The sequence below is a fragment of the Streptomyces sp. NPDC126497 genome, from assembly GCF_040302425.1.
In the GTDB taxonomy this organism is placed as follows: Bacteria; Actinomycetota; Actinomycetes; order Streptomycetales; family Streptomycetaceae; genus Streptomyces.
This window is the reverse complement of the sequence record NZ_JBEORT010000004.1, coordinates 122,226-179,896: the sequence shown is the minus strand read 5'-3', so window position 1 is coordinate 179,896 and position 57,671 is coordinate 122,226. Positions and strand designations below refer to the sequence as shown.

Here is a 57,671-nt window from a genome sequence, read left to right as displayed (position 1 = left end):
ATCAGCAGCACCGCGCCCAGGGCCCCGGCCGCACATGGAAGCTCCGTCGTCATGGCCCTCGCGCCGTCCGTCCCGTCCATCGCTCGAAAGGCCCGGACCGGGGAGGGAAAACCCTGGATCCTCAGACGTCCCGCCGCGTCGTCGGTGCACGGTGACCTTCTCGGCGGTGAAGGAGAACACCCACGGCCACGGCGACGGTGCCTCCTGTCCGGGCAGGGCCTCGGCCGCCGTGCGGGAGCGGGTGAGCGCCTTGTCCGCCGACCGCCTGCGGCCGCGTGACCGAGCGCCTCGATGCCGGACAGCCAGGCCTCGGCGACGGCCGGACCACGGCCGCGCAGCGCGCGGCGGGCACGGCCGGCCAGGTTCGGGGCTTCGACGCCGTTGCCGGCATGCGCCTCGAACCGCGCGAGGTTGCCGTGGGTAAGGCGGCCAGGGCCGCTGCCGCTGCTGCGGCCACCGCCCCGCCGAGGAAGGCACGTCGGTGCATGTCATCTTCGTTCCCCGTCGAGAACGCCCCGGGCCGCCCCGTCCGCGACCACCACGAGGCCCCGATGACCACCGACGCGCAGGACAGCACGGAAGGTGCGCCCCCGCGGGCGGTGCTGTACGTGTACGCCGAGCGGAGTCCGCTGAACCCGAACCTGGGCGCACAGCGCGCCGAGCAGGAAGGCCGGATCTTCACCGCCGCACGGAACATCAGGACCACCGAGGCGGTCACCGAACCCGTACGGGCAACCCGACCCGCTGCGCCGGGAGGGCCGGAGGCGGGTGCGGGAGCTGGTCATCGTGCGGTGGCCGGCGGTCATCGCACCGGACCGGTCACACTGTCTGCGGCACCGCGAGATCAGCCGGCTCCAGGGGCAGGGCGTGAGCGTGCGCTGCTCCTGGACGCCGCTGTCGCAGACGGGAGCGCTGCGATGACCACGACGGGCATGCTGCACGATGAGCACCGGCTTCTCGGCCGCCTGGTGCGCGGCACGGCATCCGGGCGGACCGGCATCCTGCAGGCCATCGCTCCCGACGTCGGCACGGACGCACCCGTCGCCTGGCTGCGGCCCTCGGGTGGCGGTATCGAGTGGACGACGCAGACCCGGGCGATCGAGCCGGTTACAGTGCCCACGCCGGACCGGCCGTCCCCGCAAAAGCGCTGACGGCCGGGCATCGGGGAAGGGCGAGTGGTGGTTCGATGGGGGGCGTACCCGCACGTGCGGTATGAGGTGTTCGACTGCAGGCTGTGCCCGGGCAAAGGGGCGGCGACGGAGATCGCAGGCGTGGGCGAGCGGATGGCACGGTGGCGGGTGTGCCGCTCGTGCGACTTCTGGCTGACCTGCGTGGGCTACCGGATGCTCGGCGACCAGGACCCCGACGGCCGGCGCGTGTTGCGCATCGACGGACGGCACTACCTGACCTGGACCGACGAGCAAGGATGTCCGCCCGAGACCGGATACACCAGCCGTGCCGACCGCCCGTACGTCCTGCTCGAGGACGAGATCGTACGGAACGCGCGCTGGCTGTGGCTGATGGGCTCGATTCCGGACAGATTCCGCGAACAGCTGCCGGACAACGCCCGCTTCCTTGTGCCACGATCCTGATCGTCGACAGGCCCCGGTACCACCAGCCGGGCCGCTGCTGCCACCCGCCACCGGACACTGCAGGAGGTTCTGCCGACCACGCCTGCCGGCCGAGCGCGGACTGGCCCAGCCGACGGATCCGTTCCCTGCCGGCGGCCGGGACGGCCCGTGCCCACACCGCCTGCGCACCTGTCGGCTCCGCGCCGGCACAGGGCCTGTTGTCGGACCGGGAACCTGGCATCCGCTCGTGAACATCGAATCCCGCCTGCCCCAGAGCCTGACACTGCCGCCCGGCCGCATGATCACGTCGGACGAAGGGCACGGCACCGTGCAGCCGCTGTGGCTGAGCGACAGCCCACCCTGTGCTGACCTGTGGTCCCGTCTGCGCGCGGAGCACGCCGCCTCCGGCCTCTGGCCGCTCCTGCTCACCCCCTTGGAGCCGCACGAGGCCGACTTCCGCCCCTGGGCCTGCGGCGAACCGTCCCCCGAGCGCATGTCCTCCCCGGCAGACCACGACCCCCAGACCGTCCTCACCCGCTGGTGGCAGGACCACACCGCCACCGACGAGGACGACGACCAGCGGAACACAGAAAAACGCCTGGCCGTCACCGCCCCGTTCGGCCAGGCCTGGCCCGGACCCGCACCCGCCGCGACCCCCGTCAAGAATGCCGACGCGACAGCCGATCAGTACGCGCAGGCCTTCCTCGCTCAGCACCCGCACGCCCGCCTCGGACTCGTCGCCGCGCCCCGTGGAGCCGACGCCCTCACCACCGCCGGCTGGAACGGCCCGCTGAACTACGACAACGACACCGCCACGTTCTCCGCCGTCCTACGCGACTGGGAAGACCGCTTCGGCGCCCGCGTCGTCGGTGTCGGTTTCGACACCCTGCACCTCAGCGTCGCAGCCCCACCCCACCGCCCCGAAGACGCCCTGCGCATCGCCGCCGAGCACTTCGCCTTCTGCCCCGACAACATCTGGCAGGGCACCCACCCCGACCTGGCCACCTACGCCGAGGACCCCATCGACCTGAACTGCTGGGACTTCTGGTGGGACTGACCGGACAGACAAACCGGGCCCCGGCCGAGCAGCGCCGGACAGGAGCAGCGGCAGATCCCGCCGGACGCCGCGCCGCGATCTGCCAGGCCCTGAACACCCTCGTCCCCGCAACCGGCACGGCCGCGCCGGCGGCCGTCATCCACCTCGACGACCGCGTCACCGCCAAGGACAACCCTTTCCTGGACCCTCCCGGGCTCTGCCCGGGGCGCGGACGGCCAGACGGCTCCCTTCGCGGTTTCTCAGCCCTCGCGGTACGCGGCCCGGACGTGCCCGGTGCCGCATCCCACCGGCACCACCAAGGCGGTGCTCGAAGAGGCGGACCCGAAGGCAAATGCGCCCGTACCGCGGGAGCCGTCTGCCGGCCCGTCCAGCGGGATGCCTTCGCACGTGCCGGTGCCGGGTGCTGGGAGAAAGCCGCCTGCGGCGGACTCAGGCGCGCAGCCGCAATGACGAGGAGCTGACGGTGCTGATCGTCCTGGTCTTCGGCATCCTCGTCGCGCCGACCGCGTTCGGGCAGGGAGTGCTGGACGTCGTGGGGCAGCTGGCCGCCGGGATGAGCGACTCCAGCCGCTGAACAAGCCGCTGTGTAGGTTGCCTGGTGGCGCGTACCGGGCGGCCGAAGGCCGAGTTGATCCTGTCGGATGCGGAGCGGGCTGCGCTCGAGGGGTGGGTGCGGCGCCGTTCCACGCCGCAGGCGTGGGCTTTGCGGTGCCGGATCATTCTGGCCTGCGCGAGCGGCGCGTCGAACAAGGACGTGGCCGCGCAGGTGGGTTCGACACCGCATGCGGTGGGCCGCTGGCGGAAGCGGTTCGTCGAGCACCGGATCGCCGGCCTGGGCGACATGCCGCGGTCCGGCGGGCCGAGGACGGTGGCCGACGAGCAGGTCGCCGCGGTGGTGAAGCGGACGCTGGGGTCGGCGCCGAAGAACGCCACGCACTGGTCGACGCGGGCCATGGCGAAGGAGACGGGCCTGTCGCAGTCGACCGTCTCGCGGATCTGGCGGGCCTTCGGCCTGCAGCCGCACCGCACCGAGACGTCTCGGCTGTCCACGGACCCGTCCTTCGTCGACGAGGTCCACGACGTCACCGGCCTGTATCTGGACCCGCCCGAACGGGCCCCGGTGTTCTGCGTGGACGAGAAGAGCCAGCTCCGGGCGCTGGACCGCTCCCAGCCGGTGCTGCCGACGATGCCCGGGGTCCCGCAGCGCCTCACCCACGACTACGTGCGCGCCGGCACCACCACCCTGTCCGCCGCCCTGGAGGCGGCCACCGGGAAGGTGATCGGCTCCCTGCATCGCCGGCATAGGGCCGAGGAGTTCAAGAAGTTCCTGATCAAACTCGACCGGGAGGTCCCGCAGGGCCTGGACGTGCACCTGGTGCTGGACGACCACGCCACCCACAGGACTCCGGCGATCAAGACCTGGCTGGTCGCCCGTCCCCGCTTCCACAGAAGACTGGGCCGTGTATCGAAAGTGGATCTTGGCCTGTGAATGATCACGGTTCATGGGTCGGGGAGATCTCACGGACGAGCAGTGGGCGGTACCGGAGCCGTTGTTGCCGAAGGGCATGAGGGCGGGGCGGCCGCCGGTCCGGCCTCGGCGGCGGCTGATCGACGGCATACGGTTTCGGGTTCGGACGGGTGTGCCGTGGCGGGACGTGCCTGTCGAGCATGGGCTGTGGGGTCGGGTCTATGACCTGTTCCGCCGGTGGCAGCGGAACGGCACCTGGCACCGCATCCTGACCCGGCTCCGGTCCCTGGCCGACGTGCAGGGGGCGATCACGTGGGACCTGAGTGTCGATTCCACGGTGTGCCGTGCCCGTCAGCATGCGGCCGGGGCCCGCAGGCGGGGCGACCTGCAGAGAGAGCCGCCGGATGGCATCTTCACCGAGCCGGATGATCATGGGCTGGGACGTTCCCGCGGCGGGTTCACTGCCAAGCTGCACCTGGCCGTCGAGCAGAGGCAGAAGCCCGTGGCGATCGTGGTCACAGCGGGGCAGCGTGGGGACTCGCCGCAGTTCGAGACCGTATTGGAGAGAGTCCGCGTGCCTCGCACCGGGCAGGGCCGGCCAGGCGTCCGCCCCAGTCGGGTCCGGGCTGACAAGGCTTACGCTTCCCGGAAGAACCGCTCCTACCTGCGTCGTCGCGGGATTCGCTGCACCATCCCGGACAAGGCCGACCAAGCGCGCAACCGCCAGAAGCCGGGTTCCCGCGGCGGCCGACCGCCACACCTCGACCCGGTCGATTACCGCGAGCGCCATGCGATCGAGTGCGGGATCAACCGCCTCAAGAGGCACCGAGCCGGCGCCGCTCGGCACGACAAGCTCGCAGTCCGTTACGAGGCGGTCATCCTCGTCGCGGCCATTACCGAATGGCTGTGACCACTCAAAGGGAGCGCTGCATGCACACCAACTGCTCCCGCTCATCCCACGATCGGGTGACGGCGAAGCCGAGCCGTTCGTACAGAGCAATGGCCCCAGTTCGCCATTGCCACACTGAAAGCCGGACAGTGTGCACCCCGCCCTCCGCGGCATGGATGAGCGCGGCGCCGAGCAGGGCCGAGGCAACGCCACGGCCACGGGACTTCGGCGTGGTCCAGAGCCTCTTGATCTCCGACTGCCCGTCGTGCGGGGAGGTCACCACCAGGCACCCCACAACGGCATCGCCCAGGAGAGCCACCAGTACGACATCGTCGGCGAATGCGGTCCGGGGGTCGGTGATCTCTTCCCGGTAGCGGTCCGGCAGCCCCTGCACGTCGGCTACCGATTCGCCTTTCTCGGCCTCCGTCTGAAAATGGTAGGCGGCCAGCAGCGCGGCCAGGCCGTCCTCGATCGGAGGGGGCTGGCCTGGCCAGCGGACGATAGCAACCTCGTGGTGATCAGTCATGACGCCAGCATCACACGAGAAGGACCGAGCTCTCCGCGAGCTCTCTCGGTACACGCCCTGAGGGCGTCGCTCCGGGGCGTGTTCCCGTTTGCGCGGGTGCAGGAGAGATCCCCCTGTGGAGTCGTGTTGGCCCGGAAGGAGTGTGACGCAGGCCACGGGAACCCCGGCGGGGCTGCGGAGAGTAGATGGTGTGAGAGACACAGATCGAGACGATGAGCTACGTGCGCGCATAAGAGCCGGGGACCGCGATGCGTTCGGCACCCTGTACGACGCACACGCGCGTGCGGTGTACAACCACGGGCTGCGGCTGACCGGGGACTGGTCGCTGGCGGAGGACATCATGTCCGAGACGTTCCTCGCCGCGTGGCGGACCCGAGCTTCCCTGAACCTCGAGGGCGGGTCGCTCAGACCGTGGCTCCTGGGGATCACCACTCATAAGGCGCACAATGCCACACGCCGCCTGCGCCGACAGCGCCTGTTCCTCTCACGCCAACCGGCTCCACCTGCGGTGACGGACTTCGCCGAGGAGAGCGCGGGCCGGATCGACGACGCCCGCAGGCTGGCCGTGGTCCGCAGCGCCCTGAGCGGACTGCGCAGCCAGGACCGTGAAGTTCTCGTCCTGTGCGTGTGGTCCGGCCTCACCTACCAGGAATGCGCCGAGGCACTGGATATCCCCCTGGGCACCGTGCGCTCCCGGCTCGCGCGCGCCCGCCGACGGCTCGATCGGCTCAGCGCAAAGAACATGGAACCGCACGGTTCCCGCGGAGAGGTAAAGAAGCAGGCCGCATTCGCGGCCGCGCGCTCACAGGAGGAAAACCGATGACTGCCTCAAACCGCCATGACGGTTCCGGCGACGACGCCGCACATCTGCGCGGGCTGTTGCCGGACGCACCCGAATGGGACCTCACGCCCACCCGCCACCTCCACCACCGGAACGTGCTGCTGCGCGAGATCGACCGGGAGCGGACGGCCGCCCCCACCCCGGCGACGCCTGCGCTTCAACGGCGGTGGCTGCGTCCGGTCCTCCTGCTGCCCGCCACGGCCATGGCCCTCGCCGGCACTCTGATCCTCACGCTTCCCGGCACGGAGCAGGAACCCGGCGCCAAGGCAGAAGCGACCGACGCGAAGCACGCCGCAGCGAACGGCGTAGCGCTCACGCTCGACCGCATCGCCGCCGCGTCCATGGAAGTCGACGTCGAACCGGTCCGCGACGACCAGTTCGTCTACGTCCGAAGCCTGGTCCGCAACAACGAAGGCGCCTTCGACGGCCCGGTGAAGCTCGGCGCTCCACACCGCCGCGAAATCTGGGTGTCGCAGGACTCCGCACCGATCACTCGCACCGGGGTGATCCGTGAGTCCGGAAAGGGTGTTCCTATGTCCGGGCAGCGGATTCCCATCGAGACGGCCGCCCCTGACGGCAGTGCCGAGCAGGGAGTCCCAGCCGGAATCGACCGGCCCACCTACCGGTGGCTGGCCAAGCTGCCCACCGACACCGACGCTCTGCGCAAACTGCTCTACGCCCGGGCCCGACCCCTCGAAAACGAGTCGAAGGACCAGGCCGTCTTCAGGAAGATCGGCGATCTCCTGAACGAAACAGTCATGCCGCCGACCAATGCCGCGGCCCTGTACAGGACCGTCGCCACGATCCCAGGCGTGAGCGTGACCCCCGACGCCACCGACGCTGCCGGGCGCCACGGGATCGGAATCACCCGCGAGGAGACCGGCACCGCAACTCGAGACGAGTGGATCTTCGACCGAAACAGTTTCACACTTCTCGGCTCACGCTCCTACCTCACGCACACAGCCGGGAGCAAGCCCTCCACCCTCTACAACAGCACCGCCATCATGGAAACCGGCGTCGTGGACCGGGACGACCGCGAACCCACGGACAAGCAGAAGACGGCCTGAACAACGGGACAGTGCGCACCCTCGCCCCGACAGTGACCGAGGGCCCCTGCAAGGCGCGATCCCGACAAGTCGCCCTCGTCGGTGATCGTCCCGCCCGATGGCCCCGCCGACCCGCGCACCATGGATTCGGACGAGTGCATCCACCGGCGTGGGGCGGGCAGGCGGGTGACGGCCTCGGACTGTTCAAGTTCCTCCGGGGCCTGTCGAAGTTCGAGGCCGAACTCAACGACAATTCGCCGCAGCGCAGAAGCAGAGATCCTGGTGTGGATCGTGTCGGACGAACTGTGGTCGCCCAGCGAGCCGTTGCTGCCCGAGCCGCCGCCGAAAGCCGGTGGAGGGACGGCCTCGGGTGCCGGACCGGCAGGCTCTGTACGGGATCCTGTTCGTCCCGCACACCGGCATTCAGGGTGATCGCCGAACGCGGCCAGCCGCACGGCACCGGTCTGGGCACCTTCCGCTGGGTCGTCGAGCGGACGATCTCCCGGCTGCACGGCTTCCGCCGCCTACGCATCCGCTGGGAACGACGCGACGGCATCCACGAGGCCTTCCTCGGCCTCGCCGTCCGCCTGATCACCCACCGGCACGTCCAGAGGCCTCGTTGGAGCCAATCACACACGGGCACTGTGCTCTCCTCGGCGGCACCCGGTGGTTCAGCCGTTCACCCAGACCCGAAGCGGACCGACCGGCTCGAAGCCGTGACGGACAGCGGCTGCCAGGTTGTCGCCGCACTCGTAACCGACCACCGGCAGGGTGGGGAACAGTTCATGCACCGCACCGAGTACGACCGGCCAGGCCGCATCCGGTCCGCCCTCTGAAGCGAAAACGTTGGAAATCCCGACCACCTGGTCACTACGGCTCGCCACTGCTCCGGCAACCACCCGGCCGCTGGGAGACTGTCCGGCCAGCACGAAGGTGGCCGGGTCGTCCACCAACCCGGACCGGAAGAGGTCTGCGTTGCCATCCCCACCGTCCCAGGCAAGTGCCCAGGATCGTAGCGCGTCGGGGTCGCCCGCCACACTCCAGGAAAGGTCCGAGGCGACAGCGGATGCACTCGCGGGGCGGTGGATCCACCATGCCTCGAACAGCACCCGGAAGCCGGCCTCTGTCAGGTCGAGATCGGCGAAACTGTCCTTGATGGAGGCTCCGGGCGCCGTGCTGTTGATACGGGCTGCCAGCGCGGCCGGGTCGGCATTCGGCACCAGCGTCACCGCGTCGGGGTAGTACGGCGGCGTGCGGGCCGAGGCGGCCCAGGCTTGAGCCGCGAACTCGCCCGCCACGTCGTGCGACCGACTCATCACCGCGCACCACTCAGCGTTGTTGCGGGCGGCAGCGCGGACCAGAAGTTGCTTCGAGGTCGTCACGAGTGCGCATCATCACCCGGACGGATCTGGTTCGTCCAAGGGTTTCTCCACTCCCGTCGATGGACGCGATTCCTCGCCTGGAGAGGTTCGGGCGCCGCACGGGCATCCATGGGTGCCCCTCAGAGAGCACTACGACGCGGGCCGCCGGCGACTTCTGCAGGAGAGGACGGCCGCCTCTCCTGGACGCGGCCGTGCAACGCACCGCGATGCGGAGCAGTCAGAGCACGGTGGCCTTGACCGGATTGTGGTCGGACAGTCCTCTGACGTCTTCCACCGACACTCTCAGCACGGCCCCGTGTACCACGACGTGGTCGGTGTACTGGGACTTTGAGCCCGTCGTGCGGGGTCGTGCCGGCAGGGCACCCGGACGAGGGCCGCTGACCACATGGCCCTCGCCGAGCGCGCCGGCCAACACGTGGCGGTCAGTGTTGAAGTCGCCCAGCAGCACGGCTGGACCGGTCCAGCCGTCGATGAGTTGCCGGAGCCGGGCGATCTGACCGGCGCGCTTCAGGAGCGCCGGTCACGTACGGCGGTCGGTCCGCGCAGCTGAAGGAGGCCCGGGCGTCCGACCCCGAGCGGCAGGGCCGCTGCTCGTTCTCCTCGCAGCAGGCCGCGCAGCGCCGTCTGAACAGGGCGTTCGCCCGCGCGCTGCGTGGCGGTACGGAGCCCTGCGCGCGGGCGCCAGGGGAACGTGCGGGACACGGCTGCCGACCGTGCCGCTCCGGACGACTGTTCTCCTCACGGCCGGGCCGGTGTGCCACGTCGACGTGGGACCTCGCTCTGTGCTGCGGTGATGACCCCACGCCCGGACCGGTGTGGTGCGAGGACGACGGAACGGTCAGCTGATGACGCTGAGTGCCATCTGATCGTCCCGCCGACCCTCCGGGACGCACTTGTACGCGCCACCCATGTTGCGAGGCCAGGTCCGATACCACCACTGGTTGAGGCAGTGGCCCAGGGCTCGCTGCCCGTAGGCGTTCGGGTGGAAGGACTCCTCCAGACTTCCTTGGAACACCCCCGTGTTGAAGATCCGGGTCCAGTCCATGGTCGCCGAGGTCGGGCGGTTCTGGGCGTCGGCGACCCTGGTGGACTTCGAGCAGGCCTCGTGTCCTTGGAAAGCGTCACTCAGGTCCAGGAAGTCGGCCCTGTTGCCCTTGGCGACCTCACCGATTCTGGACGAGAGCGTGGGAACCAGCGAGTCCCGGGCCCAGTTGAGGTCCGCGTCGAACATCGGGCAGCCCTGATAGGTCCTGCTGTTCCCCAGGATGCCGCTCTGCGGATAGCGCATCTCGTTGCCCCGGGGCAGCGGTGAAGGGTAGGACTGAACCACGAGTCGGTAGTCGGACTCCTGATAGCCGCTCTTGGCCATGACGAACCGGACGTCCTTGACGGCCTTGTCGAGCAAGACCATGGCTCGGTCCATCTTCCAGCCCAGGTCGGCCTGCTCCGACGTGTTGCAGGGCTTGCCGAAGGGGTTGTTGTAGGCGAGGACGCAGTTGGTGATGATGTCACCGAATCCGAGGTCATTGCCGCCTACGGAGAGAACGATGGCTTTGACATCGTCCCTCTGGGCCACCTCTTTCAGCTGATCGCCCTGCGGCGGCTCCCCCTTCTGCGGCTGCCCGCCGGCCTCGGTCGGCCAGATGTTCTCGGCCTTGCTCCCGGAGCACGCCAGATTGACCGTCTTGAGCATTCCGCCTTCGTAGGGGATGGCAGCGCTGTTGATTTCGGTCGTGTCCGACCTGTAGCAATCTCCACTGCTGCCGTACACCCGGGTCGTGTCGTACGTGCCGGCTGCGTAGGCCCTGTCGGTGCCGTTCCGGTTCCCGAACGGGTCATTGCTGTTGCCGAACCACCTGCCCCCCGGGGCGGCGATGTAGCTGTCGCCCAGGGACACGATCGTCGGTTGGCCACTGTTGGGCGCCGCGGACGAGTTCGCAGGAAGAGAAAGGGCCGCGATGGCGGCGACACTGAGCGTGGCAGCGATCCGCTTGGCGGCGGATCTGACGCCGGTGGTCTTCATAAACACCTCTGAGTAGGAATTCCCCGTGTGAAGTGGGCACCACGCAAGGAAACAAGGCGAGTCAGGAAGCGGCAGGGTCCGACTGATGCGAAGTTTCAGTGCTTCTGGTGTCAACCGAGGTCAAGCATCGCCGGATTGGACCTGATGAGGCTTGAGCAACTGCTACCCATGTCTCACCGCACGGCTTTGCTCCTGCATCAGCGCTGCTCATGGCCCACCACTTGCCCGGCCCTTCGTGCCCGGGTGCTGGGAAGGAGGCCTCATGACGTCGGCCGGAGCACACGTTCGACACCGTCGCCGCCGCTCGCTTCGCGGTCGGCGACTCACGGGTCAAGGAGGTGACGGCTGTGCCGGGCGGTACCGGACGTCCCTCCCCGTGGTGGGCCGGCCCGGCACCGACGCCGCCCGAACCTCCAGCGTCTCGACGGACGCCCGGCCCCCAGGCCTCCGCGACCGGAACGGGCATGTACAGGGCCCTGTTCGCGGAGGTGCCTGCCAGGCCACCAGGTGAATGGGACATGGTCCCGGCCGGCGCTCCGGAGCAACGTGCCCACTCTGCATCGGACCCGGCGGCGAGCCGGGAATCCCGCAGCCACAGGGCGTCAGTTCCTCAGGCGTGTCAGTGGGCCCCGGAACCCGGATGCGACGCTCGGTGCCTCGTCGGACACGACCACGGCAGCCCTGTCTGCTCCACCGGGGAGCCAGGACAGCGTTCGGAACGGGACCCGGGGCCGCGGCCCGCGCCCATGGTGGTCCGCCGGCCCCGGCTCGGCTGCCGGAGCCCCCTTCGTCACCGGGCGTGGCTCAGCAACGTGTCGAGGACGGCTCCGGCGTGTGTCCAGAGCAGGGCCCCCGCCGCCGTGGGCAGCACGTGTCGGGCCGCCGAGGGGATCATGCGGGAGAGCGTCCCTCCCAGATCCGGTGAGTGCACCGGGCTGGTGTCCTGCTGTCCGTACCAGAGGTCCACCGGTACGCCGATTCCGGCAAGGTCGAACGGCCATCGGGACATCGCCAGGACGGTGTCACGGGCGTAGCCCTCCGGCCCCTGGCTGAAAGCCTCGTCCAACGCGCGTCGAAAGGCGCACTGGAAGACGGGAGCGGTGTACACCGTGCGATCGGCTTCTGCGCTTGTCGTGATGACCAGGTCCCACAGAGTTTCTGCGCTTGCGAAGTCGGCGAGGGAGGCCGCGGCGGCTTCGGGACCGGCCGCGACCGCGTCCACCATGCTTTTCACCTGAGGGGCCAGCGAGGAGGTGAAGCGGGGATGGGCGAGTTCGTCGCTGCCGGACACCACGGCCGCTCCGCTCACGAGACCGCTCGCCGCGAGAGCGAGCGCGAACGGTGCCCCCTGTGAGAACCCCACCACCGCCGGTGCGCGGAGCGCCCGCTTCTGGATGAGGTGCCCGATGTCGGCGGCCCAACTGGTCAAGGTCCGGCCGGGAGCCGGGTCGGAGACACCGAGGCCGGGACGGTCCACGCTGATGAGGCGGATGCCCGACGCGTCGACGGTGTCGCCGCCGAACCCGAGCCACCTGCTGGTGGCCGCCCCCGGGCACAGGAGCACTGGCGTACCGTCGACGGGGCCCCATTCCGCCCAGCCCAGATGTCTGCCGTCCGGCAGCCGAGTCCGGCCGAGTCGTGCCGGCTCCCGCACGCCGTAGTCCATAGAGTCCGTGCTTTCCCTTCGTACGTCGACCGCCGTGCCCATGACGAGGCTGCGGGCACGCAGGGACGCGCGCCGCGGAGCCCAAGCCGCTCGAGCGGGGCCGCAGCTTCCACGCACCTCACAGAGGCCGACACCTGCGGTCCGGCGTCGTGGGAGAAGGCACGACGATGTCGTCATCATGTATCGCGGCGTGCACACGCTACAGGTGGTGGGTGCGACGCAACGAACGAATAACTGCCGACCGGTTCGCCCCGAGCTCCACTGACCGGGCAGCCGATCCCGTACGGCACACCGCCGGCCCGCGCTCACGCCCGCCGACGTACGTGACGCGGGCCGCGAGCCGTGCAGTCTTCGGCTGCCCTGCATCCGAATTCCTCGGGTGCAGGGCCTGTCAGGTGCTCCGGAGTCTTCCCGGTCTCGGAGTCGGTCAGCTGGTGACCAGTTCGTAGTAGGTGTCGTACGGAGAAGTGATCCAACATTCGGCATAGGGGTAAGCCATGAGGGTGAACTGCCCGAATCCGTTGTGGATCTCGCCGGAGGACGTGGGTATGCCGGCCGTATAGCATGCGTATTGACCGGTAGGCCGCTTCCCGTCCGCCGTGACGAGACGCACGCTGTACCTGGCCTGGAAGAACCCGGCCCCCCATACCACCTTTTTCGGCTCGTTCGCATACAGCGTGCCGCTTCGCGGGTCTGCGAGGGTCTGGAGGCGGCCTGCAGCAGACGATGCGTTTGCCGTGGCCTGCAGCCCTTCCGAGGCGGAAGCCGCAGTGGGTGCTCCGGCCGTTACGGCCGTCGAGACGAGCAGGGTCGCTATTGCTGCGTTCTTCAGAGTTCTTCGCATCGTGATGCTCCCTTGGGTGAACTGTTGTGACGACTCACTGACACCGGGGCGTCCGGCCGACAGCGCGTGCCAGGTGTTGTCAGTGTTGTCCACTGTGGATCGCGGGGCTTGAGCAAAGCGTGCTCAAGAGCGGAACCAGGACGCCTGGAGAAGAAGCTGCTCAGACGCCACTTCAGTTGACTTGATCTTGCGGCGGTCCGGGGTGATGACTGCTGCGCTTGTCGAGCGGATGGCGCCGGAAGACCTGTGGACCTTGCCCCAGCGGGCGGTGTCGCCGGCGCCGGTTCACCCGCGGGACGGAGGGCACCGTCGGCGAGGGGGCCGCGAGATACCGGCCGCGTCACCTTCGTGGCCACCTCGGGCTGCACCCGGAACCGACTGCCACCGGGGTTCGGCCTGTCGGGGGCAACCGCCTTCCGCCGGTTCACCGAGCGGACCGAGGCCAGAGCGTGGGCAAGTCGCACCGCCCCGTCCTGGACGAACTCGGTGTCCAGGGCGAGTTGGACTGGTCGCGGTGCGCGATCGACACGACCCCTCCCGCCCTGAAGGACCGGCGGGCTTGTCGTACGGGTTCCGACTCGACTGCCTGCTGCCGGCTCCCACGAGTTCGCAGGAAGGCCGGAGAGCCGGACCGGCCAACGAACCCGCCTACGAGGGCCCCGCTCCCGCGGACACAGCCGGGACGATCACCTTGAGAGGCGCCTAGGGCCTCTCGTTTGGATCATGTCGGCGTCGCGGGGCTTGGCACGCGCATCTGCCGCGTTGTCGTCAGTTGCCGACGCTCCGCGTTGGCGCCCTCCTCCGCCTTGCATCTGCACGCACCAAGCCCCGCTCGGGTCGGCCACGACGCACCGTCGGTCGCGGCCGACCTGATCCAAACGAGAGGCCCTAAGGGTTCCGTTTGAGTCCGAGGGCGTCGGCGAGTTCCCGCCTGCTGGTCACGCCGAGTTTGGCGTAGACGCGCTGGAGGTGGTTGTTGACGGTGCGGACGGACAGGGTGAGGGAGGCCGCGATGGTTCTACTGGGGGTACCGACGGCGGCGGCGACGGCGATTTCTCGTTCGCGTTCGGTGAGGGGGACGGGTGCTGCGCTGGTGGCAAGGAGCGGGGTCCGTGCTCCCTGGCAGCGTCGAAGTGCGGCGGCGGAGCGGTCGTCGGCGTCGGTGGCAGCTTGGGACGGTCCGGTGCGGCGCAGGGCATGGGCGGTGGCGGCGAAGGCTTCCGCGGCGATGAGGTCGGAGCCGGTTTCCTCCAGTTGCAGGGCGGCGTCGCGCAGTCGGTGGGGGTCTCCGCAGGCCAGGGCTGTCGCGAATGCGGCTCGCGCCGGTAGGAGCGTTCCGCCATCGCCCTGGGCGGCTATCTCGTGGAGCCGTTCGGCGACTTCGCCCGGGGCGCCGAGGCGGGCGATGTCGGTCAGCAGAAGCGATTCACCGGTGAGGTGCCCCGTGCGCCTGGCGGATGCGGCACCTTCTCGTAGCAGGTCACGAGCCAATGCCTGGTCTCCCTGCGCAGCGGCGAGCCAGGCAGGCCCCAACTGCAACTCCCCCTCTGACAGGAAGCCGAGGGCGCCCGGAAGACCGTTGAGCTCGAAGACCGCTTCCGTGGCTGCCTTGACGTCGCCCTGGACCGCGGCGCAGGCAGCCAGACCGTTGAGGCCGGCCCTGAGGACCATGGTGTTGTTGACCTTACGGCCCAGGGCGATCGCTTCGGCGTACCAGCGGCGGGCTGTGGCGGTGTGCCCGGCGAGCCACTGCGCTCGTGCGCCCAGGACGAGAAGCCAGACCCGCACCACCGAACTGAACGCTGCGAGCTGGTAATAGGTGACCTCAGCCTCACGGGTGGCTGCGGCGAGCCGGCCGCCTTCACACAGAGCAAGCACCCACGGGAGTTTCTGGACGGCAGGGTGGGACACCAGCGCCTCCTCGTCCACGGCCATGTGGGCCTCGTACGCACGGAGTGCCCACATGGCCGCCTGCTGCGTCCTGGCGACCAGACTCAACCCCAGCGCCTTCATCAAGGCCCCCCGCAGCCAGGGGTTGATGTCCCCCTGGACGTGCTCGATGTCCTCCTCGAGTACCTCGAGGCGGGCGAGGCCTTCCGCGAAGCGTCCCTTGGCGACGTAGATGTAGCCCTCGTTGATCCGCAGCAGGTGCGATGCGGCCTCGCTCGTGACACGCTGCAGGGCCTGCGTGTTCGCAGCCAGCGCGGCCGACAGGTCGGCTTTGCTCCACAGGAGGTTGTCCACCCGGGTCATCACGACCGCGAGCACTTCCCCGTCACCCCGGGCCAGGGGGCCGGCGTCGACCAGAGTCCGCTCCGCGTCCTCCCAACGCCCCATCTGGAAATAGGCGTCACCCAGCAGTACACGGGTGAGCACCGTCATCTCCTGCGTCGACAACGCCTGGAGCAACGTGACCACTTGCGGATAGTCATGACTGTGACGTGCCAGACCCGCCGCCTGCAACAACAACGCAGGATCAGCCGTACCCGTTGCCGAAAGCCGGTAGCTGGCGATTCTCAGCGCATCACCACGCCGACGGGCACCACGCTCGACGATCCGGTCCGCCTCCGCCGCCAGCAACGCCCGGCGCCTGACCGTGGGCAGCGCCCCCCGCAGCACCTCCCCGTACAACGGGTGAGCCAGACGCACGCTCGTACGTCGCCGCTCCTCACCGATCTCGACCAGGCCCGCGCTCTCCAGTCGGTCCACCGTCCCAGCCGGCACCAGGCGGCACAACTCCGCCACCGACTGGGACCCGCACACCGCGATCCGGTCCAGCACCGAACGCTCGTGCTCACCCAGAGGTTCCAGCCTGGCGTGAATCACCTCTGCCAGACGCCGCGACGTCGGCAGTTCACCCACCAGCTCCCACACCTCACCCACCATCCGCAACGCACCGCAATCCACCGCCCCCAGCACCAGTTCACGCAGGTAGAGGGCGTTACCACCGGACGCCCGGAACAACTCGAACACCGCCCGCCGGCTCAGCGAAGCGCCCAACGCCCCCTGCAACACCTCATCAGTGGTCGCCAGATCGAACGCAGCCATATCGATTCGCCGCACCGCGTCCCCGTGCATCAAGGCATGCACCGCATCACGGATCGGCTCACCCGTACGCACTGTCGCCAGCAGTCGGACCACCCCCGCATCCATCAACTGCCGCAACAGCACCGCCGACGTCCCATCCAGCAAATGAAGATCGTCCAGCAGTACCACCCACCTGCTGCCCGCCCGCCGCAACGAGGCCGCCACCGCCGCGAAACCAGCCACCGGGTCGGACAGGTCCACCCCCGCAGGCAGCAGATGGGCCACCGCCCCCAACGGCACCGAACCGGCAGCCGCACTCGCAGTCGCCTGCGCCACCACGAAGCCCCGCCCCGCCATCAATGCCAAACACTCCTCGGCGAGCCGCGTCTTACCCGCACCCGCCGCACCACTCAGCACCACCCCTCGAACCGAACGGTCGACAAGAGCAGCCAGCGCCTCCGCCAGCTCGCCATCCCGCCCCGTCAGCGGCCACCTGCCCGACTTACCGCCCGCACCCTTCACGGTGAGTTCCCGTCCTGTACCACTTAGTGACGCTTTGATCCGAGGCCGTCCTGGAAGACATCGTTGCCATCGCACGCTTCACACTCCGGGAGCGACCATGTGAGTACCCTAAGCGTGTGCCGCCGCGGCGATCCGCGAGGCCTCAAGAGCCCAAGCCGATGCGGCAGTTGCAGGCGGCGCGCAGTCGAACGGTATGGCGCCCCGTGAGAGCGGCCAGTCGTGGAGCCCCCCCCCGGTCCAGCCCAGGTGGTGCCGAAGGTGGCGATCGTCACAGACGTGGGGGGCGAGACACCGAAGCAGGCAGGGCAGGGCACGAGTCGCCGGCCTGAGGTTCGCCGTCAGCGCCGGCCGTCCGGGACAGAGGCGGAGGGTGAGTAGCGCATCCAGCAGGAAACCGACGGCACCGGCTTGGAAGACGACTGCCCGGACTGTCGCTCCCGCCCGAGATCGGTGACGGCGGGAGCCGATCCCGATAGGGGCCCGAGCGGACGCCGAAGCGGGTGATGATTACTTCGCCGACGGTAACGGTGAGGAGCGACCGGTACATGCCCTCATGTGCCGGCCCCGCGACCGAACATACAATTCACGCGCCCCCTTCGGCGTTCTGAGCTACATTGACGTCGCACGGGCACGTGGGGAACATGCTGCGGCTCCACCACGGCACTGCGTCTTCGTCCGTAGAACCGCGCCAGCTGCTGACCTTCCGTCAAGCCGGCCATCAGTACTCATGGAGCTGTCAACCACCGTCACAATCGCGACCTGTGCGACCGGGTCCCCTCACAGCGTAGGCACTTCCCTTCTCAGCCGGCCGACTGAATCCAGGCGTATCGACGAGGAACCTGGATGCGGCTGATTGACCGAGGCAGCAGAAACGGATCCAGAGACCTCATGGGCGCAGGCACCCACTCGATCAGATGGCCTCTGATCGGCAGGGACGACGAACTCGCCGCATCCCTGTCCGCCCTGACCGACCGCTCGACGAAAGCGCTCATCCTGGCAGGGCCGGCCGGTGCGGGGAAAACCCGCCTCGCAGAAGAATGTCTGTTCCTCGCCGCGAGGCGGGGTTTCTCGGTCGGACAGGCCACGGCCAGTGCCGCCGCGAAAGCGGTCCCGCTCGGTGCCGTTGCCCACCTTCTGCCCCCCGGTATGGAATTCTCGGATCCGGTGCGGGGCTTCGCGGCCGCAGCAGCGTCCCTGCGGAGTGGCGGAAGCCGCTGGATACTCATGGTCGATGATCTGCACCTCATCGACACAACCTCGGTCGTGCTCCTTCGTCAGCTCATGGATGCAGGCATCGTCAAGGTTCTGGGCACCCTGCGTACGGGCGAGCCGCTCTGTGAAACCCTCCATTCCCTTCTGCGAGGCGACTCGGCGCAACGAATAGACATCGACGCCTTCGACTTCAGCGGTACCGAACGAGTTCTCCACGGCGTGCTCGGCGCACCTGTGGGACGTCGCACAACTCAGGACCTCTTCAATGCATCGGGCGGCAACCCGCTGTATCTCAGGGAAATCGTGTACGGGGCGGTCGAGACCGGAGCCCTTCGCAAGCAGGGCGAACTGTGGGAACTCGCCGATGGTCGGCTTCCCACCACCAGGCGCCTCGCCGAAGTCATCGCCGCCAGGCTCTCCCATGTGAAGGATGATGAGCGGAATGTCCTCAATCGGATCGCGGTCTGCGGAGCGCAATCGGTCTCCGAACTTTGCCAAAACGTTTCCCCGGAAACGATCGACAGGCTGGAAAGTGCTGCCCTGATCGAAGTAGTCGAAGAACGTCAGAGAGTGACTGTCCGGCTTGCACACCCTCTCTATGGTGAAACGGTACGAGAATCGCTGTCGACCGCCGAGCGGAACGCTTTGATGGCGGAAGCGGCCGATCGCATCGAAAGCCGCGGAGCACGGCGACGTGACGACGCCCTGCGCATCGCGAGCTACCGGCTGGCAGCGACCGGGACGGCCGACCCGCGGCTTCTCCTCGACGCCGCCCGTCTCGCCTCGCACAGCAATGACTACCCACGCGTGCTCGCCCTCCTGAAGGCTCTGCCTGACGACCACCGCAGCGTCGGCGCACAGGTGCTCATGGGCGATGCGCTGTTCCAGATGGGTCACTGGTCGGCCGCGGAAAGCATGCTCTCGGCAGCCGGCGCCGCGGCGCAGGGAGACGAAGAAGTCCTCGCTGTGGCCATGACCCGCGTCGAGAACCTCCTGGGTCGGGCACCCCTCTCGGCGGCACTCGAAGCCAACATGGAAGCGCTGTCGGCGGTGACGAGTCCCGTCGGCCGGTACACACTGACCGTCAACGAGGGCTACATATTCATCTCCAAGGGCATTGTCACCGAAGGCCTGCAGCGGCTGGAAATCCTTGAGGACGATGTCCAACGGGCCCAGTACGTCACCCCCTGGCTTCGAGGGGTGCTGACCAAGGCGCTCGGGCTGAGCCTCGCCGGACATACACAGCTTTCCGCCGTTTGGGCCCAGAGGGGATACGACGCCTATGTCGATCTGACACAGGAGGTCCTCGCCCCTGACGCGTCCGCCCAGAAGCTCCCTTGGGTGCTCGCCCTTTGTGAAGGCGGGATGATGGCGCGGGCGGCGCGCGAGGGAGAGGACGCATACGATCAACTCTCCGAATTCAGCTCCGTAGCCCGGATGTGGATGTCCGTCCTCGTGGCGCGGACGCAGTGGCTGGCGGGACACGTTCCCCTTGCTCGGCACTGGTACGCGGAGGCCATCGCTCTCGCCCGGAAGGTCGAGAACACCATCATTCTCAGACCGGCGCTGAGTGGCCTGGCGGCGTGTGCCGCGGTCCAGGGCGACATCGCGGCGGCCGAAAGCGCTTTGGATGAATTCCGCGCACTGCCCGAAATAGTCGGGTTCCTCTCGGAGGGAGAACTTCAGGCAGGGCGCGCTTGGCTGGAAGTCGCACGCGGGAACCTCACCGAGGCGCGAGAATTGCTCGCCGAGGGGGCAGCGTCCGCTCGGGCCACCGGACACGTCACGGCCGAGTCCTTGCTCCTCACGGACATCGCACGCCTGGGCGCGCCCCAGGACGTGGTACAGCGCCTGGCGGAACTGGCAGAAGAGGGAGACGGCGCTTTACTTCCCGCAAGAGCCGAGCTCGCGGCGGCCCTGGTGGCTTCGGATGCCCAAAGGCTGAGGACGGTGGCTCTGCAGTGCGAGGAGATGGGAGCCGACCTCCTGGCTGCGGAGGCGTATTCGGCCAGCGCCGAGATGTTACGCCGCGTCGGAGTGCCAAGGGCGGTCACAGATGCCGAAAACCGCGCGGCTGCCTGTTTGGCACGCTGCGGCGACGTCCGAACCCCGCTGAGCGCGAGAAGCATCGCCCCTGCGCCCTTGACCGAGCGTGAACGGGAGATCGCTGCCGCAGCGGCATCCGGGGCGTCGAGCAAATCGATCGCCGCCGAACTCCATCTGTCCGTACGGACGGTGAACAATCACCTGCACCGGGCTTACGCCAAACTCGGCGTCTCCGACCGACGGAGCTTGGCGGAGGTGTTCGAAGCCGGGCGGTGATGCTCTCGCCTGCCCGTCAGCGGCTCCCGGCCGCGCGTACAGCACATCGACAGGTCGCAGAACCGTCACCTACCTGTCAGCGTCGGTGCCATCTCATCTCAGGGGATGCTCGTCGCCTCGAAACAACCTGCTGTAACCGCCTTGCAGCGCTTCTCCTTCTCCGCGTCGAGCAAGAAAGAAAAAGCTCACTTCCCTGCTGATGCTCGAGAGTGAGAACTGCATCGACCCACGGGGCCTTGCCTTCTGTCCGCTCCGGGTCCCGAAGGGCCATTTGTGTTGTCCCCGGACCTCTTCGCACTCTCGCTGAATGGAAATACGGAGTGGATACTCGAAGTCGTCCGGCGATCAAGTCATAACGTTGTGCCTTATCGTGCATCGCCGGAATTTTGGCTGGAATTCCGCCGCGGGACCACCTGGGGTGAGGAAAAGCAAAAGCCGTCCCGCTGCTGTCGATCTGGGATGTCATGCCGTCCGTCATCGCCGCGTCACCGCGCGATGCGTGGGGTGGCGCCGCAGTGGCTGCCGTCGCACCGCCCGTAACCATAAACCTTCCTTATGGAGGGTCGTGCGATATGTATGATTGCTTGGATCTGTTTGCTCCGCTACATTGCGACCACCAGTGGGCGAGTGCGGGGAGAGCAGGATGAGAACCATCGGGTTGATCGGTGGAATGAGTTGGGAGTCGACTGCCGAGTACTATCGATTGCTCAACGAGTTCACGCGTGAGCGCCGAGGCGGACTGCACTCCGCGCGGTGCGTGTTGTATTCACTTGATTTCGCAGAGATCGAGGAGCTGCAGGTTCAGGGGCGCTGGGAGGAATCGGCGGACATTCTGGGTGCGGCTGCTGCCTCTCTGGAGAAGGCCGGAGCCGACATGGTGCTCATCTGTACCAACACCATGCACAAGGTCGCCGACCAGGTGCAGGCGGCAGTGACTGTTCCGCTGCTGCACCTCGCCGACGCCACCGCAGAGGCAGTGCGCGCCGCGGGGATCAGCAGGGTCGCCCTGCTCGGGACCGCCTTCACCATGGAACAGGACTTCTACCGGGCACGCCTGGAGGCGTACGGACTGGAAGTCATGGTTCCCGACGCCGACGCACGAGCTGTGGTGCACCGGATCATCTACGAGGAACTGTGCCTCGGGATCGTGAAGGAGGAGTCACGCAAGGAGTACAGCCGTGTGATCGACGCGCTTGCGGAGGACGGAGCGGAAGGCGTCATCCTGGGCTGCACGGAGATCGAGCTGCTCGTGAGGCAGGAAGACAGCTCCGTGCGGGTCTTCCCCACCACACGGCTGCACGCTGAGGCGGCAGTCGAAGCAGCCCTGGCCGCGTCGGAGTAGGCAGCCAGGTCACCACGGGGCAGCCGGGGCAGGCCCGGCCTCGCCCGCCGGCGGGCGGACCGCATGTCGCCGTCGTACACGGTGCGGTGGTCCGGGACGGCGGCCGCGCATACCGGCGAGCAGGTCGGCCGGGGAAGCCCGCATGACCTACTCGGCCGTGGTCGACGCCGACCGGCTCGACACCGCCGCGCACTTCCAGCCCGGCCCGCTTCCTCAGCCGGACGTGGGCATGCCCGAATCGTGGGAGCGTTACGAGAGCCGCCGCATCGACTTCTCCCAGTCGTACACCGGCGTGCTCGACGCGATCGCCCTCCTGGACACCGGCGCCCCCGGCTGGTCCGCCGGGGACCGTGCCGCGACGACCCGGTGGAACGAGGACTCCCTGCGCTGGCTGCACGACAGCGACCTCGGCCACCAGGAGAGCGCCGCCACCAACAACCACGGCACCTCCTACGGCATGCAGCTCCTGGCCCTCGCGTACGCGACGGGCGACGAGGACCTGGCACGCCGTACCGTCCGGCAGACGGCGACCACACGCGTCATCCCGCAGATCGCCGCCGACGGCAGCCAGCCCCAGAAGCCGGCCCGCACCCGGAGCCGGCACTGCTCCGCCTTCACCCTGGTCGCCCACACCCGGCTGGCCGCGATCGGCCGGCACGTGGGCGTGGACCTGCACGTGGGCGTGGACCTGTGGGGCTACGAGGGCCCGGACGGACAGAGCCTGTTTCAGGCCGTCGACCACCTGCTCCCCGCCGCCACCGGGGCCGCCGCCCGGCCGCACCCGGAACCGGAGTTCCACCGGTACGCCGCGACCGACGTCGTCCACGCAGCCGCCGACCCGGGAGACAGCCGGGCCCGTAAGGCCCTCGCTTCCTTGGAAGCACCGCCGGGAGGCGACCTGCGGCTGCTGCGCCCGGCGCCGGAGCAGCCGGACTCGATCGCCCAGTGAGCGTCGGGGCCCGCCGTCCGGCCCCCGAACCTCGTCACTGGCTGCGCACCACCACACCGTCCAGCAACGCCCGCAGGTCGCGGGCCGGCCGGGCGGGAGCCCGGATCCGGTCGAGCTCCGACAGCGCCGAGGCCCTGCACCGCCGCGCCACGGCGAGCGCCGCCGCGCGTCCCCCCGCTTCCTCGGCCAGCTCCGCCGCCCTGGCCACGTCCCCGTCCGCTTCGAGCAGAGCGGCGAGACGACGGGCGGCGGGGTGGCCGCTCTCCAGGGCGGACACCACCGGCAGGGTCTTCTTCCGCTCGCGCAGGTCCCCGTGCACCGGCTTGCCGGTGACGGCGGGATCGCCCCACGTGCCCAGCACGTCGTCCGCGATCTGGAAGGCGATCCCCGCCTGCCGGCCGACCCGGTCGAGGCCGGCCACCACGGCGGGGGACGCGCCGGCGGCCAGCGCCCCCAGGGCCAGCGAACAGCCCAGCAGCGAACCGGTCTTGCCCTCGGCCATGTGCCGGTACTCCGTGCTCCGCACGCGGCGTGGCCCGGTCCACGGGCGCCCCGCGAACAGCAGGTCGTCGGCCTGTCCGCGCACCAGGTCGCCCAGCGCCGCCGACAGCAGCCGTACGCCCTCGACCCCGCCGGCGGACGTGGCGAGGGTGTCGACGGCGAGCGCGAAGAGGGCGTCGCCGGCGAGGACGGCGGGGCCGGTCCCGTACGCCCGCCAGACGGCGGGACGGCTCCGCCGCACCGGGTCGCCGTCCATGATGTCGTCGTGCAGGAGCGAGAAGGTGTGCACCAGTTCCACCGCGACGGCGGCGGGCACCCCTGTCTCCGGGGGCGCTCCGGCGATCTCCGCGCCGAGCACGGCCAGTGCCTGCCGTAGGCCCTTGCCACCGGGGGCGGTGACCGGCGCGCCGCCCACGTCGCACCAGCCGAAGGAGTAGGCGGCCATCTCACCGACCCAGGGGTGCAGTCGGCCGACGGCCTCCCGCAACGCCGGCCGGGTCAACCGCGCGCACCGGTCGACGATCTGGGCCGGTGCCGCCGGTACGGCCGTCACCGTCACGCGGAGACCTCCCCGTCCTGGGCGAACTCCGCCTGGGCCCGGGCGACCATCTCCCGGGCGTGCCGCAGTCCGATCCGCTCGGTCAGACGGGCGAGTTCGGCGAGTTCGGCCGCCGTCGCGGCGCGGTCACAGCCCAGTCGGGCCAGTGCCTTGGCCAGCCCGAGCCGGGCCAGCGTCTCACCGCGCGGCTCGGTCATCTCACGGAACTCCGCCAGCGCGTCCCGGTACAGGTCACGCGCCTCGGCGTAGCGCCCGGCGCGGTAGAGGACGTTGCCCCGCATCTTGAGGTTGTAGGCGAGAGCGCTCTTCAGTTTCATCTCCCTGCACGTGGCCTCGGCCTGCGACAGCAGGGACAGGGCCCGCTCGGTGTCGCCGTCGCGTACGGAGACGACGTCGGCGAGGCCGCGCAGGGCCCAGGCGTGCCCGCGCCGGTCGTCGGCGCGGGCGGATATCTCGGCCGCCTCGGCGAACAGTGCGTGGGCGCTGTCGTACTGGCCGGTGTTGCGCCGCATCTGGGCGATGCCCTCCAGCGCCCAGACGGTGTGGCGGGCCTCCCCGCGCTTGCGGGCCTCGTCGAGCAGTTGCTCGTGCAGCCGGCCCACCGCCTCGTAGTCCCCCTGGATGCGGCCGGTCTCGGCGAGACCCGCCAGCGAGTACCCGCGGACGACGACGTCCCCCGCCTGCTCGCCGAGCTCGGCGGCGAGTGCGAGCAGCCGGCGGGCCAGCGGGAACGCGCCTCGTTGGCGGGCCAGGGTGCCGCCGCTCCAGAGCGCCCAGGCCATGCCCGCGAGGTCTCCGGCCTCCCGGGCCGTGCGGTAACTCGCCTTCCAGGCCCGCTCGGCCTCGCGTACCTGCCCGAGGCGCCGGTGCGCTTCGGCGACCGCCAGGCCCGTGCGCGCCGCCTCGACGGTCCGTCCGGCCCGTACGGCCTCCTGCATCTGCTCGGTGCCGGCCGCGAGCACGTCCGCCAGCGGTGCGTTGACGGACAGGGTGGTGAGAGCGCCCTGGTACTCCGGGGCGAATGCCTTGCCGTACATCGAAGCCTTTCCGTTCGGTGGCCCGGACCCCCTGTATACACATCGTGTATACGTCGGGTGTATAGTCCGGCGGCCGTCAGCCCTTCTGCTGAGGGAGGGGAGAGAGGGCTGCGGCCCGTGCGTCGTCCGTCAAGACGGAGGATCTCGGTCCGGGGTTGCCTCCGCCGATCGACGAAAGGGCGTTGTCACGTTGTTGGGCGCGTGATTGCCTGACGGCGCGTCGGGGCGTGATGGGTCTTGGGGCCGGGCAGGCCTTCAGGCCGTGGTGGGCCGGCCGGCAGCGTCGGTGACCTGCTCCCAGCTGGTGAAGCGGACGGTCATCTCGGCTCGGTGGTCGGAGGCTGTCGTCAGGTGACGGCGGGGCCGGAAGTGCGGTGGGGTGCCGCTGAACGCGGACAGGAACCGCTGGGCCCCGCCGACGCTGCGAAAGCTTTTCATGGCGCGTTCGCGCTGCCGGGTGGGCTGGTGGGAGTTCCCGGGCCGGTTGTTCAGGCCCTTGTGGCAGCGGTGCTCCACCGACGGCATCGCCTCGCGGTGGGCGGCGCCGAAGGGACGGAGCTTGCCGGTGACGATCACTCGTGGCATCGACCGGGTGGCCTTACCAGCTTCCCGAAGAAGCGCGTGGCCGCGGCCTTGTCACGGCGGTTGTGCACGAGTGTGTCCAGCACGGTCCCGTCGGCGTCCACCGCCCGCCACGGGTACTTCTGCTCTCCGTTGATGCGGTCTCCGGCTCGCCCATCCCGTCCGGGCTGACCCCACCACTCCGTCCCCCGGTTCCCTGACAGGCAGCTCACCAGGGAACCGGGCCGTGCTCGTCGAAGAAGCCGCCGGTCGGTCCGTCATCGGGCAGCGTGGCGAGCCGGACGACCACGGCCGCGCCGTCGGCCGCGGTGCGGGTGAGGCCGGGGAACGCGGTGGTGAGGTCGGTCGCGCACGGCCCCGGATCGGCGGCGTTGACCAGGATGTTGCGGCTGCGCAGTTCCTTGGCGTACTGCACGGTCAGCGAGTTGAGTGCGGTCTTGGACGGGACGTACGCGGCCAACGGGGGCCGGGTTGTGAAGTAGTCCTCGGGATCGGTCATCCGGGCGATGGAGCCCAGTCCACTGCTGACATTGACGATCCGGGCGGCGGGGGAGCGGGAGAGCAGCGGCAGCATCGTGGTGGTCACGCTGATCACGCCGAACACGTTGGTCTCGAACACCTCGCGTACAGCGGGCAGTTCGACACTGCCAGGGCTCTGGGCGGCGAGGTCGCCAGAGATGCCGGCGTTGTTGACCAGGATGTCCAGCCGGCCAAAGCGCTCCTCGATCCAGGGGGCGGCGGATAGGACGCTGGCGCGGTCGGTGACGTCCAGGGTGACCGGGTGCACCCGCGGGCCCAGGCCGGCTGCGGCTGCCGCACCGCGGTGCGGGTCGCGCGAGGCCAGCAGGACGTTCGTGCCGAGCGAGGCGAGCCGGGCTGCGACCTCGCGCCCGATGCCCTTGTTGGCACCGGTGACCAGGGCAGTCGTGGTTTCTGTCATGCGTTCAGCCCACCACGGGGGCGGCCGGGAGTTCCAACACCGATCAGGTACGCAGCGATACCGTGCGGGTATGGAAAGACTGGAGGTCCGCGAGCTCGTCTACTTCACCGCTGTTGCCGAAGAACTGCACTTCGGTCGGGCGGCCGCCCGGCTGGGGATGACCCAACCGCCGCTCTCCCGCGCCATTCAGCAGCTCGAACGACGGTTGGGCGTAACCCTGTTGGAACGTGACAGTCGCCGGGTCGCACTGACCGAGGCGGGGACCGTCCTGCTCCGCGAGAGCCGTACGGTGCTCGACGCCGCGTCGGCCGCGGCGCGCCGCACCCGGCGGGCCGGCCGCGCCGACCCGCGTCTGGTCCTGGTCATCAAGCCGGGCGGCGACGGTGGCCTGCTGCCCGCGATCCTCGACGCCTATCAGGCTGAGCCGGGTGCGCTGCCGGTCGAGCTGGTGTGCAGCTTCGGCGAGCGTGAGATCCTCCTGCGGGAGGGTCGTGCCGACGCCGCCCTGCTTCACCGCCCCCACCACGACCTCACCGGCCTGGACACCCAGGACCTCCTGACCGAGACCCAACTTCTCGTGATGCCGAGTTCGCATCGCCTCGCGGGCCGTACCCGGGTCTGCCTGAACGACCTCGCCGGAGAGCCCCTGCCACGCTGGCCGGGCGCATCTGAAGACGGCTCACACGGACCCGAGATCCACGACCTTGGGCAGCTTCTCCACCTCATCGCCTTGCGCCGCATGGTCGCCGTCCTCCCCTCCTCCATCCGCGACCAGCTCCGCGACGACCTGGTCGCTGTCCCAGTCGATGATGCCGAGCCCACCACGCTCGTCCTCGCCTGGCCCGAGCACGCCACCTCCCCAGCCCTGGCCGCCTTCGTCCGCGCGGCCGCCGCCGTGGCGGGCAAAGCGACGGGCCACGGCGGGTAGAGCGGGGAGACACGCGGGGTGGGAGGCGCCCTCGCCCATGCTCGCAGGCGTGCGAACACTCCAGGACGCCCTCACGGCCACCGTCGAGATCACGCCTGGAGGCAGAATGACGGGCACCGGACGGCGAACCAATTACACGGTCGACAATCCGAGCCAAGCCACTGGCTGGGACAGGAGGGCGGACACTCCGACGAGGGTCAGCCAATGCGCCACTCTGCTGTGCGGGGACCGCCCGGTCTTGTTCACCGAGAGCTTCGGCCCGTTGTTTCGTGGCGAAGCAACGGGTGCGCAACCGCTCGCGGTAGATCCTTTCGACCGGGCCGAGAACAGCCACCAGACCACCCGGCAGCGCGAAGGCGTCATGAAAGGTTTCCGCTCGGTCGGCGGGGCCCAGCGGTTCCTGGCCGCGTTCAGCGGCATCCCCCCACTTCCGGCCCGCCGCCACCTGATGACCGCCACCGCTCACCGAGCCGAGACGACCCTCCGCTTCGCCATCTGGGAGCAGGTCACCGGCGCCGCCAGCCGACCCACCACGGCCTGAGCCCAGGCCCCGAACCGAGCCCCAACACACTGCGACGCACCATCAGACAGTCACGCACCCAACAACGTGACAACGCTTCAGCAGGGCCTGGCGGCCGGCGCTCAGGCGCCGCCAACGGGAGCCGATCGTACGGCGGTGCCGCCGCAACTGCTGCGTGAGGAAGCGGGGGCGGAGCTGGACACGTCGACGCCCGACGGTAAACAAGCACGTGAAGCCCCTGGTGGAGGCGGTTCTCTTGGTCGAGAACCCACCTACCAGGGGCTTCACCACATTGTCAGCCCAACCGCCTCGCTTCGGAGACAGGTTGGAAAGGGCTCGGTGTACCCGATTCGGCATGGTGCCTGCACCGGCGTGCCCCCTCTCGCACGTTCCTCACCATTGCGCGGAAGCGGTCCCACGGAAGTCGTCATTGACAGGGCTCAGGTGTTGGTCGAAGATCGCTTCACGTCGACGCGGTGTCGAAACAGACCGGAAGCGGTTCCGGGCCGCACCGCCGTGCGATCCGTCGTGAAGCCTCTGGAGGGGCCCTGGCCAACGGGTAGTGCTCCATTTCTCCCTTCACCTCTGACTGAACAGGGTGGCTGAGCCGTAAAGACGCGGCAGTCGAGTCGTCTCCCCTGTGTTCCCAACAGCGTGTGAACAAGAAGGCACCCCGTCATATGGAGGCGGACGCCTCGTCGGCGTCCGGTTCACACGCTTCGCAGCCGGAACCGCAGTCACCGCTGTGCTTCCCGAGTCGTCAGGGTGGCGTTTCCCTTCCCGGAACGGCCCAGACACCCCGCCCCGCGGTGATCCCGCGCCACCGGGCCCCGTGCCCGTGTCCCGTCGCACAGGACAGGAAGGTCAGGTACCCCCGATGCGGAACACCCGCCGCGCCGCTCCCGTCTCCTCGTCTCCGCTCCCCACCGCGGGCTCCGCCGCTGATCCAGCGGTCCGGATTCATCCGGCCTCCTTCGCCCAGCAGCGGCTGTGGTTCCTGGCGCAGTTACCCGGTGCGGCGCCTGCCTACAACGAGACGGTCTGTCACTCACTGCACGGTCCGCTTCGCCGCGACATCCTCAAGCGAGCGCTGGACGTGCTGAGCGACCGCCACGAAGCCCTGCGCACGCGGTTGGTGGAAGATGCTGGGGTCGTGCTCCAGTACGTCGACCCGCCCGGCGCGGGCTACGCGTTGACGGTCGAGGACCTCACCGGGGCGGACGATCCCGCCGCACGCTTGGCTGCGGTCCAGGCTGACGAAGCCGGCACACCGTTCGACCTGATGGCCGGCCCGCTGGCACGCGGCCGTCTCGTCGTGCTCGGCCGGGACCACCACGCACTGCTGCTGACGTTCCACCACAGTGTTTACGACGGCCAGTCGATGAACGTCATGATGCGGGAACTCGGCCTGATGTACGAGGCATTGCTCCAGGGAACCGAGAGCACCCTGCCTCCCCTGGAACACCAGTACACCGACCATGCGCGGACCCAGCGCGAGGCCGTGCTCGGCGGTGCCCTCGCCGGACAGGAGGCGTACTGGCGGCGCGCCCTGGACGGTGCGCCCCCCTTGCTGGACCTTCCCACGGACCGGCCCCGCCCGCCGGAGCAGGACTTCGAGGGAGGACGGGTCGAGTTCGCCCTCGACGCCGGGACCACAACGGCCCTGCGGGCACTGGCACGGCGGCACGGCGGCACTCTCTTCGTCGCCGTTCTGACCGGATGGGCGGCGCTCCTGTCGCGGCTGACGGGCGACTCCGACATCGTTATCGGAAGCCCGGTCGCCAACCGGCGAGGCCCGGGCGCCGCAAGTCTCATCGGCTTCCTTGTCAACTCCCTCGCCCTACGGATCGACCTGTCCGGCTCACCCACTGCCGCAGAGGCCCTCACTCGGACGCGGGCCGTCGTCCGTGACGGCCTCGCACACCAAGACCTGCCATTCGAACGGGTCGTCGAGCTGGTCAACCCGCCGCGCAGCGCGGCCCACTCACCCCTTTTCCAGACCATGCTGGCCTGGCAGCCCGACCGCGAGGGCCTGCTTCACCTGCCCGGCGTGGCGGCCGCCCCGCTGCCGATTACTCGTGCCCCGGCCAAGTTCGACCTTGCACTGTCGGCCGCCGAGACGCATGGACGGCTCGTCGGGCACCTCGACTACGCAACGGCGTTGTTCGACCATGCCACCGCCCTGCGCTGGGCGGACCATCTCAGGTGCCTGCTCACCGACATGGCACGCCACCCCGACCGCGAGATCGCCGCGCTGGACCTAATGGGAGAGCCGGAGCGCCGCCGCCTCATCACCGACTGGGACGCCGCGGCACGCGATGAGAGCGGTCCGGATCGCAGGAAGGGCGGGAACACCGCACCGGCCGAACGGGGCACGGAGCCGGAGGAGGCCGCCGCTGGTACCACGGTGGTGCCCTTCGGGTCCGCTTCCGGGCTCGTCGAGCTCTTTGAGGCCCAGGTGCGCGCGCGCCCTGAGCAGCGGGCGGTCCAGTGCCGCGACCGGTTCCTGGACTACGCCGCACTGGAACGGCGGGCCAACCGCCTCGCACACGCCCTCGTCGCCCGGTCCGTCCGTCCGGGGGACGTCGTCGGGCTGCACGCGACCCGCGGCTGCGATCTGGTGGTGGGCGTCCTCGGTATCCTCAAGTCGGGTGCGGCCTACCTCCCGCTCGACCCCGGCCAGCCCCGGGACCGCCTGGCCGGCATGGTCGAGGATGCCGCTTGCCCGGTGGTGCTCAGCGACCACGACGCCACCGGCCGGCCGGCCGGGTGGCTGGGCCTGACCACCGTCGAGGCGGAGGGCGCGCCCGACGGACAGCCCCCCGCCGTCGAACACGTGCCAGGTCGGCTCGCGTACGTGATTTTCACCTCCGGGTCCACGGGCCGGCCCAAGGGCGTGGCCGTCGAGCACCGCAGCGTACTCAACCTGTTCGCCGCCTGGCAGACCCGCATGGGGGCACCCGCCGGTGAGGCCGGCTCCGCCTGGTCCAGCATCGGCTTCGACGCTTCGGTGCACGAACTGCTGCTGCCACTGGCCACCGGGGGCGTGCTGCACATCGTCCCCGAGGAACTGCGCGGCGACCCCGAGGCACTCCTGGACTGGATGCGCGAACACGGCATCGAGCAGGCCTTCCTGCCCCCGGCCTACATCAAGTGGATCGACGAGGACCCCGCCCGGCGACTGCGAGGACTGCGGCTGCGCAAGCTGCTGACCGGGGTCGAGTCGCTGACCGAGGCCGCGCTGTACCGCATGACGCGGCACCTGCCAGGCCTGCGGATCTGCTTCGGCTACGGTCCGACCGAAGCCACCCTCTACAGCACCGCCTACTACGACCCCCGGCCGCTGGAACGGCAGTGCCCGATCGGGCGCCCGCTGCCCCGCACCCGCCTGTACATACTGGACTCCCGGATGCGGCCGGTCCCGCCCGGCGTGGTGGGGGAGGTGTACCTCGGCGGCGCGGGTCTGGCCCGCGGCTACCTCAACCGCCCCGACCTGACCGAGGAACGCTTCCTGCCCGACCCGTTCGTGCCGGGCGAGCGTGTCTACCGCACCGGGGACCTCGCCCGACGCCTGCCGGACGGCCACGCACACTACGTGGGACGCGCCGACGACCAGGTCAAACTACGAGGCTTCCGGATCGAGCCCGCCGAGATCGAGGCGGCGCTCACCGCCCTGCCCGGCGTCCGTGAGGCCGTGGTGCTGGTCGACCGCGACGCCACCGGCCGGCCCCGGCTGGTCGCCGGGATCGGCCGTGGCACCGCTCCGCCCCGCAGCACCCACGAGTGGCGCGCCGCCCTGGCGCGCCGGCTGCCCGACTACATGGTCCCGGCGGTCTTTACCGACCTGCCCGAACTCCCTCTCAACCACAGCGGCAAATTGGACCGCCCGGAACTGCTGCGCCTCGCCCGGGAACAAGGAGCGGACCAGGTCAACACGGCGAACCCGCGCGACCACGTCGAGCACGCCCTGTACCGGATATGGCGGGACGTGCTGTCGCACCCCGGCATGAGCATCACCGACAACTTCTTCGACGTGGGAGGAACCTCCCTGTCCGCGATCAAGGTGGCCCACGCCGTCACCGAAACCTTCGGTCGACGGATCCCCGTGGCCGAGATCATGCTGCGTCCCACCATCGAGTCCCTCGGAGCACTGCTGCGTGGCGACGCCGCCCACCGCGCGCCGGGCAGCGTCGTCGAGTTCCGCCCCGGCCGGGACGCCCGGGTCGTCTGTGTGCACCCGGCGGGGGGCACCGCTTTCTGCTACCTCCCGCTGGCCACGCTCCTGCCCGAAGCGGTGGGCGTGTACGGGATCCAGTCCCCGGGCGTGAACCCCGGCGAGGACGCCCTGCCCACAGTGGAGGCCATGGCCGAGGAGTACCTGCGGCTCCTGGGGCCCCTGGACGGCGGCCCGGTGATCCTGACCGGCCTGTCCTACGGCGGTCTCGTCGCCCACGAGATGGGGCGGCTGCTCGCGCGGACGGGACGCACCGACGTCGGTGTCGTCCTCCTCGACACCCAGGCCACCGCGGACGAAACCGCCCGCGCGGAGATCACCGCCGTGGACATGGCCGAGTTCCGCGACAAACTCGTGAGGTTCAACGGAATGTACCCCGGCATCGACGACGCACAGGTGGAGCGGTACTTCCGCATCTACAACCACAACCGTCTGACCGCCCGCGACCACGTGCCCGCCAGCTCGCCGGCACGGGTCGTCCTCGCCCAGGCCGTCCCCGGGGGCCAGGACACGTCTTTTCACGCCGAGGTGCGCGATTTCTGGCGCTCCCGGGCCCGGGGAGGATTCCGGGTGGAGGCCGTGGACTGCGACCACTGGGAGATGCTGGAGAACGCCGGGGCCGCCCGGATCGCCGGGATACTCGCCGCCGAACTCGCCCACCACGGCGCCCCGGAACACGCGGCCGGGCCGCGGACGACGCCCTGCGAGGCCTCCCCGGCGGAGGCGGTGTGATGGACGACCGTAACCCCTGCCACCGGGACAACGAAACCACGCCCGGCTCGCTGGCCGACGCTGTCCTCGCCCAGGCCCGCCGGACCCCCGGTGCACCCGCCGTCGAGGACGGCGAGGTCGTCCTCGACTACGCCGCACTCGACCAGGCCGCCGCCCGGGTGGCCGACCGGCTGCGCGCGAGGGGAGTGGGCCCTGGGCAGTCGGTCGCCGTCCGCCTCCGTCGCTCCTGGCGTTTGGTGAGCGTCATGCTCGGCATCCGTCGGGCCGGTGCGACCGTCGTGCCACTGGACCGCCTCAGTCCGCACGGACGGCAGCTGCACATCCTGGAGGACTCGGGGGCCGTCGCCGTCGTCCACGATTCCACGAACCGGCCGGCTCTTCCCGGCCACCTGACCGTCCTGACCGCCGGCCTGCTCCTCGGGGAGGACGGGCCGGACGCCCTTCCGGCCGCGCACGACGCCACCGCACGGCCGGGTCCGGCCGCGCGGGAAGCCGGACCGGACATCCCGGCGGCCGGCTTTGTCTTCTACACCTCGGGCTCGACCGGCCGCCCGAAGGGCGTCGAGGTCACCGACGACGGCGTCCTGCGCCTGGCCACGCCCGGCCACATCGAACTGGGGCCGGGCCGCCGCTACGGCTGCCTGTCCAATCCCGCGTTCGACGCGCTCAGCTTCGAGGTCTGGACGCCGCTGCTCACCGGCGGCACCTGTGTCGTCCTTGGCGACGAAGAGGTCGACAGCCCCGACCGGCTCGCCGCCGCGCTGCGCGAGCGCCGCATCGACACGCTGTTCGTCACGGCCGCTCTGTTCAACGCCGTCGTGGAAAAGGTCCCCGACTGCTTCTCCCACACCGGCCAGGTGCTCACCGGGGGCGAACAGCTCAACGCGCGCGTCGTCCGCCGCTGGTACGCGGACAATCCCGATTCCCGCACGGTCCTGCACAACGCCTACGGACCGACCGAGGCGACCACGTTCGCCCTGTGCCATGCCATCCCCCGGGACTTCGACGGCGATACGGTGCCCATCGGCATCCCGCTGCCCGGCACCGGCGTGCTGCTGCGCACGGAAGACGGCCGCACCGCGGAACCGGGAGAGGTCGCCGAACTGCTGCTGTCCGGACCGGCCCTGGCACTGGGCTACCGCAACCTGCCTGCGGAGACCGGGCGTCGCTTTGTACGGCTGCCGCACGGTGACGGCGGCGAACGCCTCTGGTACCGCACCGGCGATCTGGTCCGGCAGGACGCCTACGGCCTGGTGACCTACGTCGGCCGCGCCGACCGGCAGGTCAAGGTGCGGGGCTTCCGCATCGAACCCGGAGAGGTGGAACGCCAGCTCCTGGCACTCCCCGCCGTCCGCCAGGCGTACGTGTGCACCCGCCGCGACGACGCCGGCCGCAACGAACTGCTCGCCTTCGTCACACCGGGCGAGGGCCTCTCCTACGACGCCTACGACCAGCACCTCGCCGCCTCCCTGCCGTCATACATGCGGCCCCATCACACCCATCTGGTCGGCGAACTGCCCCTGAACGCCAACGGCAAGGTGGACCGCTCCGCACTCCTCGACGCGGCCCGCACCCCCTGGCGCGGTGAACGTCGCGACGACGCGCACGCCGACGCCGGCCAGCGGCGCGTCCTGGACCTCGCGGAGGAGGTGCTCGCGGTCACCGGCCTCAGATCCGACGACCGCTGGATACCCAGCGGCGGCGACTCGCTGAAAGCCCTGCGCTTCCGTTTCGAGGCCCTGCGGCGGTTCGCCGTCGACCTGCCGCAGGAGCTGGTCCTGCGCGCCGACTTCGCCGCCCTCGCCGACGCCCTCCTCGCCCCGGACGCCGCGGCCGGCGAGCATCCGCCGGTACCCGTCACCTGCGGGCCGACCGCGCCCGCCACCGGCGAGCAGGAACGCCTGTGGCTGATGCACCGGCGGGACCCTGCGGACCGGTCCTACGACGTTCCGCTCGCCTTCCGGGTCGACGGCACCGTCGACCCCGAAGCCCTGCACAGCGCGCTGCGCCGGCTGGTGGAGCGGCACCCGGCGCTGCGGACCCGGCTCGTGCCCACACCAGGAGGCCTGACGCAGCAGGTGGGCGAGCCCTACGACCCGTGGCAGCCGGTCGGGGCCCGTGACGGCGAGGACCGGGAGACGGCTGCCGAGCGCTTCTACACCCCTGCCTTCGACCTGGGCCGGGGCCGCCTGCTGCGGGCGGCCTGGCTGCCGTATGACGGCGGCGGGCTGATCCTGCTCCACCTGCACCACGTCGCCGTCGACGGCTGGTCGCTCGGCATCCTCTTCCGCGACCTCGCCGACGACTACGCCGCCATGGCGGGCGGCCGTCCGACATCCGCACCGCGATCACCGGCCGTCACCACCCTGGACCTCGCCCACTGGCAGCGGACATGGCACGACAGCCCCGGCTACCGGCGCCGCCGAGCCCGCCTGCGCACCCACTACGAGAGGACCGGCCGTCCCTCGCCCACGCCGGAGGCGGCCGATGCGCCCGCACCGCGCACGGCCCGCCTGCTGCGCACCCCACTCGACCTGGTTCGTCGCGGCGCACTGGACCGGCTTACCGCACGGCTCGGCCTGACCAGGTTCCAGGTGCTGTTGTCCGCGTTCGCCTGCAGCGTGCATGGCGTCACCGGCCAGACCCGTCCGCTCGTCGCCGCCCCGGTGGCGAACCGGTCCCGACCCGAGTTCGACGACGTGGTCGGCATGTTCGCCAACACGGTGCTGCTGCCCCTGGCGACAGCCCCGAACGCCTCGCTGCGCTCACTGTTGGAGAGTCACTCCGGCACGGCCCGCGCTGTGCTGGACGAGCAGGAGGTCGCCCTGGCCGACGTCCTCGCCGACCACACCTTCCGCGACGACGGTCCTCTGTTCGACTTCCTGTTCGTCCTGGAGAACACCGAGTTCTCGGCACTGCGACTGTCCGGCTGCGCCGTCCGGCCGGAACACCCCCGGCCGCTGGGCGCCAAATGCGCACTGACCCTGTCCGTGGTGGAGCACGAAGCCGGCTTCGACTGCCTGTGGGAGTACCGGGACGACTTCGGCGCCGATCGCGTCGAGGCCGCGGCCCGCCTCTTCCGCGAGGCTCTGGACCAGCTCACCGACGAAGCCGACGTCACCCTGCGCGACCTGGTCGCCCCCTACCGCCACGCCCTTCCCGACCCCGGCCGGGGACCCGCGGGGACACCCGACTTCACCACCGTCGCCGAAGGCTTTGCCCAACAGGTGCGACGCACCCCCCACGCTCCGGCCGTCACCAGCGGGCAGGCGACGCTCACCTACGCCGAACTCGACACAAAGGCTGCGGCCCTCGCTGCCGAACTGCGTCCCTACGTGCCCGTCGACCCCGCAGCGCCGGCCGCGGCCGCCCTGTACCTGGAACCCTCGGCCGAACACGTGGTGGCCCTCCTGGCGGCGGCCCGCCTCAACCTGACCGTCGTCCCCCTGGACCCCTCCTACCCGCCGTCCTTGCTGCGGCACGTCCTCGCGCAGGCCGACCCGGTGTGCGTCCTGGTCGCCCCGGGCCGGACCGGGGCACTCGACGCGCTCGCGCCGCCCGGCCTGCCGCGGCACCCGGTCACCCTCGCCAACGCTCCCGGCCGGGCGCCCGCCACCCCCTCGCACCGGGCCCTGCGCCCGCTGTACACCCTGTTCACCTCCGGCTCCACCGGCACCCCCAAAGGCGTGCAGGTGTCCGACCGGACCCTCTGCAACCTGCTGACCTGGCAGCGCACGGACGGCGGCCTGGACCGTGCTGCCGTCACGCAGCAGTTCTCGATGCTGTCCTTCGACGTCTCCTTCCAGGAGATCTTCACCACCCTCTGTTCCGGTGGCCTGCTGCGTCTGGTGCGGCCCGACTGGCGGCAGGACATGCCCGCGTTGCTGGAGCAGCTGGAGAGCGGGGGAGCGGAGCGCATCTTCCTGCCGTACGTGGCTCTGCAACTGCTCGCCGAGCACGGTGCGCGCACCGGTCGCCACCCGTCCCGGCTACGCGAAGTGATCACCGCGGGTGAGCAGTTGGTGTGCACCGACGCCGTCCGCCGTTGGTTCGCCGGGCTGGACGGAGCCCGGCTGTTCAACCACTACGGCCCCACCGAGACCCATGTCGTCTCCGGCCTGTGCCTGGAAGGCGATCCCGCCGCCTGGCCGCTGCGGCCGGCCATCGGCCGGCCGGTCGCGGGTGCCGTGCTGCGGGTGGTCGACGACGGCGGACTCCCCGTCCCGCCCGGTGTGACGGGCCGGCTGCTGATCGGCGGCCCCATGGCGGCACGCTGCTACCTGGGCGACACCGACCTCAACCGCACCCGTTTCACCGATGACCCGGACCTGGGGGTGCTCTACCACAGCGGCGACCTCGCCCGCTTCGACGCGCAAGGGCTGCTGTACTACGCCGGCCGTGAGGACGGCCAGGTCAAGGTGAGCGGACACCGGCTGGAACTGGGCCAGGTCGAGGCCGCCCTGCTGCAGTACCCCGGTGTCACGAACGCGGTCGTCGCCGCGACCGACGGCGAACTGGTGGCGTGCCTGCAGTACCGGGACGCCGAGGATCCCGACCCCGCGGACCTGGCCCGCCACTTGTCCGGCCTGCTCCCCTCCTTCGTACGCGTGGGCCGGTTCCGCAGGCTGACGTCCCTGCCCCGCACCCCGAGCGGCAAGCTGGACCGCCGGGCCGCGCCCACCGCTGCCGGGTACGACCTGCGAACGCCGCTCGCTGCGGCCCCGGTGGCGTCGGCGTTGGAAAGCCGCCTGGCCGCGTTGTTCGAGGAGGCGACCGGCAAGGCCGTGGCGGTGGACCAGCGGTACTTCGACGCCGGGGCCACGAGCCTGGACCTGATGCGGTTCCACCTGCGCTGCGCCCGTGAAAGCGACCTGTCCTTCACCGTGCCCGACCTGTTCGAACGGGTCACGATCCGGGCGCTGGCCCGTCTCGTGGGGGACCGGCGCACATCCCGGCCGGCGGAGCAAACTGCGTCCGGGACCGGCGGCCCGTCCCGCGCCGACCGCGCACCCCGCAGCCCCGCCCTGTCCGACGACGCAGCCGCGGACGTGATGTCTCCCGCCGACGTCGCCCCCGGCGCCGTCGCGCGCGTCGGCGCCGCCGATGCCGCGGAGCGGCCGTCCGCGTGGCCCTCTGACGAGCCGATCGCCGTCGTGGGCATGGCCGTGCGGCTTCCCGGAGCCGCCGACCTCGCCTCCTTCTGGGACCTGGTGACCTCCGGCGGGCGGGGGATCGAGCACTTCCCGGCGACCGGCGGCCGCGTGGGAGCCCGTAGCCAGCTGGACGGGCCACTGGCCTTCGATCCGGGCCGCTTCACCATCAGTCCCCAGGAAGCCCGACTGATGGACCCGCAACAGCGTCACCTGCTCATGGCCTGCGCGCAGGCGCTGGCGCACGCCGGTGTCGCTGCTCCCGACGTCCGCCGTGTGGGCCTGGTGGCCGCCTGCGGTGAGAACACGTACTTCCAGGCCGTGCTGCGCGAGGCCGACCCGGCGGCGCTGCCGGACTCCTTCCGGCTGGCTCTGCACCACGAGAAGGACTTCCTCGCCACCAAGGCCGCCTATCACCTCGGTCTGACCGGGCCCGCGTTCACCGTGCAGTCGGCGTGCTCCAGTTCCCTCGTCGGCGTGCACGTCGCCGCAGGGCTGCTGCGCCAGGGCGACGCCGACGTGATGCTCGCCGGCGGCGTCCTCGTCGACCCCGGCCTCACCGACGGCTACACCTACCGGCCGCAGCACATCTTCTCACCGGACGGTCACTGCCGGCCCTTCAGCGCGGACGCGGCCGGCACCGTCGGCGCCAGCGGGGTGGGCGTCGTCGTCCTCAAACCGCTCGCCGCGGCCCGCCGGGAGGGGGACGCCGTGTACGCGGTCGTCACCGGCTCCGGCCTCAACAACGACGGCTCCACCAAGCTGGGTTACAGCGCCCCCTCGCTGGCCGGTCAGCGGACCGCGCTGCGCACCGCCCTGCACCGCAGCGGCCGCAGCGCCGCGGAGGTCGGCTACGTGGAGGCGCACGGCACCGGTACCCGCCTCGGCGACCCGGTGGAGGCCGCCGCGCTCCGCCAGGCCTACGACCTGCCCGACGACGCGCGGCTCGCGCTGTCGTCCGCCAAGAGTCAGCTCGGGCACCTCGGCGCGGCCGCGGGCGTGGTGGGCCTGGTGCGGGCGGTACTCGCCGTGCACCACGGGACCGTCCCGCCGACGGTGGACTTCGACTGCCTCAACCCGGAGATCGAGGACGGGCCGTTCCGGATACCGACCGCGGCCGAACCATGGCCGGGCAACACCCCGCGCGTCGCCGCGGTGAGCAGTTTCGGCATCGGTGGCACCAACGCGCACCTGCTGCTGGAGAAGCCGGACGAACCTGCGGTCCAGGACCCGTACGAAGGGCCCGGCCCCGTGCCCTGCCTGGTGCTGTCCAACAGCTCGCCGGCCGCCCTGCGCGCGGATGCCCGCCGCATCGCCGACTACCTCGACGCCCGTCCGGAGAGCTATCCCCAGGTCCTGCGCCACCTCCAAGCGGGCCGCCCCGCGCTCGGCCACCGGGCGGCGGCGGTCTGTTCCGACGCGGTGGCCGCGGTGTCCTGGCTGCGCTCCCTCGACCCGGCGGGTGCGCCGGCACCGGCGCACCCGCCGGTGCCGGAGACCAGCGTGCCGACACGGGGCCGCGACGCACGGGAACTCGCCGAGGCATGGACGGCGGGACACACCCTCATATGGCCGGCCGGCTCGGCGCAGGCGCCGTGGGACTTCCCGCCGCCCGCGTTCGACCTGGCCGAGTACGACTTCCCGCGCGCCGTGGCACCGGCACCCCGCACACCTCCCGCAGAACCGGCGCCGGCCGCTCCCGGCCCGAAAGGCCCCGCGCGGCTTCCCGCGGACCGGTGGCTGTACCAGCTGCAGTGGGCGCGGCTGCGCAGGGCCCGTACCGGCACAGCCGGCGCCGGGCACACCGTCGTGGTGGTCGCCGCGCCGGAGACCGGCCCGGCCGCGTGGCGGGATCTGGAGCGGTACTACACCCGAGTGGTGCGGGTGCGGGCCGGAAAGGCCCTCAAACGCCACGGTGAGGACAGCTACGACGCGGACCCCGCCGACGCCGCCCAGCTCGCCGTCCTCCTGGCCGACGTCACCGCGACAGCCGGGGCACACGGCGTCGACTGGTTGCACGCCCTTCCCCTGGCAATCGGCGGCGAGGTCGGCGAACGCTCGCTCGGGACCGCACGCCGAGCCTGCCTCGACACGGTCGCCGCACTGTGCCGGGCCCTGGCGGACGTCCCGGACGGACGGCGGCCACGGGTGTGGCTGCTCTCCCAGGGGGCGCAGCCCGTCACCGGAGCCGTCCGCAGGCCGGAGGCCGGCCTGCTCGCCGCCGCAACCGAGATCCCCCGGCAGGAGCTGCGGCTGACCTTTCGCTGGGTCGATCTGCCCGGCCCGGACCCGGCCGCCTGGGCACCGCACCTGCCCGGCCTGCTGCTCGACGGCACGCTCACCCAGCGGGTGGTCGCCCTGCGCGACGGCTACTGGTGGTACCGCCAGGCACAGCCCGTCCCCGCGCCGCCCGCCGACGGCCGCGGACAGCGGCCGGCGGCCGGCGGCACCCACCTGATCCTGGGTGGCACCGGAGGCATCGGCACCAGTGTCGCCGCGCACCTGCTGCGCGAACCGGACAACCGGGTCGTCCTGCTGGCTCGCCGGGCCGTCCCGCCGACGGCGCTGGAACCGTGGGCCGAACGGGTGGCCGTGGTGGAGGCGGATCTCGCTGACGAGGACCTCGACCGCATCGCGGACCGCCTCGCGCCCCACCTGCACGGGCTTGCGGGCGTGGTGCACGCGGCCGGTACGGCCGCCGGGGCGCTGCTGGTACGACGGGATCCCGCTGCCGCGGGGAAGGCGACGGCGGCCAAGCTGCGCGGCGCCCTGCTGGTCGAGCGGCTGATCGCCCGCTACGGCCCCGACTACGTCGTCCACTGCTCGTCCATGGCAGCCCTGCTCGGCGGTGTCGGTCAGTTCGACTACGCGGCGGCCAACGGCCTGCTGGACGCCTTCGCCCACTACCTGCCCGACGATGACGCCGGCCGCACCGTCCGGTGCGGCATCGGCTGGGACGCCTGGCGGGAGGTCGGCATGGCGCAGAGTGCGCTCAGCCGGGACGCCCGGCACCAGCGGCACCTGGCCGCCGCCCTCACCCCGGAGGAGGGCGTGCAAGCGTTCGAAAACGCCCTGAGCCTGCGGCTGCCCCACCTGATGGTGAACACCACGCCGCTGGAGGAAGCACGGCATTTCTACGAACGGGAGCGTGCCGCCCCCGAAGCGCCCGACGGCCACCCGCACGGCAAAGACACCGGATCCTCGGCGATGGGACACCTTCCCACGGCTGCGGGTGAGGCCCCGGCGGACCTCACGGCCGGACTGACCGCGGTCATGTGCGAACTGCTCGGCGTCGCAAGCCTCGATCCGGAGGCGTCCCTGTACGACCTCGGCGCGGACTCACTGACCCTGCTGGAGCTCGTGGACGAGGTGAAGCGGCGCTGCGGCGCCGACCTCGACCTGTCCCGGCTCAGCCACCGCGTCAGCCTCACCGAGATCCTCGGCCACCTCGGAACGCCCGTCCGCCGCTTCCCGGCCGACGGTGCCGCGGTGGAGGTCGAAGTGTGGCAGCGTGGTGACAGCCGCGACGTGCTCTGTCTGATCCACCCCGTCGGTGGCGACATCCAGGCCTACCGGCCGCTGGTGTCAGCACTGGACGAGCGGCTGACGGTCTGCCTGATAGCCGATCCGGCACTGCGCGCCCCCGGATGGCCCGACCGGTCGATCTCCGACCGCGCCGGGCGATACCTGACGGCCGTCCACGCCGCGTTCCCGGATTCCGGCCTGCGACTGAGCCTGGCGGGCTGGTCATTTGGAGCGTGGACGGCCCTGTCGATGGCGTCCGCCGCCGAGCGGGCAGGCCGTCCCGTGCAGGGCCTTTACCTGCTGGACCCACCGCCACCGACCGCCGGAGCGTCGGCCGCTGCCTACGACGACCGCCAAGTGGACGCCGTCTTCGCGCGCGAGCTGAGCGGCAACCGCACCGGTGAGCTGTCCGAGCGGGGACGGGACTACGCGGAGCGCCTCGCCCGGTGCTGCCGGGCCAACCTGGCCGCCATGGCCAGGCACCGGCTGCCCCGGCTGACCGGTACCCCGGCGACCGTCTGGCTCGCCGGGCGGCCCGTCCAGGACGTGACCTCCCTCGCACCCGGGTCGGCCGCTGCGACCGACTGGGAGTCCCATCTGCCGACGCCCTCGCGCGTTCTGCACGTGGACGCGGACCACTACGCACTCGTCGCGCCACCCCACGTCCGGGCCGTCGCCACCGTCATCGAGGAGGACCTTGCCCGCCGTGCCCCGGCCGACCACCGGTCTGCCGGCGCCTCCGGGCGACAGACATCCGTCCCGCACCCCAACTGAGCCCGGCGGCTTCGAGGAGACACCCACCGTGGAGCATCCCTACACACGCCTGCCCGCCAGATCCTTCTGGCGTACGGCCGTCGCCGAACCCGACCCCGCGGACATCGGCGAACTGTGGACACCGAAGTTCACGATCGGACAGGACGATCCGGTGGTCACGGCGGGTTCGTGCTTCGCCCGGCACATCGGCCCCGCCCTCCTCGCCGAGGGCATGCACTGGTACGACGCCGAACCCGCTCCGCCCGGACTGGACCGGACCGGACGCGAGGCGCGCGGCTACGGCCGCTTCTCCTTCCGCACCGGCAACGTCTACACCGCGGCCGCGCTGAGACAGTGGTTCGCCTGGGCCCTCGACGAGGAGCAGCCGCCCCTGGAGGTCTGGCGGGACGAGGACGGGCGCTGCCACGACCCGTACCGGCCCGCTCTCGAACCCGAGGGCTTCCCGTCCCCCGAGGAACTGCTGGCGTCCCGGGAGACCACCCTGGGTGCGGTGCGCACCGCCCTCGCCACGGCCGATGTGCTCGTCTTCACCCTCGGTCTGACCGAGACGTGGCGGGACACCGTCCACGGCACCGTCCTGCCGATGTGCCCGGGCACCGCCCGGGGCTCCTTCGACCCCGGCCGGCACGTCCTGCACAACCACACGGCGGCCGAGGTGCACCGCGACTTGACCCGAGCCGTCACGCTGGCCCGCTCCCTCAACCCGCGGCTGCGGACCGTCCTGACGGTCTCCCCCGTACCGCTGACGGCGACCGCCACCGGACGGCACGCCCTGGTCGCCACGACCTACTCCAAGTCCGTACTGCGCGCCGCGGCCGGACAACTCGCCGACGAACTCGACCACGTCGACTACTTCCCGTCGTACGAGATCGTCACCGGCTTCCCCTACCGAGCCGCCTTCTACGAACCCAACCTGCGCACCGTGAGCGCCGACGGAGTGGCTTTTGTGATGCGGCACTTCTTCGACGCCCTGCACGGCCGGGCGTCCCGGACGGAACCGGCCCGCCCTTCCACCCCCGTCGTCGGCGGAGAGGACCACTGGTGTGACGACGCCGTACTCGACTACTACGGCCCCGGCGCGATTCCTCCTGCTGGGTGACTCCCACGCAGCGTGCGTCGGGCGGGCGGCCCGGGCCGCCCGCCTGCCCTTTCAGGGCGGACCGGTGGGTTCGGGCCGGGACTTCCTGGGCCCGTTCTCCGACGCCGACGGTGGCGACGTCGTCTTCCACGACCCCGAGGCGCAGCGCCTGTACCGGAAGTTCCTCGACGCCCTCGGCGTCCCGGCACTGGACCGGCTGACGGTGCCGCTCGTGTGCACCTTCGGCCTCGCCGCGCACACGGTGGCCACCCGGGACAACTGGACGGTCCACCGCGACCCGCTGGGCGCCTACCCACCCGGCTTCCTGCGCAGCGACCTGTTCGCCGGCCTGGTGCGGGCCACGGCGCGCGGCGCGCTCGCGTTCTACGAGCACGCGGTCGGTCTCGGCCTGCGGGTGATGGCCCTGATGCCGCCTCAGCGCGTCCCCGGCATGTCCGACCCGCGGGTGTTCTTCGCCGCTCAGGAGGTCCTCCACGGCGAACTGACCGCGCGGGGCGTCGAGACCGTCGACCTGCGCGACCGCGTCACCGACCGCTCCGGACTCCAGCGCGAGGCCTTTTGCCAGGCCGACGACGCCATCCACGGCAACCTCGCCTTCGGCCGCCTGCTGGTGGCCGAACTCCTCGACCGCGGACTGTGACCGCGGACCCGCACGTCCGGCCCGTCCCCGTCCCACCCGTCCACCCACCCCACGGAGGTCTCCATGGAGGAGTACGCACTGCAGGCCGTCGAGCGCCTGACCACCCGCCCGGCTGAACCCTACGACACCGTCTCGGTCGATCCGATCACCCCGCTGCTGGGCGCCGAGGTGTCCGGCCTGGACCTGACCCGGGGGCTGACACCCCAGCAGGAGAAGGAGGTCAAGCACGCGTTCCTGACCCACCACGTCCTGGTCTTCCGGGATCAGGACGTCACTGCCGAACAGCACAAGCGGTTCGCCGGCCTCTTCGGGGAACTGCACCCCGTGACGCTCGCGGCCGAGGACTCCGACCCGTATGTCCTGGAGATCAAGGCCACCGGGGAGTCGCGGATGGTGGCGGGCAACGGCTGGCACGCCGATGGCACCGCCGACGCCGAGCCCTCTCTCGGCTCTGCGCTGCACATCACCACGGTCCCTGCGGGCGGGAGCGGCGGCGACACCATGTTCGCCAACATGCACCTCGCCTACGAACTGCTCTCCCCGGTCATGCGGACCTTCCTCGACGGCCTGACCGCGGTCCACGATGGCGCCCTGCCCTGGACGGCCGCCGGCCAGACACCGCCACCGGAGTACGAGGTCCCGCGCAACGAGCATCCGGTCGTGGCCCGCCACCCCGAGACCGGTCGCAAGCTCCTTTTCGTCAACGCCCCCTACACGTCCCACATCGCACAGCTGTCGCGGGCCGAGAGCGACGCGCTGCTGCGTCTGCTCTACACCCACATCGCCCAAACCCCGCTGCTGCACTGCCGGGTGCGCTGGCAGCCGCGGACCCTGGTCCTCTGGGACAACCGTTGTGTGCAGCACCACGCTGTCTGGGACTACTTCCCCCACACCCGCTACGGCCGCCGTGTGGCCGTCGGCGGTACCCGTCCGCAGGCCTGAGACTGCACGGCCCACCGCGAAGGAGTGAGGCGTTTCATGAGCGTGACCGCCGACGACGAGGCCTTCGTGGTGAGCCTGCGGGCCCGTCTCACCGGTGAGCCTCCGGTCCCCGAGGCGCTGTGGCAGCTGACGGGCGTGCTGTACGAGCAGCTGCCCCCCGGTGCCAGGGAGACCTGGGCGCGCCGCATCCACCGGGCCCTGGCCGCAGGAGCGCGGACGGCCGGTCTGCGCGCCGTCCACGTCTGGCAGGCCGACACGGTCCTTCCGCTGCTTGCCCGGACCGCTCCGGGCGGTCCGGCGGGTGGCCTCGCGGCACTGGCGGACCTGCACCGCGAGGCTCTGGACGTGAGGGTCGCCGAGGAGACGTGGAGAGCCGCGCTTCGGCCGGTGCTGCTCCGGAAGTACCACGACGCCTACGACCGGGTGAGCGCGTATACCGAGGCGTACGACAACGCTCGCGCCTACGCCCTCGCCAACGGATACTCCCCTGCGGGCGCTGATTCCTACGGCCACCGGTACGCCGAGTTGAGCACCGACGCGAACGCGGACACCTTCGCCGAGGCCCACGCCCAGGCGGTCGGCGACGCACTGGCCCGGGCGTACGCGGCGGACGACTGGCAGGCGTACGCCGACACATTCCCGGGCGCTCAGCTGCGGGCCGTCGTCCGGGCGGCGACCACGCAAGCCTGCGAGAAGGACGGCGTCACTCTCCCGGACACGTCCGTGCGGACGTCCCTGGCAGAAGGTTTCGCGGACGCCGTCACCGATCCTGCCGACCCGTCCCGTCCGTGACGCCGGACCGACCGTGGTGATCAGAAAGGTCCGTGCGGACGACCACGAGGACCGGGCGGTGCGGGCGGTGCGGCGGTGTGCCGGTATCCGGCGGGCCCCGTATACCGGATGGCCGCTGACGGTGCGGGCCTCGGCGAGCCCGTAGCCATCAGGGGCCGGCATGCCGCTGATCAGCGTCAGCAGCCGCTGGACCTCGTCGGGTCCGCCCGCACCGCAGAGTGGATCATCTCCACCAGGAAGCGGAGCAGGACCTCGTCGGCGCCGTCGGCGAGCTCGAAGCGCTCGTCACCGAAGACCCGGTCCTCTTCCCGGTCCCCGTGGCTGCTGGGGCGGTGCTGGACGATGTCGCCCTCGGCCGTCGCGAAGAGCAATGCTCAGAACCTGTGGATCGCCCCGGGAAGGACGTGCCTTCCCGGGTGATTGATCGATGGGTAACCGAGCAAGACCGGTGTTCGCAGCACCGGCTGGGAAGGCACGTCCGTGCTCAGCGGAGTGAACGACGACGGCACCACCGCCAACGGCTCCTCCCTGAACGACGAGATCGTCCGGGAGGGCGCAAGAAGGATGCCGGCCGCCGCGCTGGAAGCTGAAGTCAACGCCCACATGGTCGAGTTGGCTGACCAGCGCGACGAGCGTGGTCGTCGCACTGGTCGTGCGCAACGGCTACCACCAGCCCAGAAAGGTCACCACCGCGGCCGGCGCAGTCGAGGTGAAGGCGCCGCGGGTGAACGACAAGCACGTCGACGAGGCCACGGGCGAGCGCGAGCGGTTCTCGTCGAAGATCCTGCCGCCCTGGTGTCGCAAGTCCCCGAAGATCAGCGAGGTGCTGTCGCTGCTCTACCCGCACGGCCTGTCCTCCGGCGACTTCGTGCCCGCCTTGGAGCAGTTCCTCGGCAGCTCGGCCGGGCTGTCGCCGGCCACGGTCACCCGGCTGACGACGCAGTGACTCCTGGCGACGCTGAGACCGGCACGGCGCCATGTCAGTGCCGTGCCGTAGGTTGCCGAGTATCGGGCGTTCCCGGCGACGAGACGAGGGGATGAGGGTGCGCAGGCCAGTTGAGGGCGAAGTCCACGTGCACTACGGCCAGATCTTCGTCGAGAGTGATCCGGACAGCTTCGGTCCGGACCTCCGGGAGTCTTTTGCCGGGCAGAGCGCCGGTCTGTGCGGGGCCGCGGTACCGGGCGCGCTGTGGTTGTCGACCGGGCTGCACACGGGCAGCGTCGGCTTCACCGTCGAGGTGCACGACCAGGCCCCGCCACTGGACCCGGCGTGGGAGGACGTCGTGGAGACATCCTTCCGCCCCGTCTCGGCCGGCAGCGCTCTCGTGCAATGGGCGGGGGAGGCCTCCTGGGACCTTGGCCTGGAAGAGACGGACTACCGGGTGCGCTACTGCGCCCAGGGCATGGACGAGGCACACCGTCAGGACACCCGGCTGGACGACGAGCCACAACTGGACCGCTACTTACTGCAGTTCTGGCCCGCCCCGCCCGTACCGGACCGCGTCCTGAAACAGACCTCGGCGACTGCCGCGTACTGGCACGACTACGCCCGCCGACAGCCCGCCCCACCCACACCGGCCGAACGCGCCGAAGCCGAACGCCGGGCCCGCCTCGCGCAGGAACAAGCCGAAGAAGAACGCAGGCTCGCCCACGAGCGGTGGCAGTGGGGCGGACGATCGCCGAGCCGCGCCCTGCGCGAGGTCGGTGGCAACGTGCGCGGCCTGCTCGCCTTCGACCCGGCCCTCATCCACGCCATCGACGCCGCCACACCCGAGACCCAGCGGACAACAGCGCTGCTGGCCGCACGCCGCGCCTGTGAGGCGGCCGGACTCACCGACCTCGACTGGATCGCCGCAGGGCTCACCGCCCTGGCCGAGGGCCGCCCGCTGCCGCCGCCCCTCGACGACCAGGCCCGGGCGTGGCGGGCCCTGGAAGCAGACCCACGAGTCCCCGACAGAACCGTCGCCCGGGCCGTCCCGCCCAAGCGGCCCCCCTTCCAGCCACCCGCCCGCAGCGACGCGCACACGCCGATGCCCAAGCCCGCATCGCTCCCGCGGATCACAGGTCCCGCGGCCGCCCTGGTGAAGCCGCCGGACCGTGCCGCACCACCGACACCGCAGCCCGGGGAAGCGACGCCGTACACGATGAGGGTCACGTTCGGCGAACCGGACCCGTCCCTGCGGATGTCCCAGCCCCACATGGCCCTGCCCGCGCTGTTCGGCGCCGCCGAAGCCGACCCGCTCCAGGCGGCCCTGGACGCGGTATACGCGGCCGTGACCGCCTACGGCGAGGACTACCAGACACTCCTGCAAGAGATCCGGTCCGCCTGCCAGGAGCTGTGAAGGAACACCAGCCGCGACCCCGTGCCGCCGGTTCCAGGCCCCTAGGGCCTCTCGTTTGGATCAGGTCGGCCGCGACCGACGGTGCGTCATGGCCGACCCGAGCGGGGCTTGGTGCGTGCAGATGCAAGGCGGAGGAGGGCGCCAACGCGGAGCGTTGGCAACTGACGACAACGCGGCAGATGCGCGTGCCAAGCCCCGCGACGCCGACATGATCCAAACGAGAGGCCCTAGGTGCAACACCGGTGACTCTGGTGGTTTCTGGACGTTGGGTGGGTTGTGCCAGGACCGGGTCAGGTGAAGTCGTCGGGGGTGCTGACGCGGGCGTCTCCGCCGGTCCTGGAAACCCTCGCCGACGGCTCCTGCCTGTCGGAGATCGTCGCCGCGCGGGACCACTATCGGCGCGCGGACCCCGAGCGGGTGCGGGTGATCGAGTACACCCTCGGCCCACGCGGCGGCGACGGCACCGCCTACCGGCTGATCACCACCCTCCTCGACCCCGACCGGGCACCGGCCGAGGAGCTTGCCGCCCTCTATGCCCAGCGGTGGGAGATCGAGAACACCCTGGGCGAGATCAAGAACCACCAGAACGCCCCGGGGCTGGTGCTGTGCTCCCGATACCCGCGCGGCGTCGAACAGGAGATCTTCGCGTTCCTGTTGGTCCACCACGCGACTGGCCCGGTCCACCGCCCAGAGCCTGCGTGAGGTCACCGAACGGCTGCTACCCGCACGGCGGTTACGCTCCAGCCCCCGCGTGATCAAACGCAAGATGTCCAACTGGGCCCCCAAACGAGCCGAGCACCACGGCACACCACGGCCAGACACCCCGACAGTCCGGCTGGTCGAGGGTCTGCTCAGGTCGGTACGACGTCTCCACGGCACGAGCGGTATCGCGCAACAAGGGGCCGAGGCTCGCAGACCAGGTCGCGGCGCGTCGGAGCGACGCCCGGACCCTGGGGGAGAGCGATCCGACGGCGGCACGCGCGGACGACGACATCCGGGTGCACCCGGGCGGGCCGGTGCCCCCGCCCGGCGAGGAACGCGACCGGGCGCAGGCGGAGGCGGACTCCCTGTGCCTCGGACTGGCACGTCACCTGGACCGCACGGTCTTCCCCGCCGGTCGGCGGTCGGTGCTGGACGTCCTGGAGGCGCACCACGCACCGGACCCCGTGCCGGAGGCGGCGCGTGGCCTGTCGGAGGAGGGGACGTACGCCGATGTGACCGAAAACGTCGAGGCACTCGGCCACCGGCCGACACGGTGACGACGAGAAGCCGACGGACGCTTCCCGTGCGGCCCGGGCCACGCACGGAAGGAGGGGCACCGCCCGTTTCCCGCGGCGCCGACGCCGCCCGTCACCGGGCATGCGTCCTGAAGCATGCCCGGGAGCAGCGTTGCCCGACGTCGTCCTGGGCGAGTTCCATGATGCTCTCGCCCCGCACCAGGCCGGCTCCTGCCTCGCGACCGGTTGACTTGTCCCGACCTACAGGAATATCGGCCGGTGATGTCGCCGCCAGGGTCGTGGAAGAGGCCAATGCATGCGATGACGCGTTCGCCCAGCGGCTCCCGCTGTACCTCAAGGCTCTGGGCGACGGCCAGGGCAATCCCTAGCGCCCGCTGACCTACCCGGACTGCGTCCGCGGCCCGGGCCACCGGCGGGGCCCTACCCCACCACCTCGACCAGGGCGCCGGCGACGTGCACGTCCGTCAGCACCGGACTGGGTGCGCGCTCGCAGGCACCGGCGACCAACCCGCTGACCATCGGGCAGCTCCGGCGTGCCCCCAGGTGCCCCATGGCTGGGCAAGAGGCTCGGCACCCCGTGGGCCATCCCACCGGAAAGCCACAGAAGGCGCAAGAAGTCGATCCAGGGTAGGAAGGAACGAATCCAGGAATCAACGCCGTGGAGTTCGACATGGTCAATTCCGCGAACGAGGGCGCGCACCTCGGTGCCCGGCCCGCGGGAACCGGTGAGGAACGGCCCGACAGGGCGCAGGAGGAGGCGAGAGGACCCTATTCACGCATTGTCGTGCGTCCCCTGGGCAGTCCTCTGCCCTTGGGATTCGTGGGGCTGTCCGGTGGCACCTTCGTACTGGCGGGGCTGCAACTCGGCTGGGTTCCGACGGCTCAGTCGCACGCGGTCGCACTGGTGCTGCTGGCCTTCGTCTTCCCGGTGCAGGCGCTGGCGAGTGTGTGGGGATTCCTGTGCCGTGACGCCGTCGCGGCAACAGGCATGGGCGTGCTGGCCGGCACCTGGCTGGCGATGGGTGCGATCATGGCGAGCGGTCCGCCGGGAGCCACCAACAAAGCCGCCGGGTTGCTGCTCCTGCTGGCCGGGCTCGCGCTGCTGATACCGGTCACGGCCAGCAGATCCGACAAACTCGTTGCCTCCATGGTCCTGGTCACGTCCTCACTTCGGTTCTTCCTCACCGGCGCCTACCACCTGTCCGGCGGCACGGCGTGGAAGGAGGCGGCCGGCGTCACGGGCCTGGTGCTCACCGCTGTCGCGCTGTACGCCGCACTGGCCTTCGAAGTCGAGGACGTCAGGCACCGTACGGTGCTGCCGACGTTGCGGCGGGGCTCGGGGGCCAGGGCTTTCGACGGTACCTCCGGGCACCAGTTCGCCGACGTCATCAAGGAAGCCGGAGTGCGCCGGGAGCTGTGACGGCATCGGCCGTTTGGCCGGGGAGCTCTTCCTTGTGGGAAATCGTCCCGTCCGGGCCGGGTACCCATCGTCCGTGTCATCGCCGCGCCGGCATGACGCGCACTGCGCATGAAAGGGGATGGTGGCCGTGGGCCGCAGGGACGCGATCGCCGAGCCGTGGGGAAGCCGGACGCCGTACGGGCCGGGCATGCCCTGGCCGGTGCGGGTGGACACCCATCTGGCGGACGGCGTGAGCGCCGAGCAGGTGGACCGGTGGGTGCCGTCGGCGTCCATCCTGCATTCGAACGGGGATGCGATGGACATCGCGGTGAAGGACGGCCGGATCGTCGGGGTGCGCGGCCGGGCGCACGACCGGGTCAACCACGGCCGGCTGGGTCCGAAGGACCTGTTCGGGTGGCAGGCGAACGCCTCCGCCGACCGGCTGACGCGGCCGCTGGTGAGGGAGAACGGCCGGCTGGTGGAGACCGACTGGGACACCGCGATGGACCGCGTCGTGGCACGTACTCGGGAGCTCCTGGAGGAGCAGGGGCCGAGTGCGATCGGCTTCTACACCACCGGGCAGCTGTTCGCCGAGGAGTACTACACGCTGGGGGTGATCGCCCACGGAGGGCTGGGCACCAACCACGTGGACGGCAACACCCGGTTGTGCACGGCGACCGCGGCGGCGGCGTTGAAGGAGTCGTTCGGCTGTGACGGGCAGCCCGGCTCCTACGCCGACATCGACCACGCGGACGTCATCGCCCTGTTCGGCCACAACATGGCCGAGACGCAGAGTGTGCTCTGGGCGCGGGTGCTGGACCGGCTGGCAGGACCCAATCCGCCCGCCCTGGTCTGTGTCGACCCGCGGATGACGCCGGTGGCACGGGCGGCCACCGTGCACCTGGCGCCCCGGCCGGGGACGAACGTGGCGCTGATGAACGGCCTGTTGCACGAGATCATCGCCCACGGCTGGATCGACCGCGACTACATCGACGCCCACGTCGTGGGCTTCGACGAGTTGAGCAAACGGGTCGAGGACTATCCGCCCGAGCACGTGGCGGAGATCTGCGACGTGCCCGCCGACCGGATCCGTGAGGCCGCCCGCGTGCTGGGCACCGCGCAGCGGCTGATGTCCACGGTGCTCCAGGGCTTCTACCAGTCCCACCAGGCCACCGCCGCCGCCGTTCAGGTCAACAACCTGCACCTGGTCCGTGGCATGCTGGGCCGGCCCGGCTGCGGTCTGCTGCAGATGAACGGACAGCCCTCGGCGGAGAACACCCGCGAGTGCGGCGCGGACGGTGACCTCGCGGGATTCCGCAACTGGTCCAACGACGCACATGTGGCCGACCTGGCCCGCGTGTGGAACATCGACCCGATGCGGATTCCGCATTACTCCCCGCCCACCCACGTCATGCAGATGATGCGGTACGCGGAGGACGGCTCCCTGCGCATGCTGTGGGTCAGCGCCACCAACCCCGCGGTCTCCCTGCCCGAACTGAGCCGCATCCGCTCCGTACTGGCCCAGGAGCGGCTGTTCCTGGTGGTCCAGGACCTCTTCCTGACCGAGACGGCACAACTGGCGGACGTGGTGCTGCCCGCCGCCACCTGGGGCGAGAAGACCGGCACCTTCACCAACGCCGACCGCACGGTCCACCTGTCGGAGAAGGCCGTCGACCCTCCCGGCCAGGCACGTGCGGACCTGGACATCTTCATCGACTACGCGCGCCGCCTGGACCTGCGCGACAAGGACGGCCGGCCGCTGGTGAAGTGGCACGACGCGGAATCGGCCTTCGAGGCGTGGAAGGAATGCAGCCGCGGCCGGCCGTGCGACCACACCGGCCTCACCTACGCCAAGCTGCGCGACCGCGGCGGCATCCAGTGGCCGTGCACCGAGGAGCACCCGGACGGCACCGAACGCCTCTACGCCGACGGCGCGTTCTTCAGCGACCCCGAGTACTGCGAGAGCTACGGCCGGGACCTGCTCACCGGCGCCCCGCTCGAACCCGCCGAGTACAAGGAGCTCAACCCCGACGGCAAGGCCATGCTCAAGGCAGCCGCCTTCCTTCCGCCCCATGAGCAGCCCGGCGAGGACTTCCCGTACGTACTGATCACCGGCCGTACGCTCTACCACTTCCACACCCGCACCAAGACCGCCCGCGCCCCCCAACTGCAGGCCGCCGCCCCGGAGGTGTGGGTGGAGATCTCAGCCCGCGACGCGAACGCGGAAGGACTGAACGAAGGAGACCTGATGGAGATCAGCACGCCACGCGGCAGCGTCCGGGCCAGGCTGCGCATCAGCGGCATCCGCGAGGGCGTGCTGTTCCTCCCCTTCCACTACGGCTACTGGGACACGGACGCCGGACACGAACCCGCCCGCGCGGGCCGGGCGGCCAACGAACTCACCCTCACCGACTGGGACCCCGCGTCCAAACAGCCGATCTTCAAGACCGCGGCGGCGGCCCTCCACCGCGTCGCCACGACCGACGGACCTTCACCCGCTCCGACCACGACGGCCTCCACACCGGTAGCCGCGCACGTGCCCGTGACCACCGGCGGGGAACGCGCACGCGCCGAAGAAGATCTGCGTCCGTCGGGCGAAGGAGGCGGGCGATGAAGATCGGGCTGCTGCTCCACGAACTGCACCGCGACGAGAACGACCTCGCACACGAGTTGCTGCGCGTCTCCGAACGCCACAAGGTCGACCATGAGATCCACCACGTCGCCCGGGACCTGGCCCGCTGGTCGCAGCGGCATGTCCGCACCCTCGCGGACATCGGCGAACGATTCGGCGCCCGGCTCGATCCCGACCCCGTGGACGAACTGAAGACAGCCGAACGCCTGCGGGACAAGGCCAGCGAGCTCGTCGGCCGCAAACCACAGGTGGCCCTGCTCCTGCTGAGGGACCTCCGGGAGGTCTACATCAAGGCAGCCGGGCTCTCGGTGGACTGGGAGATGCTCGCCCAGGCCGCACAAGGGCTGAAGGACACCGAACTGCTCGCAACCGTCCAGTCCTGCCACCCCGACACCCTGCGCCAGATGCGGTGGGCGAACGCGAAGCTGAAAGAGTCCTCCACCCAAATCCTCGTCAGTTGACCGCAGGACTGCCGCACATCGGTACGTGAACACCGCACGGACGGTGCAACCGCACGGCAGGTGCCGACCTGCCCACCTTCGGTCGCAACACCACCGGGCACAGCAGCTGCCCAACAGTGCGTACGGCACCAACGTGGCCGACGTGCGCACTGCGCGGGAAAACCGGCACCGATGAGCTCCAGCTCCCCGACCGGTCTTCCCGCGTCCCCGTGTCGTGGAGCCACGTGTGGACGCATCGTCGTCGCCGGTCCTCCACGGCCGATCTCGCGGTTCCGCCTTGTGCGTGCAGCGGATCAGGGCCGAGCTGCCCCGGTGTTCTGCCGGAGCACGGCGTGTGCTGAGGTGAGGCAGTGGTCGGGCACGCACACAAGGAGGGCACTGTGCACGGACCGTCGACGAAACGAGGTCTCGTGGGCCTCCTCCTTCAAGGAGGTGCCGGACTGGCGGCGGCGGCACTGCTCGCCAGGTTGCTGGTGGCAGCGATTCCGATCAGTACGGCGGCGGCCGCGACACAAGAGGGCGGAGATGCCTTTGCCGCCTCGGTCCTGCGCGCCGTAGGCAACGGCACGCTGGCGGCCGCGGCCTGTGTCGTCCAGTTCGCGGTGCTGCTTCTCTGCTTCAGAGGCATCCGGTTCTGCTGGAACCTCCTGCGCGGCCGGCGCTCGGAACCACGTCCAGTCTGAACAAGGATTCCGGTCGACGCGCCGCAGCACCAACCCTTGTGGCCGGGGCCGCGCTCCTGCGGTCACCACGTTCCGGGCACAGCGGATCCGGACGGCACTGTGCAATGAGCAGGCCCCCGACGGGTACGCATACCGGGCTCAGACCATGGCAGGGACACCTCCTGTCCCAGGGCGACGTCACAAAGGCCGGTCGACAGCGGGGAGCGTCTCAGGTGGTACTCGTCATCGTCTTCGGAGTGGCACTGCTGGTGGCCGTGCTGCTGTCCGGGCTGGCCGCCCGGTCGGTGCTCTCCACCTCGCTGCTGTTCCTGGTGGGCGGCGCGCTCGTCAGTGACGGCTTCCTCGGTCTGATCCACATCACCCCGAACAGCGACATCGTCAGAGTCACCGCCGACCTGGCGCTCTTCGCGGTCCTGTTCACCGACGGCATGCACGTCTCCTTCCCCGCCCTGCGCCGATCCTGGCGCAACCCCGCCCGCGCGCTCGGCCTGGGCATGCCGCTGGCCTTCCTCGGGGCCGCACTGCTGACGCACTTCCTCGTGGGCCTGGACTGGACGACGTCCTTCCTGGTCGGCGCCGTGCTGGCACCCACCGACCCGGTATTCGCCTCGGCCATCGTGGGCCGCGAGGAGGTCCCCGCCCGACTGCGGCAACTGCTCAACATCGAAAGCGGCGTCAACGACGGCCTCGCCCTGCCGTTCGTCCTCGTCTTCATCGCAGCCGCCGCACCTGCCGGCCACGCCGAGGACGTCGGCTTCGCCTCGATCGCCGGTGAACTCCTCCTCGGGCTCCTCTTCGGCGTGGCCCTGCCGCTGCTCGTGCACTGGCTGGTCCGATACCGGCTGCTGGGCGCGGAACCTTCGCTTCAGCCCCTGCTGCCGCTGGCGGTCGGAGTCATCCTCTACGCGGCCTGTCACCTCACCCACGCCAACCCTTACCTGGCCGCCTTCTCCGCCGGCGCGATGATCGCCGCACTCGCGCCGCAGGCCAAGGACGCCTTCGAGCCGCTGGGAGGAGCCCTGGCCGAGCTGGCCAAGTTCGCGGCGCTGCTGGTCTTCGGCGCCCTGCTCACCCCGCACCTCTTCGGCGAACTGTCGATCGGCGGCTACGCAGTGGCGGTCCTGTCCATCTTCCTCATCCGCCCGGCCTCGCTCCTGCTGTCCCTGGTGGGCACCGACTTCAACCGCAAGGAGAAAGTCACCGCGGCGTGGTTCGGTCCCAAGGGCTTCGCCTCGGTGGTCTACGGACTGCTGGTGCTCCAGGCAGGCATCCCGCAGGGCGAGGAAGCGTTCACCCTGATCGCCGTCACCATCGCCTTCTCGATCGTCGCCCACAGCAGCACGGACGTACCCATTGCACGGATCTTCGACGTCGAGGAATTGGTCGGTCTCCCCGATGACGGCAGGAAACCACAACGTCAGGCTGCCGTTCCCCGGCGAGACGGACGAGAGGCACAACCGAACGGGGGCCGGTAGCCGTCCCGATCGGCCTCGTACGGACTGAGCGACCCCATCCGCGAGATACTCAGGGCGTCCGGGCCGGGACGGACGAGAACGCGGCCGCGCACGATCTTGTCGCCGTGCCGGGGGCGATCGATGGCGCCCTTGCTCCCTTTGGAACCGACGGAGACCGATGCGGAACGCGGCCGGGGCACTGCCCGCGGACGTCCGCCGCCCGCTGCACGCGGGCAGTACTGCCGAGGAAGCGGACTGACGTGTGGAACCTGTCAGCCGTGGACACCTCGCGCTGCCGCCCTCGGTCAGCACTGGCGCGGGCGTGACGTGTCTGGCTTCTCCGCCCGGTGTTACGCGTACAGCGCGGCCATCGCCGCACCTGACGACGACATCACACCGGAGGCGTTCATGACCACCGCCATCAGGGACATGCTCGACACCTACCCCGCCGACCTGGGCGGCGTCGACCGCGACAGGCTCGCCCACTGCATCGAGGAGTGCATCGCCTGCGCCCAGGCGTGCACCGCGTGCGCGGACGCCTGCATGTCGGAGGACATGGTCAACGAACTGACCAAGTGCATCCGCACCAACGCCGACTGCGCGGATATCTGCAACGCCACCGCCGCGGTGCTCTCCCGCCACACCGGCTACGACGCCAACATCACCCGCGCGATCCTCCAGGCGTGCGCCACCGTCTGCAAGGCATGCGGCGACGAGTGCGCGAGCCACGCCGGCCAGCACGACCATTGCCGCGTCTGCGCCGAGGCGTGCCGCCGCTGCGAGCAGGCGTGCAACGACCTGATCACCTCCCTGGGCTGACGGCCGGACGCTCGGCTCCCGTCCGCGTCGGCCGGCCGGGGTCCTGCGGCCACCGCGCGGTGCCTTCCGTCACCGGCACCCGCACCCGCCGACGACAAGGATCGCCAAGGGTGGCTCTGTCGACGACGGCGTGACAAAGACACCTCGGTTGTTCCTGCGCAGTCGGCGGTGGGACATCGAGGGCTCCGGTGGATCCCTGCTGTCCGCACCCGCCAGAACGGGACGCCCCATCGGGAACCGTGCCGCACCGCTGTGCGGCGCCGACCGGGCCGCGCGGGTTGAGCCGGGTGGCCGGGGTGGTCCGCCGACCCGGAGGACCGAAGGCGGGATCCGGGGCCGGAAGGGTTCCCGCCCCAGGACGTACCACGCTCTTCCGGACATCACCGGCTCCCCGGTAGCCGTGGGGCATGCGGAGCGGGAAGCGGGGTAACCGGGCGACGACCTTGCCCCGGGTCCGCGGCGGTGCGGAAGGAGAACCCCTGATGTTGATGGCCCACCCCGCGGTGCTGCGGAATCTGATCGAACAGTACAAGGCCCTGGTGGCTCTGGAAGCCTCCGAGGCGGACAGCGCGCGGGTGCGGCAGCGGATGGAGGACGTCGCCTACACCTTGTGCGTCTCCACCGGCACCGGTGACATCGACGCGGCGCTGATCGCGGCCCGCCACCGGTTGCCCGGCGCCCGGCCCCAGGACGACTCCCTCCTGAGCGGCAGCTGACCCTTCCCGGACCGCACCCGTACTCACACCTGTGCCTCCGCACCGACCGGAACGGACGAAGACGTGAACACCCCTGGAAAAGCTGCCGCGCCGATCTACGACCGCCTGATAGCCGAGCGCGGCGACGTCATTGCGGTGGCCGCGCTCACTGCGGAAGAGACCCACCGCGAGATCGCCAGGGTTATGGATTTCGGTTTTTCGAGCACGGACAGCGAGACGAAGAAGGACAAGTAGAGTCGGCTCGCTGGTGACTCTGCAGTTCGTCACCGCCTGGGGGTCGGTCCG

Annotated in this window: 39 protein-coding genes and 8 pseudogenes (1 of these 47 only partly in view); 34 read left to right on the top strand and 13 right to left on the bottom strand. The window is 70.6% G+C overall.

Annotation, left to right across the window (positions count from 1 at the left end; genetic code table 11):
• The first annotated feature begins 275 nt into the window (after nt 1–275).
• The 5 genes from ABTY20_RS04390 to ABTY20_RS04370 all read left to right on the top strand — a co-directional run bounded on the left by ABTY20_RS04390 (nt 276) and on the right by ABTY20_RS04370 (nt 5,006).
• Nucleotides 276–1,151, top strand: a complete 876-nt coding sequence (locus tag ABTY20_RS04390; RefSeq protein ID WP_351995495.1) for a hypothetical protein — start codon at nt 276–278, stop codon at nt 1,149–1,151.
• A gap of 120 nt (nt 1,152–1,271) precedes the next feature.
• Nucleotides 1,272–1,592, top strand: coding sequence for a hypothetical protein (locus ABTY20_RS04385; RefSeq protein ID WP_351995494.1), 321 nt, complete (start codon nt 1,272–1,274; stop codon nt 1,590–1,592).
• 226 nt (nt 1,593–1,818) lie between these two features.
• Entirely contained in the window at nt 1,819–2,628 is an 810-nt protein-coding gene (locus ABTY20_RS04380; RefSeq protein WP_351995493.1) for a DUF4253 domain-containing protein, read from the top strand.
• A gap of 598 nt (nt 2,629–3,226) precedes the next feature.
• On the top strand, nt 3,227–4,117 hold the full coding sequence (locus ABTY20_RS04375; RefSeq protein WP_351995492.1) for an IS630 family transposase: 891 nt from the start codon (nt 3,227–3,229) through the stop codon (nt 4,115–4,117).
• 13 nt (nt 4,118–4,130) lie between these two features.
• Entirely contained in the window at nt 4,131–5,006 is an 876-nt protein-coding gene (locus ABTY20_RS04370; RefSeq protein ID WP_351995491.1) for an IS5 family transposase, read from the top strand.
• A gap of 4 nt (nt 5,007–5,010) precedes the next feature.
• On the opposite strand, the gene ABTY20_RS04365 is transcribed toward ABTY20_RS04370, so the two are convergent.
• On the bottom strand, nt 5,011–5,511 hold the full coding sequence (locus ABTY20_RS04365; protein WP_351995490.1) for a GNAT family N-acetyltransferase: 501 nt from the start codon (nt 5,509–5,511) through the stop codon (nt 5,011–5,013).
• A 190-nt stretch (nt 5,512–5,701) separates the two neighbouring features.
• On the opposite strand from ABTY20_RS04365, the gene ABTY20_RS04360 reads away from it, so the two are divergent.
• The 3 genes and pseudogenes from ABTY20_RS04360 to ABTY20_RS04350 form a co-directional block, all read left to right on the top strand.
• On the top strand, nt 5,702–6,334 hold the full coding sequence (locus ABTY20_RS04360; RefSeq protein ID WP_351995489.1) for an RNA polymerase sigma factor: 633 nt from the start codon (nt 5,702–5,704) through the stop codon (nt 6,332–6,334).
• Nucleotides 6,331–7,419, top strand: a complete 1,089-nt coding sequence (locus ABTY20_RS04355) for a CU044_5270 family protein (RefSeq protein ID WP_351995488.1) — start codon at nt 6,331–6,333, stop codon at nt 7,417–7,419. Before ABTY20_RS04360 ends, ABTY20_RS04355 begins: the two co-directional genes overlap by 4 nt.
• A gap of 407 nt (nt 7,420–7,826) precedes the next feature.
• Nucleotides 7,827–7,991, top strand: a pseudogene (locus ABTY20_RS04350) (transposase); the annotation flags it as partial.
• A 78-nt stretch (nt 7,992–8,069) separates the two neighbouring features.
• Here the strand turns inward: ABTY20_RS04350 and ABTY20_RS04345 are convergent.
• On the bottom strand, nt 8,070–8,780 hold the full coding sequence (locus ABTY20_RS04345) for a hypothetical protein (RefSeq protein WP_351995487.1): 711 nt from the start codon (nt 8,778–8,780) through the stop codon (nt 8,070–8,072).
• Nucleotides 8,781–8,997: 217 nt separating this feature from the next.
• The gene (locus ABTY20_RS04340; RefSeq protein WP_351995486.1) at nt 8,998–9,228 is read right to left on the bottom strand and encodes a hypothetical protein; all 231 of its coding nucleotides are present in this window, start codon (nt 9,226–9,228) and stop codon (nt 8,998–9,000) included.
• A 50-nt stretch (nt 9,229–9,278) separates the two neighbouring features.
• On the opposite strand from ABTY20_RS04340, the pseudogene ABTY20_RS04335 reads away from it, so the two are divergent.
• Nucleotides 9,279–9,449, top strand: a pseudogene (locus ABTY20_RS04335) (RNA-guided endonuclease TnpB family protein); the annotation flags it as partial.
• Nucleotides 9,450–9,618: 169 nt separating this feature from the next.
• Here ABTY20_RS04335 and ABTY20_RS04330 read toward each other — a convergent pair.
• From ABTY20_RS04330 to ABTY20_RS04320, 3 genes are all read right to left on the bottom strand, one after another.
• Nucleotides 9,619–10,803 (bottom strand): SGNH/GDSL hydrolase family protein, encoded by a 1,185-nt coding sequence (locus ABTY20_RS04330; protein ID WP_351995485.1) that lies wholly within the window; start codon nt 10,801–10,803, stop codon nt 9,619–9,621.
• 790 nt (nt 10,804–11,593) lie between these two features.
• The gene (locus ABTY20_RS04325; protein WP_351995484.1) at nt 11,594–12,511 is read right to left on the bottom strand and encodes an alpha/beta fold hydrolase; all 918 of its coding nucleotides are present in this window, start codon (nt 12,509–12,511) and stop codon (nt 11,594–11,596) included.
• Between the two features lie 385 nt (nt 12,512–12,896).
• On the bottom strand, nt 12,897–13,406 hold the full coding sequence (locus ABTY20_RS04320; protein ID WP_351995483.1) for a hypothetical protein: 510 nt from the start codon (nt 13,404–13,406) through the stop codon (nt 12,897–12,899).
• 112 nt (nt 13,407–13,518) lie between these two features.
• On the opposite strand from ABTY20_RS04320, the pseudogene ABTY20_RS04315 reads away from it, so the two are divergent.
• Nucleotides 13,519–13,843 (top strand): annotated as a pseudogene (locus ABTY20_RS04315) (IS5/IS1182 family transposase); the annotation flags it as partial.
• Between the two features lie 358 nt (nt 13,844–14,201).
• On the opposite strand, the gene ABTY20_RS04310 reads toward ABTY20_RS04315, so the two are convergent.
• On the bottom strand, nt 14,202–16,862 hold the full coding sequence (locus tag ABTY20_RS04310; protein WP_351995482.1) for a helix-turn-helix transcriptional regulator: 2,661 nt from the start codon (nt 16,860–16,862) through the stop codon (nt 14,202–14,204).
• Between the two features lie 843 nt (nt 16,863–17,705).
• Here ABTY20_RS04310 and ABTY20_RS04305 point away from each other — a divergent pair.
• From ABTY20_RS04305 to ABTY20_RS04295, 3 genes and pseudogenes are all read left to right on the top strand, one after another.
• Nucleotides 17,706–20,396: a LuxR C-terminal-related transcriptional regulator gene (locus tag ABTY20_RS04305; protein ID WP_351995481.1), complete on the top strand. Its 2,691-nt coding sequence runs from the start codon at nt 17,706–17,708 to the stop codon at nt 20,394–20,396.
• Between the two features lie 643 nt (nt 20,397–21,039).
• On the top strand, nt 21,040–21,738 hold the full coding sequence (locus ABTY20_RS04300; protein WP_351995480.1) for an aspartate/glutamate racemase family protein: 699 nt from the start codon (nt 21,040–21,042) through the stop codon (nt 21,736–21,738).
• 265 nt (nt 21,739–22,003) lie between these two features.
• Nucleotides 22,004–22,687 (top strand): annotated as a pseudogene (locus ABTY20_RS04295) (alginate lyase family protein); the annotation flags it as partial.
• Between the two features lie 34 nt (nt 22,688–22,721).
• Here the strand turns inward: ABTY20_RS04295 and ABTY20_RS04290 are convergent.
• From ABTY20_RS04290 to ABTY20_RS04275, 4 genes and pseudogenes are all read right to left on the bottom strand, one after another.
• Nucleotides 22,722–23,741, bottom strand: coding sequence for a polyprenyl synthetase family protein (locus tag ABTY20_RS04290; RefSeq protein WP_351995522.1), 1,020 nt, complete (start codon nt 23,739–23,741; stop codon nt 22,722–22,724).
• A gap of 2 nt (nt 23,742–23,743) precedes the next feature.
• Nucleotides 23,744–24,784, bottom strand: coding sequence for a tetratricopeptide repeat protein (locus ABTY20_RS04285; RefSeq protein WP_351995479.1), 1,041 nt, complete (start codon nt 24,782–24,784; stop codon nt 23,744–23,746).
• A gap of 255 nt (nt 24,785–25,039) precedes the next feature.
• Nucleotides 25,040–25,506 (bottom strand): annotated as a pseudogene (locus tag ABTY20_RS04280) (IS6 family transposase); the annotation flags it as partial.
• Nucleotides 25,507–25,574: 68 nt separating this feature from the next.
• Complete coding sequence (locus tag ABTY20_RS04275; RefSeq protein ID WP_351995478.1) at nt 25,575–26,306, bottom strand: SDR family NAD(P)-dependent oxidoreductase; 732 nt, start codon at nt 26,304–26,306, stop codon at nt 25,575–25,577.
• 70 nt (nt 26,307–26,376) lie between these two features.
• On the opposite strand from ABTY20_RS04275, the gene ABTY20_RS04270 reads away from it, so the two are divergent.
• A complete protein-coding gene (locus ABTY20_RS04270; RefSeq protein WP_351995477.1) occupies nt 26,377–27,234 on the top strand; it encodes a LysR family transcriptional regulator in 858 nt (285 codons plus the stop codon).
• A gap of 313 nt (nt 27,235–27,547) precedes the next feature.
• Nucleotides 27,548–27,775 (top strand): annotated as a pseudogene (locus ABTY20_RS04265) (IS6 family transposase); the annotation flags it as partial.
• Nucleotides 27,776–27,838: 63 nt separating this feature from the next.
• On the opposite strand, the pseudogene ABTY20_RS35335 reads toward ABTY20_RS04265, so the two are convergent.
• Nucleotides 27,839–28,026: pseudogene (locus tag ABTY20_RS35335) on the bottom strand (hypothetical protein); the annotation flags it as partial.
• Nucleotides 28,027–28,631: 605 nt separating this feature from the next.
• Here ABTY20_RS35335 and ABTY20_RS04260 point away from each other — a divergent pair.
• The 6 genes from ABTY20_RS04260 to ABTY20_RS04235 all read left to right on the top strand — a co-directional run bounded on the left by ABTY20_RS04260 (nt 28,632) and on the right by ABTY20_RS04235 (nt 45,642).
• Nucleotides 28,632–32,720, top strand: coding sequence for a non-ribosomal peptide synthetase (locus ABTY20_RS04260; protein ID WP_351995476.1), 4,089 nt, complete (start codon nt 28,632–28,634; stop codon nt 32,718–32,720).
• The gene (locus ABTY20_RS04255) at nt 32,720–42,169 is read left to right on the top strand and encodes a non-ribosomal peptide synthetase (protein ID WP_351995475.1); all 9,450 of its coding nucleotides are present in this window, start codon (nt 32,720–32,722) and stop codon (nt 42,167–42,169) included. Before ABTY20_RS04260 ends, ABTY20_RS04255 begins: the two co-directional genes overlap by 1 nt.
• Nucleotides 42,170–42,197: 28 nt before the next feature.
• Entirely contained in the window at nt 42,198–43,268 is a 1,071-nt protein-coding gene (locus ABTY20_RS04250; protein ID WP_351995474.1) for a GSCFA domain-containing protein, read from the top strand.
• A gap of 64 nt (nt 43,269–43,332) precedes the next feature.
• Nucleotides 43,333–43,908, top strand: a complete 576-nt coding sequence (locus ABTY20_RS04245) for a hypothetical protein (RefSeq protein WP_351995473.1) — start codon at nt 43,333–43,335, stop codon at nt 43,906–43,908.
• Nucleotides 43,909–43,971: 63 nt separating this feature from the next.
• Entirely contained in the window at nt 43,972–44,850 is an 879-nt protein-coding gene (locus ABTY20_RS04240; protein WP_351995472.1) for a TauD/TfdA dioxygenase family protein, read from the top strand.
• A gap of 36 nt (nt 44,851–44,886) precedes the next feature.
• Nucleotides 44,887–45,642 (top strand): hypothetical protein, encoded by a 756-nt coding sequence (locus tag ABTY20_RS04235; protein WP_351995471.1) that lies wholly within the window; start codon nt 44,887–44,889, stop codon nt 45,640–45,642.
• Nucleotides 45,643–45,818: 176 nt separating this feature from the next.
• Here the strand turns inward: ABTY20_RS04235 and ABTY20_RS04230 are convergent, their stop codons facing one another.
• The gene (locus tag ABTY20_RS04230) at nt 45,819–46,013 is read right to left on the bottom strand and encodes an AbiJ-related protein (RefSeq protein ID WP_351995470.1); all 195 of its coding nucleotides are present in this window, start codon (nt 46,011–46,013) and stop codon (nt 45,819–45,821) included.
• A 109-nt stretch (nt 46,014–46,122) separates the two neighbouring features.
• Here ABTY20_RS04230 and ABTY20_RS04225 point away from each other — a divergent pair.
• The 13 genes and pseudogenes from ABTY20_RS04225 to ABTY20_RS04165 all read left to right on the top strand — a co-directional run.
• Nucleotides 46,123–46,585, top strand: a pseudogene (locus tag ABTY20_RS04225) (transposase); the annotation flags it as partial.
• A gap of 94 nt (nt 46,586–46,679) precedes the next feature.
• The gene (locus ABTY20_RS04220) at nt 46,680–47,984 is read left to right on the top strand and encodes a hypothetical protein (RefSeq protein WP_351995469.1); all 1,305 of its coding nucleotides are present in this window, start codon (nt 46,680–46,682) and stop codon (nt 47,982–47,984) included.
• A 294-nt stretch (nt 47,985–48,278) separates the two neighbouring features.
• A complete protein-coding gene (locus ABTY20_RS04215) occupies nt 48,279–48,686 on the top strand; it encodes a transposase (protein ID WP_351995468.1) in 408 nt (135 codons plus the stop codon).
• A 296-nt stretch (nt 48,687–48,982) separates the two neighbouring features.
• Nucleotides 48,983–49,243 (top strand): DUF2795 domain-containing protein, encoded by a 261-nt coding sequence (locus ABTY20_RS04210; RefSeq protein WP_351995467.1) that lies wholly within the window; start codon nt 48,983–48,985, stop codon nt 49,241–49,243.
• Nucleotides 49,244–49,892: 649 nt separating this feature from the next.
• Entirely contained in the window at nt 49,893–50,642 is a 750-nt protein-coding gene (locus ABTY20_RS04205; protein WP_351995521.1) for a GPR1/FUN34/YaaH family transporter, read from the top strand.
• A 187-nt stretch (nt 50,643–50,829) separates the two neighbouring features.
• On the top strand, nt 50,830–53,235 hold the full coding sequence (locus ABTY20_RS04200; protein ID WP_502991741.1) for a molybdopterin oxidoreductase family protein: 2,406 nt from the start codon (nt 50,830–50,832) through the stop codon (nt 53,233–53,235).
• Entirely contained in the window at nt 53,232–53,714 is a 483-nt protein-coding gene (locus tag ABTY20_RS04195; RefSeq protein ID WP_351995465.1) for a hypothetical protein, read from the top strand. Before ABTY20_RS04200 ends, ABTY20_RS04195 begins: the two co-directional genes overlap by 4 nt.
• Nucleotides 53,715–54,094: 380 nt before the next feature.
• Nucleotides 54,095–54,397: a hypothetical protein gene (locus ABTY20_RS04190; protein ID WP_351995464.1), complete on the top strand. Its 303-nt coding sequence runs from the start codon at nt 54,095–54,097 to the stop codon at nt 54,395–54,397.
• Nucleotides 54,398–54,609: 212 nt separating this feature from the next.
• Nucleotides 54,610–55,872, top strand: coding sequence for a cation:proton antiporter (locus ABTY20_RS04185; RefSeq protein ID WP_351995463.1), 1,263 nt, complete (start codon nt 54,610–54,612; stop codon nt 55,870–55,872).
• Nucleotides 55,873–56,259: 387 nt separating this feature from the next.
• Complete coding sequence (locus ABTY20_RS04180; protein WP_351995462.1) at nt 56,260–56,670, top strand: four-helix bundle copper-binding protein; 411 nt, start codon at nt 56,260–56,262, stop codon at nt 56,668–56,670.
• A 482-nt stretch (nt 56,671–57,152) separates the two neighbouring features.
• A complete protein-coding gene (locus tag ABTY20_RS04175) occupies nt 57,153–57,386 on the top strand; it encodes a DUF5133 domain-containing protein (RefSeq protein ID WP_351995461.1) in 234 nt (77 codons plus the stop codon).
• Nucleotides 57,387–57,449: 63 nt separating this feature from the next.
• Entirely contained in the window at nt 57,450–57,620 is a 171-nt protein-coding gene (locus tag ABTY20_RS04170; RefSeq protein ID WP_351995460.1) for a hypothetical protein, read from the top strand.
• 13 nt (nt 57,621–57,633) lie between these two features.
• A protein-coding gene (locus ABTY20_RS04165; protein ID WP_351995459.1) for a DUF421 domain-containing protein crosses the window boundary here: on the top strand, nt 57,634–57,671 show its 5' portion. 244 nt of this gene lie beyond the right edge of the window; only the first 38 of its 282 coding nucleotides appear in the window; it begins with the start codon at nt 57,634–57,636; its stop codon lies off the right edge, out of view.

Excerpts from the sequence above, each read along its gene's own strand:
- ABTY20_RS04325 (WP_351995484.1), bottom strand. The coding sequence starts at position 12,511 with ATGGGCACGGCGGTCGACGTACGAAGGGAAAGCACGGACTCTATGGAC.
- ABTY20_RS04200 (WP_502991741.1), top strand. The coding sequence starts at position 50,830 with ATGCCCTGGCCGGTGCGGGTGGACACCCATCTGGCGGACGGCGTGAGC.
- ABTY20_RS04305 (WP_351995481.1), top strand. The coding sequence starts at position 17,706 with ATGCGGCTGATTGACCGAGGCAGCAGAAACGGATCCAGAGACCTCATG.
- ABTY20_RS04195 (WP_351995465.1), top strand. The coding sequence starts at position 53,232 with ATGAAGATCGGGCTGCTGCTCCACGAACTGCACCGCGACGAGAACGAC.
- ABTY20_RS04175 (WP_351995461.1), top strand. The coding sequence starts at position 57,153 with ATGTTGATGGCCCACCCCGCGGTGCTGCGGAATCTGATCGAACAGTAC.
- ABTY20_RS04365 (WP_351995490.1), bottom strand. The coding sequence starts at position 5,511 with ATGACTGATCACCACGAGGTTGCTATCGTCCGCTGGCCAGGCCAGCCC.
- ABTY20_RS04355 (WP_351995488.1), top strand. The coding sequence starts at position 6,331 with ATGACTGCCTCAAACCGCCATGACGGTTCCGGCGACGACGCCGCACAT.
- ABTY20_RS04285 (WP_351995479.1), bottom strand. The coding sequence starts at position 24,784 with ATGTACGGCAAGGCATTCGCCCCGGAGTACCAGGGCGCTCTCACCACC.
- ABTY20_RS04240 (WP_351995472.1), top strand. The coding sequence starts at position 43,972 with ATGGAGGAGTACGCACTGCAGGCCGTCGAGCGCCTGACCACCCGCCCG.
- ABTY20_RS04235 (WP_351995471.1), top strand. The coding sequence starts at position 44,887 with ATGAGCGTGACCGCCGACGACGAGGCCTTCGTGGTGAGCCTGCGGGCC.
- ABTY20_RS04220 (WP_351995469.1), top strand. The coding sequence starts at position 46,680 with ATGAGGGTGCGCAGGCCAGTTGAGGGCGAAGTCCACGTGCACTACGGC.
- ABTY20_RS04205 (WP_351995521.1), top strand. The coding sequence starts at position 49,893 with ATGGTCAATTCCGCGAACGAGGGCGCGCACCTCGGTGCCCGGCCCGCG.
- ABTY20_RS04180 (WP_351995462.1), top strand. The coding sequence starts at position 56,260 with ATGACCACCGCCATCAGGGACATGCTCGACACCTACCCCGCCGACCTG.
- ABTY20_RS04255 (WP_351995475.1), top strand. The coding sequence starts at position 32,720 with ATGGACGACCGTAACCCCTGCCACCGGGACAACGAAACCACGCCCGGC.
- ABTY20_RS04270 (WP_351995477.1), top strand. The coding sequence starts at position 26,377 with ATGGAAAGACTGGAGGTCCGCGAGCTCGTCTACTTCACCGCTGTTGCC.
- ABTY20_RS04300 (WP_351995480.1), top strand. The coding sequence starts at position 21,040 with ATGAGAACCATCGGGTTGATCGGTGGAATGAGTTGGGAGTCGACTGCC.
- ABTY20_RS04260 (WP_351995476.1), top strand. The coding sequence starts at position 28,632 with ATGCGGAACACCCGCCGCGCCGCTCCCGTCTCCTCGTCTCCGCTCCCC.
- ABTY20_RS04330 (WP_351995485.1), bottom strand. The coding sequence starts at position 10,803 with ATGAAGACCACCGGCGTCAGATCCGCCGCCAAGCGGATCGCTGCCACG.
- ABTY20_RS04275 (WP_351995478.1), bottom strand. The coding sequence starts at position 26,306 with ATGACAGAAACCACGACTGCCCTGGTCACCGGTGCCAACAAGGGCATC.
- ABTY20_RS04370 (WP_351995491.1), top strand. The coding sequence starts at position 4,131 with ATGGGTCGGGGAGATCTCACGGACGAGCAGTGGGCGGTACCGGAGCCG.